This is a genomic window from Alkalicoccus chagannorensis DSM 18086 (assembly GCF_000429725.1).
In the GTDB taxonomy this organism is placed as follows: Bacteria; Bacillota; Bacilli; order Bacillales; family Salisediminibacteriaceae; genus Alkalicoccus; species Alkalicoccus chagannorensis.
On sequence record NZ_KE386945.1, the window covers coordinates 1 to 57,671 of the forward strand.

Sequence of the window (57,671 nt, forward strand, 5' to 3'; positions counted from 1 at the left end):
CGAAACCTTTTTCTGCGTTAAACCATTTTACTGTACCTGTAGTCATACAATATTCCTCCTGTGTGGGGGTTGCCCACGTAGTATTGCTAGTTGATCGATTCTTGCACTTCATCCAGAGGAATATCACTTGCGAAACATTCTTCTTTCTTCCAAAGCCGAACCTCAATAAGCTTTCTTAAGTATAACCCGTGAGCCTGAAAAAAGATACCCCTTTGGGGAAATTCTTTCTGACGCGAAGCAGTTGATGTCTTCTCTTTCCCTTTTGATCATCGTTCGGGAAGGTAAGCGCAGCGCTTTTGGCCTCGTTACAGCCAGATCCTGGCGGGAAGCAGACAAACCCGATCCTGAAGTCGACAGCTTGTTTAGTGAAGAAAAGGTACTTCTTTCTTCACGCACAGCCGGCTACGCCGTCAACCTAAATGGGAACGTATACATTCCTATCATATAAAAAAAAGCCCCGGGAATCCCGGGGCTAATTCGTTATTACTTCTGCACGTTAGCAGCTTGTGGTCCGCGCTGGCCTTCTTCGATGTCGAAGTTGACAGTCTGGCCTTCGTCGAGTGTCTTGAAGCCTTCACCTTGAATAGCGGAGAAGTGAACGAATACGTCGTTCTGTCCTTCAACCTCGATGAAACCGAAACCTTTTTCTGCGTTGAACCATTTTACTGTACCTGTAGCCATACAATATTCCTCCTGTGTGGGGTCTTCCCACGATTTATTGCTAGTTGATGGATTCTTCCACTTCATCCAGAGGAATATTTCTTGCGGAACATTCATCTTTCTTCCAAAGCCGAACCTCAATAAGCTATACCAAGTATAACCTGTGAACTGGTAAAAAGATACCCCTTTGCGGAAATTCTTTTTTGGCTTGCCGATGATGGATGTCATTTGAATATACACAGCCAATCTGATTAGGTTGAACAGAAAAGCTGAGCCGATCAGCCACATTATAGAGGAGTACAGATAAGGCTAGGTTCTACGTCATCACGATTTGAGTTGCTCTACTACCTAGTATAGGAGAAAAACAAATCATGAAGGCAATCCCGCATTCACCAACATGTAACGACCCTAACGGCATCAGCAGCATCTCGACTTGCTGGAAGGGCGGGATGGGGCTCACACCAAAAAATCACAAAAAAAGACCCCGGAAAAACCGGGGTCGATTCGTTATTACTTCTGCACGTTAGCAGCTTGTGGTCCGCGCTGGCCTTCTTCGATGTCGAAGTTAACAGTCTGGCCTTCGTCGAGTGTCTTGAAGCCTTCGTCCTGAATAGCGGAGAAGTGAACGAATACGTCGTTCTGTCCTTCAACCTCGATGAAACCGAAACCTTTTTCTGCGTTAAACCATTTTACTGTACCTGTAGTCATACAATATTCCTCCTGTGTGGGGGTTGCCCACGTAGTATTGCTAGTTGATTGATTCTTGCACTTCGTCCAGAGGAATATCACTTGCGAAACATTCATCTTTCTTTAAAGCCGAACCTCAATAAGCTTTCTTAAGTATAACCCGTGAATGTAGAGAATGATACCCCTATGGCACATTCTTTTCTACAGAAGAAATAGTCACAATAGTAGGTGAATGATTCTTCGCTACTGCAGCAGCCTCAGCACGCTGCTCATCTGCTGGTTGGCCTGGGCCATCATCGCCATCGACACCTGGCCGAGGAGGCTCGCGCGTGTCATCTCCATCATCTGCTTCGCGACATCGACGTCGCGGATGCGGGATTCGGATGACGTTAAGTTCTCTGAAGCATTCGCCAGGTTGGAGATCGTGTGGCCGAGGCGGTTCTCATACGCCCCGAGCTTCGAGCGTTCGGAAGACACCCGGCCGATGGCGCCGTCAATGACGTCCAGCGCACTGTTAGCCGCCTCCCGGGAGGAAATATTAATGCCGCCCCCGACTGATGCCTCAGCACCACCTGCCACGCCGAGCGATTCGGCCCGCATATCGCCGATGGTGATCCGCATGTGCTGCCCGCTGTTGGCGCCGATCTGCAGCCGCCCGTCAAACGAGCCGTCAAGCAACGGTCTTGTGTTGAATTCCGTCGCTTCCCCGATCCGGGACAGTTCACCGACCAACTGATCCACTTCCTTCTGCAGTGCTGCCCGGTCCGTGTCCGTATTCGTATCGTTCGCGGCCTGCACCGTCAGCTCACGGACCCGCTGCAACATGGAATGCGTTTCATTCAAACCGCCCTCCGCCGTCTGAATGAGTGAAATCCCATCCTGTGCGTTGCGCCCCGCCTGGTCCAGCCCGCGGATCTGCGCCCGCATCTTCTCGGAAATCGCGAGCCCCGCCGCATCGTCGCCGGCCCGGTTGATCCGCATGCCCGAAGACAGCTGCTCCATCGCGGTCTGCATCGACTGCTGATGCCTCATCATAAAACGGTGCGTCTGCATCCCAACCATCTTCATATGCGTGATCATCGCCACGACCTCCGTTCGCATGATTCCCTTTGCATCTTATATCGGCGCGCAGCAGAGAAAAGTGAAGCAGAAAAGAGCATGAAAGAGAAAAAAAGAACCCCGGAAGAAATCCGGAGTTCCGAGATATTACCCGAGAAGCTGCAGTACCGACTGCGGCTGCTGGTTTGCTTGCGCCAACATCGATTGAGATGCCTGAGAAAGGATGTTCGCACGCGTCTGCTCCATCATTTCAGATGCCATGTCTACATCGCGAATGCGAGATTCTGCAGCTGAGAGATTCTCAGAAGCATTGTCAAGGTTGGCAATTGTATGTTCAAGTCGGTTTTGAACTGCACCTAGGTAGGAACGACCTTCAGAAACGGCTACAATTTGTTCATTAATAGTATCAATCGAATCGTTCCACTGTTCTTGACTTCCACCATCTGTAAAATCTAGCCCATTAAGTGTATCATAAATATCTGTTAGATCCACCTCATCAAAGTCAACCGTAATACTTTCTCCAGCATTAGCTCCAACTTGGAAAATCACATCTCCATCTTCCTGCGTTTCTCCATCAAGAAGATTCTCTGTATTGAATTGTGTATTATCTTTAATTCTCTCAATTTCTTCTACAAGTTGGTTTACTTCTGCTTCTATAGCTTCTCTATCGTCTTGAACGTTCGTATCATTAGCTCCTTGAACTGCCAGCTCTCGCATTCTCTGGAGAATCGAATGAACTTCATCTAGAGCACCTTCGGCAGTTTGAATCATCGATATACCGTCCTGCGCATTTCGAGATGCTTGATCTAAGCCATTGATCTGAGCTCGCATTTTCTCAGAAATAGAAAGACCTGCGGCGTCATCGCCTGCTCTATTAATTCGCATACCAGAAGATAGTTTCTCCATGGAAGACTGCATGGCATTTTGATTCATTCCCATTTGACGGTGAGTGTTCATAGCTGCAATATTATTGTTGATAATCATATTAAAAACCTCCGTGTGTGTAGTAGGCACTTCCATGTGCCCCTTTGTAGTCAAAAAACGTTCCAACAGCCAGTTGTTTATCCTGTTACAGCCTCACCTCCTTGAAAGAATTAAAAAGGACGAGTGGAAAAGCAGACACGTGGGTGACGTGTGCCGCTTTTCCACTCGTCCTTGAATGGAAGAAACGTGATTTATGCAATGGGTTCCGACGGTTCGTTTTCTTTTATCTGCCGGAGGGCGGTCGCTGCTTTCGCTCTCATATCCGGAACAACGATCTCTCTCTCCTGCTGTTCTTCATAAACCTCGCCACGGACGATGGAGACATGATCCGGGGCCTCTACCGCGAGACGCAGCTGACCTTTCTTGTTTTTCACAACCCTGACCTTAATGTCATCACCTATAACGATGTATTCTCCCGGCTCACGACCTACGACCAGCATTTGAGAACCCTCCTTTGATTAAGTAGAAAATCGGACACAAAAAAGAATGAGTGAACGGGCAGAAGAAACAATGAATAACTAACGTATTCATCCCTTGCAACGACCGGCTCACTCATCCTTGAATGATCCCGTTATGTCGGACATTCCCTCCATCCAAGAGGAAATGTTTATGTGGGCTTGCTTGTGTCTAATTATATTATCGGCGAAAGAATAATAATGTTTAGCATCAAACAAATTTTTTTTGAAATATTTTTATTAAATTCGTCAAAGAATAATTATAGTCATCTATATTCATTAAATGCTGTTTACTTACTTCTCTCTTCGAGCAGCTTCTATCAGAACTTCTTTCGTCAAACCTCTGAATAATGGCTTTTGACTCGCCAATTGGTATCGCCAAACCGCTCCACCAAAACTCATTTCGGTAAATATGGGTCCCCCATCTTCTCCAACAACAAAATCCCATGAAACCATTTTATAATGCAGAACTCGTGTATGAAGCAATTTGGCTTGTTCTATAAACTCATTTATATTCTCCAAGGGGGGAAGCGTATTAAAACCAACTTCTGTATCCGGATGGCAGGTATAGTATTTCCCGTTTTTATCGAAACCAAAATGACGGAAGGTGCCGTTATCTTCTAATCCAACTACAATGTCATTTGATTCGTTATTTTGATCAGAAGATTCACTAATTGGGATCTGTACGAAACTCAAAAGATGATGAAACTCCTGTTTCCATCTAAGTGTGACAACCCTGACTATACTCGTTTTATTTGGGTTGATTGTTTTCAAATCTTTGTGTTGATGAACCTGCTCTTCTAGAGTCCAATTTCCTTCATACCAATCTAAAAAATCGTAGACTGTCATTTGTCCAACTTTAATTCTTTGCTTTTTATCTATGTATTCAATTGCCTTAAAATTGTCTTGATCGCTTTTCACACTGCCTTTAATAACCATATTTTTTTCACAAGTGGTTAACATATCGTGAGCTTTATCAATTGAAACCATTTCATCATCATTGAAATACAACTGCCTTTCAATTGATTTCAGCATGATTCTGGGTTGACGAATATTCAAATCTTTAAAAAGATGTGTGTACATGTTTTTATCTGAGTAAACATAAGCGGTTCTCTTTGGATTCAAAAAAGGAACCAAGCTTTCCCAAAAAAGTTGTTGAGGGATGATTTTATGGGAGCCCTCATTAGTCATTCTTGAATAGACTATACTTATAGTTGGATCATAATATTTTTGAAGTACTCTTGGTAAGAACAACTTCCACTGCTTTAATAACTCATTTGAGACCTTTGAAAGCAACTTTTGTTCCACAAAATTTTTATAATATTTATTCTGCGTATTCATTCCCAAACTCTCATGAGAGTCTTGTAACTCGATATATTTTCTGATTTCTTCGTAGTAGGTAATAATTTGATCCAATAAATCCGGGGCTAACTCCTTATAACGACCTTTCTCAAACTTGTCTACTACTTTAGAATGTTTTTCTTCCATTGTAATCAGCAAATCAAATACTGGGGTGGGGTTATACTTTTCCTCCGTTTTTCTATTTGAATAAATAGAATCAAAGACTTTCAACACTCTGTTATAGTAATCAATAGACTGTTCGAGGTCACTTTGCAAAACGAATTGTTTGCAATTATCAAGTAATGAGATAGATGATGTAATCATTTTTAATTCTAATTCTCTTAATTCATTCATGCATTCCTACCCCTTATATACTTATCAAGTGCAATGTTCTTTTCCTCTTTAAAACTCTTAATTTCCTTTAAAATCTCTTCCGTAAATTCACCAAACAAAGGAGAGCCAGTTCTGAATTGATAATGCATCAATGCCCCAGCAAAATTCACCTCTATAAAAATCGGACTGCCATCATGATTTATTGCTATATCCCAAGATGCCAGCGATTTGTGTGGGATTTTTTTATGTAACATTTTTGCAAAAGCTATTACTTCCTCATAATTCGGGATTGATGGCAATTTGTTAAAGGGGTAGTTAGTCGTAGGGTGCTCATAGTAGAGATTGAATTTCTTATCCATTCCAAAATCTGCAAAGCTTCCATCCTCGTGTACTGCAACGGCTATTCCTCCTTGCCCGGAATTGTCTTTGATACTACCCTCCGCTCCAAATTTAGCATGCGTTAGGATGTAATTGATTTTATTAGCTCTTCGCAGTGTAACCATTCTTAGTGTGTTCACTGAGCTGGGGTGCGGGGACGCCATGAGTGTATGTTGTTTAATTTTCTTTTGTACGACAAAATTATCTCCCCAGGCTTTTTTTATCTTGTTAAGATTTACCTCACTTTCACCTAAATAGTAGTTAACTCCTCTTTTATGTAATAATTCAATATTCTTTCCATCGTCGGAATAACTATGTTTTACTATTAAATCCTTTTTATTTTCAAAAAACAGTTTATATGCACTGCTTTTAGATATTGGTTCATTATCTTGATTAAAATAATCTCCTTCTACACATTTCACTAAGCAAACAGGATAATGATCTTTTGTTAAAAATAAGTCATAAAGATTCTTATCTGAAAAGAAGGCCGATGCCGTGCCTGGATTTAATATTGGGAGAGCGTCTCTCCGACCGATTTCATTAGGTATAAGGTTTACCTTTTTCACACCATATAATTCATTGAAAATGATATGTATACTTGGATCAATTTCAGATCCATAGTGTTCTAAAAAAAATTTTTGAACATCCTCAAGGTGATTTTCGTCGATGGTTCTAAACCAGCCAGCTCGAATAAGATCCTTGTACAAGCTGGATTCGGTATTAATATTAAGACTCTTGTGGTAATCAACAGTTTTAAGCATATTCCCTCCAATAACATTCTATAAGGGACCATTCTCGCTTTTACAAGAATGGTCCCTTATTAGTTTTAAATCACTTGTTAACCAAGCAGTTGCAGAACATTTTGCGGTTGCTGATTGGCTTGAGCCAGCATAGACTGTGAAGCTTGAGAAAGGACGTTGGAACGTGTCTGTTCCATCATTTCTTCCGCCATATCAACATCACGGATACGTGATTCCGCAGCTGATAAATTCTCAGATGCGTTATCCAAGTTAGATATTGTATGTTCCAGTCGATTTTGAGTAGCTCCAAGCTCCGAGCGCTGCGTAGAAACGGTGTTTATTGCATCATTGATCGATTCAATAGCGTCTCGCGCGCTATCATGATCACTTACATCAACATTTTCTCCATCACCAGTAACAACACCTAATGCGTCTGCGCTCATGTCATCAATATTAAGTGAAATAACTTCATTGTCATTATTACCGTTTGCACCTACCTGGAAATTTGCAGCATCTCCTCCATCATCGGCTAAATCGCCATTCAAAAGGGACTGCTCGTTAAACTCAGTAGTATCAGCGATACGATCAATTTCCTCACTTAGTTCATTGAGTTCTTCCTGTATAGCATCACGATCAATATCTTCATTAGTATCGTTTGCCGCCTGTACAGAGAGTTCACGCATACGCTGTAAAATGTCATGTGTTTCGTCTAGCGCACCTTCAGCCGTCTGGATCATCGAGATACCGTCCTGAGCATTTCGAGATGCCTGATCCAACCCGTTGATCTGCGCTCGCATCTTCTCTGAAATCGCAAGACCTGCAGCATCGTCGCCGGCACGGTTGATTCGCTGACCGGAAGAGAGTTTCTCCATGGAGCTCTGCATTGCGTTCTGGTTCTCACCCATTTGACGGTGTGTGTTCATCGCTGAAACGTTCGTGTTAATAATCATGTATATATCCTCCTTGATTTTGCTTCCCTCTGCACGTCCTTGTGCGGGAAGATAAAAATTTCGGCTTCAGGTTGCCGTCGGCCGCCGGTCCTTCTGCCTTACACTTCTTTTATCGACTGGGAGTTGATGATGTTTAGTCTTCCTGAAGATTTTTTGTAAAAAGTTCGTCGGAATCATGGTGTATGCCCTATTCCTCATTAGCATTTAGGTAGTATTTAATTTTTAAAAATCTCATTTTGAAGGAGATGAACGTTTTACTGAAGCATAGACGGCGACGCCGGAGGGAAAAGCGAACTCCGAAAATCCACTTCCGTGAATACGGAAGTTAGTTGAGGAGGAGCCCCTCGGCAAGCGTCCGTCTGAAAGCAAAGGAAAACGAACGGTTTTTTTATTAAATGAAAAGCTGATTTACTGCTTCATGACGTTTCTTGATTCGGAACTTTCTGCTTCACGCTAAAATTTTGGTCAAAGATCAAAGAGTAAAAACACGAGCTCCTCTTCGCTCAAACAAAAGGCACCGTAGTAAAAGCAGCTCCGGTACCTTTTAATTGCTTGTTCGGCTTTTTGTCTTCCTCCAAACCAGTGAGGAGAAGGCTGAGCTCCGCTTCACTCGCACAAAATTCCCTGCCAAAGACCGGCAGGGAATTTTTAAGATCTTGTGCGGTTTTGCTGTCGCTTTCAAGCAGCGGATGCGCCGCCTCTTCTACCGCAATGCATCGACCCAGCCGTTTTTGATGATTTGGACCATGGCGTCGGTGCGGTCGTTGGCGCCGAGTTTTTTCAGCAGGTGGCTGATGACGGTGCTGACGGTCGACGGGGCGAGGTACATGAGTTCGGCGATGCGCCGGTTGTTGTGCCCATCGAGAATGTGCTGCAGGACAGCGCGTTCATTTTTGGTGAGGCGGTACAAGACGTCCTCTTCGCGGAGGATGAGACGTTTGATTGGGCGGTCTTTCAGTTTTTGTTCATGCAGCTCGCGGACGAGGTCGTTATGGAGCGGCTGCTCGAGATAGACGCCGAAACGCCGGACGGTATCAAGGACGCTGCTGCCTGTAGAGTAGAAGGAGTGCAGCGACAGGATGCCGGAGAGTCCGTTGGCGAGATATGGGATCAGGGACGCTTTCGGTCGGTTGACGGTGACGACGAGCATGTGTTGATGCTCGCTTTTTTCTTTCAGTTTTTCCTGCACCCACCGGGATGCTTCGGTATCGGCCGATTCGATTAATAAAAATATGTATGCCGCTTCCGTTGAAGACGTGGATCCGTTCTGGTCGATCGTGACTGCATATTCTGGGAATGTCTGTTGCATCCGCTGTCCAGAGGCCTGTGAAAGGTACTGATCGTGATCCAGAACGAGGACGCGGCTGCCCACTGCTGTACTGGTTGACTGTTGCATGAATCCTGTCCTCCCTTTTCTGTTCTAACCATTAGAATACACGGAAAAAAGGGAAACGACAAGATTCGATTTTTGACCTGATAATAACTTTTCGACATGATTCGCTATAATCATAGGACCAATGAAGGTGCCCTCCTCCATAATTCTGCTTGTGGAGACCATACTTTTTGATAATTCATACGAGGATACGCCTATTTTTCGCTCTCCGAATTTTTTTCGGCCAATTCATTTAAAATGTTTAAATCAAATTGAGATGCCTGCGCATTCTCTTCCTGAATCGCGACGTAGACCTCTTTTCGGTGGATGTCGACGTTCTTTGGGGCGTTGATGCCGAGCTTCACCTGGTCGCCCTCGACAGACACGACGGTGATTTCAATATCGTCGCCGATCTTGATCGACTGCTGTTCCTTGCGGGAGAGGACGAGCATTATGATTCCCCCTTCACGGTCTGCAGCGGGATCGGCGTCTGCGTTGAGTAGTCGGAGTCGCTCAAGGCAATCTGCCGGCCTCGTTTCTGGACGTGGTTAATAACGATCGGCCCGCGCAGGTTCACGGTGGAGTCGGCGAGCGATCCTTTCAGCGTCAGGACGACAAAGAGCGAGACGTCGCTCTCCTGTTCGATGGCGAGCGATTCGATCGTCTGATCAGACAGCGCTGCCTCGTAGTCAGGGAAGAACGTAAACGGATCCATAATGACGAAAGCGAGTCCCGGGGTGTGGATGGACTGGAGCAGGTAGTAGGGGCTCGGTCCTTCGCCGAACGGAAGCAGGATAAACGCTTTCTCGTCTTCGAATCCGGGCATGCCGAGTTCAAAGGTCGTAATGTTCGCTTCATTGATCGTGAGAGGGCCGCTGTATTTCGTTTCGATCTGCACGTAAATGCCTCCTTTATGTAGTGGAACATGAGCGTCTGTGGCGTCGGCTTCTTTCCTATTGAATAAGACGTGCTCGTTCTGCCGGGCGGAGGAACGGAGCTCTTCCCGGCTGTCTTTTCAACGGCGACGAAAAAACGACCACAGTCACGCATGGCCGTTTCTGCTGCCTGTATTTATCTTCTCATATCTACGGCGCCGCCGACAGCACGAAATTGGATGCTGTTCTGCTGTTCCAGATAGACAGACGTCTCCCAGCGGGGAATGTCGATCTCCGGCGGGTTCGGCTGCACGTCAATCACTGGGTCCGGCCAGTCAAAATCGATCTGCTGCTCGCCCGGGGTGTAGGAGATGCGTACTTTCTCCGTACCGGTCGGCACCGTGCCGTAACCGGTTTCCTGTACTGGAAGCATCCCTTTCTCGCGGGCGAGGTCGGCGATGACGTTGCGCTCCTGTTCGATCGCCTGCAGCTGCCTGCCTTCCTGTGCCGTTTTCGCGACGTAGGCCATGACGTTCTGATTGGCCCGGGCGGCATACTCTTCGTTCCGGACGAGGATGCTTTTGATATCGGCATCGGCAAAAGCGGCCGTCTGGTCAATGTCCAGCTGCCCGTCCGTAGAGCTCATCGTCATATTGCCCTGCAGCTCCTGATCGATCGTCATATCGGCGTCGTGGTTTTCGATCTGCATCGGCGGACGCTGGCTCGACATCCCGAGCCGGGCCATCGTCTGATCTATCTCGATCCGCATGAGCGTCCGCCTCCTTTATCTGAGAAAGTCCATCAGCGTCGGCTGCATGATCCGGGCGCTGGAAGAAAGCGCGGCCCGGTGCACGTTTTCCTGGGACATCATCTCGGTAATGACTTTCTCCATATCGGCGTCTTCGTTATCCGAGAGAATCCGTTTAGCAATGACTTCCTGCTCCTGTATACGGGAGTCGATCATTTCAATCCGGTTCACGCGGGCACCGAGCTCGGCCCGTTCATTGACAGAATTATCAATATGGAAATCCAAATGATCCAGCATTTCCGAAATCTCGCTCGTCTCTGTTGTCTCATCTTCGAGCATGTTCTCCAGCTGCTTCAGATCGCCAAACAGCTGGTTGCTGAACACCTGCTCGGGCTTAACGTTAACAGGCACCTTGACCCCTTTCAAGAGTTCAATCGAGACGTCCTTATCATTGGTCGAGACTGCGTCTTTATTGGAGGCGATCACCTGACTCGGGCGTAGTGTTTCGGTCTGCTCTGCCTCATTGCCTTCAGCATCAGTGCCGGTATACGTACGCGTGATATTTGAAATCTCCCCGTCCTCAATCGCAAACGTCAACGATTCGCCGCTTTCAGTTTCAAATACGGCTTCGTCTTCGTCGGAGGCTGCAAGCTGATACGTCTGGCCGCTGTGCGTCACTTCTACTGGGAAATCGCCATCCTCGATCTGCTGGTCGACGTCGTCACCGTCAAGGGCATTCATGATGCCGGTTGTGCCGATATCCATGCCGTCGAGGTCGATCGGCTCGTTCGTCGTATCCGTTCCGTTGAAAATGAATTTATTGTTGTTCTGCGTATTGCCGAGCGAAGCCAGGTGTTCCCGCAGCTGACGCACTTCCTGCGCGATGTTGCCGCGCTGGCCGCTCTCGTACGAATCATTGGCTGCCTGTACGGTCAGCTCGCGCACACGATGCAGTGCATCGGTACCTTTATCGAGCGTGGCATCAGATGTATCCGTCCAGTTGTATGCTTCGGAGAGATTCCGATTGAACTGCTCAGTTTCCGTCACCTGCGAGCGGTAGCGGATCCCGTTCATGGCAATGACCGGATCTTCTGAGGCACGAGAAATCTTTTTGCCCGTCGACAACTGCTCCTGCGACGTCTTCAGCTGTTCGTAGCTCTTACTGAGGTTCGTTAAGGAATTCATCGTTACCATCGATTGTGTCACGCGCATCGGTCGCGCCCCCTTTCATAAATCAAAAGCATGTCACGCTTTTGATTGCCATGCCGTGCTTCCTCGCTGCCAATTTTAAAGGGAAGAAAAGCTCTTCTGTCTTCCCGCGCAGCTGAGGAGCCGGCGTTTTATACTATCGGATCGTTACGTGATCAGGTTAAATGCCTACACGGCCCATGCCGTTGATGATGCGGTCGAGCATTTCATCAACGGACGTCAAGTTCCGTGCAGCTGCGTTGTACGCATGCTGGAACTGGATCATCATCGACATCTCTTCATCCAGCGACACGCTGGAGACCGACTGACGGCGTTCTTCCACCGCATCGCGGAGCGAGGAGGTGTTTCGTTCCAGGCGCTGCGCTTCGTTCGTATCCACGGCGACACTTCCGATCACGGACTGATAAAACGACTGCACGTTCGTATCGTTCGCATCATAGACGAGCTCGGCGTCCTTCACTTCGGCTAACGCCTGAGCACCAGAGCCATCCCCGGCAAATGCCTCATCCACGTCTTGAGCGACCCATTCGTCATTCTCGTCGTCCCATTCCGGCCCGGCCGAGGCAGCGACGTTGTCGAGGCTGTCGTGGATGCGGTCATCGATGCCGAAGTTTTTCGCCACGCCGACGATGGACTCATTGTCTTCCAGATCGCCGAAGCTGCCGTCCAGATTCGTCTGGAAAAAGGAAATGCTGTCGGCTTCGCCGTTTTCGATTTCAGAGAGACTGAAACTCTTCTCGTGTACCTCATTGAATTCACGCGCAAACGTCGATACCATCCGGTCAAGATTTTTCATCATCTCCGGGAAGTCCCCTGTAACATCCTCTGCGCCTTCCAGGCTGTCGCTGTCAGGATGCTGGTGACCAAAAATTTCGATCGTGCCAAGCAGGGAGCCTTCGGCAGTAAAGTCATTGATGCCGACTTCTCCTGCTTCGCCGCCATTGGAGTCAAACACAGAGAGGCCGGTGACAGGGTCGAGCAGCTGGTCGGACACAGCATCGTCGTCAAAACTGTCGAAATTCACGCCGATCTGACGGTAATCCAAGTTCTCCCCGTCGATGAGGGTCATCGGTTCGCCGTTATCCATTTCAATCGGATTCCCGTTCGAATCCACAGCCGTAATATGATAGCTGCCTTCTGCCTTGTCTTTCGACAATCCCCCGTTGGAGACACGCTCCACTTGTATGTTCATCTTTTCGGAAAGCTCATCCACAAGCTGGTCACGCTGGTCATACAGATCATTCGGCAGATTGCCGTGTGGTTCCACGGAGGCGATCTGTTCATTTAAATTGTGTATCTGCCGCAGAGTGGAATTGATGTCATCCTCTTTGACGCCAAGTTCGTTCTGGTAGTCACGCTGAATCGACTCAAGCGAGTTGTATGTAGAGTTGATTGTCTCCGCTACGGCGATCCCGCGCTGACGGACAACCGAACGAGTACCGGCGTCTTCCGGATTGGAAGCCAGATCTTGAAGCGACTCCCAGAAGCGGTCCATTGTCTGGGCAATGCCGTCATCTGTTGGTTCGTTGATGATGTCTTCCATTTTTTCGAGCCCGTCTTTACGCGCATTCCAGTATCCGTGCTGCTGGTTCTCCTGCCGGAACTGCACGTCGAGAAACTGTTCCCGGACCCGTTCGACGGAGCCTGCTTCAACACCGGTTCCCATCTGTCCCGGGATACCGGGTTTATTGAAGGCTGCTTTCGGAAAGGATTCGGTCGTCGTCATGTTGACACGCTGGCGCGAATAGCCTTCCGTATTGGCGTTGGATATGTTGTGGCCAACCGTTTTGAGCGCCGCCTGGTTCGTAGTAAGGGCGCGGCGGGATGTTTCCAGCCCGCTGAATGTAGACAGCATACTGTTCTCTCCTTCTGCCTAGGCCTGGGAATCGAACACGGATCGTTCTTTACCGTCCTCTTCCGACCCGCGGCCGGAATAGTTGGTGAACGAGTCCTGTGGTTCCACGAGGCTCAGCGATAAGTTCAAATAACGCAGCGATTCCGTGATCAGCTGCCGGTTCAGGTCGTTCTGCTGCTGTACTTCCGTAATGATGGCGCGCAGCGTTTCCTGCAGCTCGTCGAAAGCGGCCTGATCCGATGCGGAAAAGGCGGGCTTGAGCTGTTCCATCGTGGCGTCTTCAGCCACAATGCCCTGCTGCTGCAGCCAGCGCTGGACGATCTGGCGCCGTGCCAGCTCCAGCTTCTCCAGTCGGGAGATGAGCGGCGTTTCTTCCTTCATGATCCGCTCGAGGCCTTCGATATCATTTTTCTTCACGACGGCTTCTTTTTCCTGTGCTTTTTGTAAGAGCTCCTGGTGCAGGGTGATGAGTGCTTTGAATACCTTCTTCAAATCCTCGGTCATGGGAGGCTCCTTTCCGGCTTATCCGTTCCAGAATTCATACATCTTGCGGGCCGTTTCCTGCGCATTCACCTGGTAGCTGCCGTTGTCGACCTGCTGCTTCAGTTCCTGCACGCGTTCGCTGCGCTCCTGCTGGAAGGCGGCGGACTTGGCCATCTGCTTCGCTTCGGAGGAGATTTCCAGGGCATCGGACGGCTTGGAGGCCGGCTGCTGCTTCTGATTCGGCTGCTGCGATTTCTGGTAGGCGTTGAGTGAGTGCATCGGGTTGATTTTCATCCGGATTCTCCTTTCTTCTATCAAAACATGTCTGCGTTCATCCGTGAAAGTGCAGACGGTCTTTCGCTGCTTCCGTGCGTCTGTTCATTATATCGGCAGGCCTTCCGCTATTGTTAACCTTTCGCCTACATTCCGTCGAAAGACCTGGTACACGTAGAGAATTGGTCGTGGCTGCCGCGTGCCTGCGGCTGTTTCTTCTATTATACATGGGAAGCAGGGGGCGTTTCTACATCGAACTGTCGGTGAGGGCGGCGCCGAGGATTGGCGGTCTTGGCGGCGCGGGAGGAAAAGCGGGTCGCTCTGCTGCATATTTGCGACGCTTCGGCTCGGGAGGCGGGTTGCTTCGCCTTGGGATGCGGGTCTGCCGTGGGAATTTTTGAGCCACCCTGCTTCTTTTGAGCCACCTCGCGACGACATTGAGCCGCTTGGGACGGCAATCCCGACGCTTGCCGTAGAAATGGAGCCAAACATTCTTCAGCCCGTCATCCACCCAACCCCTTCCCGCCTCTGGCTGTCCACGGCAGCCGGCGGAAATGAACTCATCGACGCTCTTGTTGTTTTGGGGGACGGAGGAAAAGCGGGTCGATCCGCTGTATATTTGCGTCGCTTCGGCTCGGGAGGCGGGTTGCTTCGCCTTGGGATGCGGGTCTCCCGCGGGAATTTTTGAGCCACCCTGCTTCTTTTGAGCCACCTCGCGACGGGTTTGAGCCACTTCAGACGGCAATGCCAACGCTTGCCGTAGAAATGGAGCCAAACATTCTGCAGCCCGTCGTCCACCCAATCCCTTCCCGTCTCCGGCTGCCCTCGGCAGCCGGCGGAAACCAACTCATCGACGCTCTTGCAGTTTGGGGGACGGAGGAAAAGCGGGTCGCTCCTCTGCATATTTGCGACGCTTCGTCTTGGAATGCGAGTTGCTTCGCCTTGGGATGCGGGTCTCCCGCCGGATTTTTTGAGCCACCTTGCTTTTTTTGAGCCACCTCGCGACGACATTGAGCCGCTTGGGACGGCAATGCCGACGCTTGGCGTAGAAATGGAGCCAAACATTCTGCAGCCCGTCGTCCACCCAATCCCTTCCCGCCTCCGGCTGTCCACGGCAGCCGGCGGAAATGAACTCATCGATGCTCTTGCAGTTTGGGGGACGGAGGAAAAGCGGGTCGCTCCTCTGCATATTTGCGACGCTTCGTCTTGGAATGCGAGTTGCTTCGCCTTGGGATGCGGGTCTCCCCGCGAATTTTTTGAGCCACCCTGCTTCTTTTGAGCCACCTCGCGACGACATTGAGCCGCTTGCGACGGCAATGTCGCCGCCTGCCCGAAACGTTGAGCCACCTCTCCTGCGGCACTGGGAACACATCCGCCGGCTCCCTTAATAAAACGTCGACATTCTATCACATTAAAAAACGCCCGGCAGTCGTGCGCCGGGCGGTCAGGGTCTAGTTTTATTAGTATACACCGGTCAGCGGCGGTCTTTGTTCACGCGGTCGCCGAGCGAGTGATACGTCGTGTAGCGCTCTTTCGATCGGTCCGTTTTCCGCTGTTCGAACGCCGCCTCGCTGTCGCGGCGCTTCAGGCCGTCCTGGATGTTCCCTTTGCAGGAACCACAGAGGCGCCCTTCGCGGATCTCTGCCCCACACGATTCGCACGGGTAGGACAAGCCGGGAAACTGCGACGTGAGAATGCGGCCTTCCCGCACGAACGTGACAATCTGCTCCCGGTCTACTCCGGTTCCCTCTTCCACTTCCTCCATCGTTGCCCGGCGGTTCTCCCGCTTCCGGATAAACGCATACACTTCCTGAAACTGCCGCTCCACTTCATCGTGGCAGGCTGAACAGACACTCCGGAACGCCTTTGTAAACACTTTTCCACACTTCGGGCAGTTCGCAAGCTCTGGCATGACAGCCCCTCCTTCACTTCATCTTTTCTTTTATATCGTCAAGATTCGACGAAAAGTGAAGGCTCTTCCTATCTTTTTCGAAGTGCCCGCGCCAGAGTAACGGCCCGCACATCCGCCGCTCCCGCCCGCCGCAGCAGGCTTTCTGCGCTTCGAAGGGTAGCTCCGGTCGTATAAATGTCATCGACAAGGAGCACCTTTCTTCCTGTTACTTCCTTCTCATATAATGAAAATTGATGCGACACACGCGCCTCCCGGCTTCCGCTCGTTTTGCTGAGCTTCTCCCCAGCTTCCGGCCGTAGGAGCAGTTCCTCCGTCGGCAGGCAGGAAGCGAGCTGCGCCGCCTGATTAAACCCGCGTTCCCAGGCACGGGAAACGTGCAGCGGAATGGGAACGAACGTATCGGCTTCGGGATACACTTTCCGGGCAAGTTGCTTTATCCAAGGAGCGAAGAGACGGCCGATCTCCGCGTCTCCCCGGTATTTCCAGCGCGCGATCATCTCCTGGACGAACGGCGTATAGCCGAACAGCGACCGCTGGATGAGCCCGTCACATGGCTGCGGACAGCCGCCTGGATGCCCGCAGCCCGTACAGCACGTCGTCAAATCAATCGGCTCCAGGGCTTCCGTGCAGACACTGCAGAGATCCGGGATGCGCACGGTGAAAAACAAAGCCCACGACGCCGGCAGTTCAAAGTCATTCCGGCATAGGCGGCACTTCATGCCTGCCTCCGGTTCAGCTTCTCGATCATCGCGACGGCTTTTGCCGCGGCACGGCGGTATCCGTAATGAAAGAAGACGACATCTCCATCGGCGGCCTGCGGATGCCGCCCAGCACGGCCGGCAATCTGTACGAGGGCGGTTTCCGTGAAAATTTCCGCCTCTGCGCCGAGCACTGCTACCTGCACGTCGTAAATCGTCACGCCGCGCTCTAAGATCGTCGTCGTCAGCAGAATGTCGACTTCCCCGCTTCGGAACGCAGCCACCCGCGCCGCCCGCTCCGGCTCGCCTGCGTGGACGGAGGCCGTCGTCTGTCCGGGCAGTGCGGCCTGGACAGCGCGTTCCACGTCGTCGAGCTGTACGACTTCCGGTACGAACAGCATCACCGGCCGTTCTGCGTGGCGCTGGAGAAAGGCGGTCACGACGGACGGGAGCATTCCCCGCGCGAGCCGCTTCGCCCAATTTCCAGCCCAGACAAGCGTTGGCACCGGCAGATCCTGCCCATGGTAGCGTCGCGGAACGACGGCAGCCGGCAGCGCCCCCTTCCGGACGCGCCGCTGATCCGATGCCGACGGGGTTGCCGAGACGGTGACGTGCAGGGCATCCGCGCGGGCCGCGGTTCGAACCGCGCGGTGCAGCCGTTCATCGGCGGTGTAGGGAAAAGCATCCACTTCATCGATAAACACGACGGGAAAGCTGTGATACAGGCGCATCGCCTGGTGCGTGGTCGCCACATAGAGATCGGCCTCCAGGAAGCGTTCGTGCGGCTCCAGCCCGCCGTGCAGCGCAGCGGTGACGGCATCCGGGAAGGCCTGTTTCAGCCTTGGCGCGAGCTCCTGTACGACGTCCCGTCGCGGCGCGGTGACGAGCACCGGGTGCCCGGCGTCGAGTACCGCACCGATCAGCGGGAACAGCATTTCCGTTTTCCCCGCTCCGCAGACCGCCCAGAGCAGCTGCTCGGTCCGGCCGTCCTCCCAGGCACGGACGAGCGCATCGGCCGCCTGCTGCTGGCTTGGGGAAAGCGTGCCGTCCCACGTACAGCGGCCTCTGCCCGAAGGAACCGGGGGCTCCAGTTCGGCGTAGTACAGCCGCTCGCATCCGCGGATGACGCTCATCTGCAGGCAGCTGCGGCAGTAGCGGCACGGCCCGTGACAGCGGAAGCAGTCAAACGGCGCGATGTCTCGGGAGCCGCACCGGCTGCACACGTCCGTGAGTCCCGGCGTCGAAGCAAATGACCGCAGGGCCTCAAGCAGCTCGTCCGGTTGCAGGTGCGGGTGAAGCTGGTGGATTTCGGATACGGTAAGTCGGCGGTGTTTTGGAAGATGAAGCATAAAAAAACCTCCTGGCATGATAGTCAGGGGGTCCGTCAAGAGATATTGGGGAGGTGCTGTGGTTGGGAGAGCCGCCGGCGCATCTGCCCCCGTGCCGGCGGTCGTGTGGAAGCAGGTGCGCTGCTCGCGCTCATCCTTTCGGCATCCAGCCGATCCCGATGCTTCCGGGGCCGAGATGCGTCCCGATCACCGGACCGAAATAGCTTTTGTAGAAGACCGCGTGCGGATAGGCCGGCTGCAGTTCATCCAGCAGCGCATCGGCTTTGTCCGGGCAGTTGCCGTGGATGACGGCAACATGGGCCGGCGTTCCGTCCTTGAGGCCTTCGTCGAGCAGTTTCTTGATTTTCGCTACTGCCTTTTTCTCGGTCCGCACTTTTTCATACGGCACAATCTTCTTGTCTTCAAAATGGAGGACCGGCTTGATCTGCAGCATGGATCCGATGAACAGCTGCGCGCCGTTTAAGCGGCCGCCCCGGTGAAGGTGGCTCAGGTCATCGGCCATGAAGTAGGCACGCGTGTGCTGCCGCTTTTCTTCCAGATGGCGGAGAATTAAAGCAGGCTCCTTTTCTTCGGCCGCAAGCGCAGCGGCTTCGAGCACGTAGAAGCCTTGAATCATGCAGCTGATGCCGGAGTCGAAGACGTGCACCGGCAGATCGTCGACCATATCCGCAGCGGCTACAGCAGTCTGATACGTGCCGCTGATCCCGCTCGAAAGGGTGATCACGATGATTTCATCGTACTCCGCCCCGAGGCTGCGGAACGTTTCTTCAAACAGGCCGATACTCGGCTGCGACGTTTTTGGAAGCGTCTCGGCCTGCCTCATTTTTTCATAAAAGTCGTCGGTGGTGAGGTCCCATTCTTCCTGGTACGATTCTTCCCCGAAGTGCACGTTGAGAGGAACCATCGTGATGCTGCGTTCTTCCCGCATGTCGGGTGGTATGTAGGCGGTACTGTCGGTCACAATCGCTGTTTTTGTCATATGTAGCGGCTCCTTTTTTCCTTCTGCTGTCGTCATTTCCATATTCTTGTCTACCTTTCATCGTATCAATCCGCATGCGGCTTGTCTATGTTTTTCCGCGGTAATGCAGTGACGTGGCAAGAAGCCTGTCTTCTTGGAACAAAAGCACGGCGCCGTCCTCAGGGGAAAATGGCATCTTCTGCACTGTTTCCGGCTGCCACGGCAGCCGGCGGGAATGAGGTGATCCTTGCTTTTGCCGGGGCTGATCCAAAAGCGCGTCGCTTTCCGACTTTTTTGAGCCACCCCGCTGTTTTTGAGCCACGTCGCGACAGCTTTGAGCCGGTTCTGCCCGAGATGCCGACCCTTCATCCGGGTTTTAAGCCACCGATACCGTCAGCCCTTCATCCACCTAACCCCTTCTGGTTCCTGGCTGCCACGGCAGCCGGCGGAAACCAGCTCACCGACGCTTGTGCTGCGGCTGATCCAAATCCGAGTCGCTTCACCAAACGTTTGAGCCGCTTTGCTCTGTCAGGCGGGCGGTCTGGCGCCGCATGCGGGTCGCCCGCCGGATATTTTGAGCCACCCCGCTGTTTTTGAGCCACGTCGCGATTGCTTTGGGCCGCTTCTGCCAGACATGCTGACGCTTCGCCCGGGTTTTGAGCCCCCGATACCGTCAGCCCTTCATCCACCTAACCCCTTCCGGTCTCCGGCTGCTACGGCAGCCGGCGAAAACCAGGTTATCGACGCTTGTGCTGCGGTTGCTCCAAAAGCGCGTCGCTTCAGCAAACGTTTGGGCCACTTTGCTCTTCGAGGCGGGCGGCATGGCGCCGCATGCAGGTCGCCCGCCGGATAATTTGAGCCATCCCGCTGTTTTTGAGCCACCTCGCAACTGCTTTGAGCCGCTTCTGCCAGACATGCTGACGCTTCGCCCGGGTTTTGAGCCACACCTACGTTCACCTCCCCGCCCCCGCACTTTCTCCGGCTGCCGCGGACAATGCGCGAGGCCTGCCACCGTCATAGGACATCTTCTACTTTCGTAAAAACCAAAAAACACCGGCAGAAGCGGTGCTTCTGACGGTGCCGTGCTGGCGGGGACCGGCATCAGTTGACGCGGACCCACCCGTTTTTGATGGCGTCGACAACCGCCTGCGTGCGGTCGTTCATGCCCATTTTCTGCAGGATGTTGCTGACATGGTTTTTCACTGTTTTTTCGCTGATATAAAGCGCTTCGCCGATCGCGCGGTTGCTCTTGCCATCGGTCATGAGCTGGAGCACTTCGCATTCGCGGCGTGTCAGCAGGTGCAGCGGACGCCGGTATTCGACTTCACGGAAGCCGACTTCGGTTTCGCCTCCGCCATCGGAAGCCAGGCGGCGGTATTCTTTAATCAGGTTGAAGGTAACCTTCGGATGAATGTAGGCGCCGCCCTCGCCGACCACTTTCACGGCTTCGATGAGCGCTTCCGTGTCCATCTCCTTCAGCAGGTAGCCGGCCGCACCGGTTTTCAGGACGTGCGTCACGTACGTTTCATCATCGTGGATCGAGAGGATGAGTACTTTGACGTTCGGGAACGTTTCGATCAGCTGCTTCGTCGCTTCCATGCCGTTCATCTCCGGCATGTTGATATCCATCAGGACAACATCCGGCTGGTTCTGGCGGACGAGGTCAATCACTTCGCTACCGTCGTTGCCTTCCGCGACGACGTCGAAGCTGTCCTCCATGGATAGAATGCGTTTTACACCCTCGCGGAAAAGCTGGTGGTCATCTATGAGTACAATGCGTAGTTTGTCTTCCATGTTATCTTCCTCCTGGTTGAATTTAAATGCCTGCATCTTCATCGTTCCTTTCTATCGGAATCTGGACGAGAATGATGGTGCCCTTCCCAGGGGTGGAGTCGATGCTGATTTTCCCTTCGAGCATGTTGATGCGCTCTTTCATGCCGACAAGGCCGAAGCTGTTCTCTTTCGTGGCGGAGGTGTCAAACCCTTTTCCGTCATCTTTAATGACGGCAGTGATCAGTTTCTCTTTCACGTCGAGCTTCACGGTGACCGTTTTCGGCGCTGCGTGTTTTACCGCATTCTGAACGCCTTCCTGCACGAAGCGGAAAATCGCCGCCTCCATCTGGGGAGGGTATCGGATGTCTCTTCCCATCTGTTTGAAGTCAATGTTGATACTGTGGCGTTCTTCTACATTGTTTAAATATTTTGTGAGTGTCGGCACGAGGCCGAGGTCATCCAGCGTCATCGGACGCAGATCGTAAATGATGCGGCGCACTTCGGCAAGCGATTCCTTGACCATGCGCTTCATATCCCGGATCTCTTCGCGTGCCTTCTCGACGCCGTGCTTATCAATGACACGTTCGACAATTTCGGAGCGGAGGGCCACGTTCGCCATCATCTGCGCCGGCCCGTCGTGAATCTCCCGGGACAGCCGTTTGCGCTCCTCTTCCTGCGCCTGAATAATCTGCAGTCCGAATTCCTGTTTCTGCTCGGCATCCGCGATCATCTCGCTCACCTGCTGCAGATCCCCGGTCAGGTAATTAATGACGACGTTGATCTGGTTGATGAGCTGGTCGGCCCGCTCGATGGTTTTCTCGAGCTTCATGAGCCGGCGTTCAATATGATCGCGCCTCGCGCGGAGCTGCTTTTCTTCCTGCTGCAGCACGGCCAGCTTGACTTGGTAATCATTGGCCTGCTCGTAAGCTTCGCGCACCTGTTCATCAGAAAAATTCTCGAAGTGGCGGCTTACTTCTGCGAGACGGTTTCTCGCAAAACGGGAGTGATCGTCCATCTTTTCACTTTCGTCAATAATACGGACGACTTCCGTTTTAATGTCTTCGAGTTCGTTTTTCAGCGTTTCATATTCTTCCCTGGAGTCCTCTCCGATGGTGAATATCTGTTCTTTGCTGGCTTCGACGGTATCCATCATGCCGGAGAGGATTGTTTCCATATCCGTCAGGGAGCTCACTGCCACCCTCTCCTTCGATCTGTAACTTCTCGGCGTTATGCCGAAATGACTGCATCCATTGACTCGTGCTTCTCCGCAGTTTTGCGGGGGTCGTCTTCCTCATTTATCACAAAAAAAAGGAATGTTCCCTGCATTCCGGTCAGTGCCCGGAATCCGCTGGCTGAAATCAACACGAAAATACAGCCTTTTTCCTATTTTCTCTAAAGTTGCGGCGCTGGTCAAGTAGAAAGATAAGAACGGTACTTTCCGCCGCTTGACATGAGCTTATAAATCATCATACCCTATATTGAGGTCTTTTACCGCATTTAATCGACATTTCTATATTTTTTTACAATCAGACTTAAGAGCCACTTTCCGGGATTCGGATCGGCTGCGGGCAGGTCCGGTGAAAAAAGAGGACTTTCGTCAACAACATTTCCGGCTGGCCGGAGATTGCGGGGAAGGAGTTTCGACATGCTTTCGGTATACCATACGGTCCATCCGTCCGGACAGGGAGAGATGACTGTACAGAAGTCGCGGTTTATCTGCTACGTGCGGCGGGTGACGACAGAGGAAGAGGCGCAGGCGTTTATTGCGGAAATTAAGAAAAAGCATGCCGATGCCGCGCACAACTGCTCGGCGTACTTGATCGGCGAGCACGATCAGATTCAAAAAGCGAACGACGATGGAGAGCCTTCCGGCACAGCCGGCGTGCCGATGCTGGAAGTGCTGAAGAAGCGCGGCCTCAAAGACACGTGCGTGGTGGTCACGCGCTATTTCGGCGGCATCAAACTCGGCGGCGGCGGGTTGATCCGTGCATACGGCTCAGCGGTAACGACCGGACTGAACGAAACAGGCATGGTGGAGCGCCGGCTGATGACAAAGCTCTCCGCTGCTTTCGACTACAGCCTGCTTGGAAAAGTCGAAAACGAAGTCCGCAATTCCGACTACCCGCTGAAAGACATTGCCTACGAGGAACAGGTCCGCCTCACATGCTGGGTGCCCGCCGGCGGCGAAGAAACGTACGAAAGCTGGATGCAGAACCTGACGAACGGCCAGGTCACCTTATCCCGCGACGGCGCCGGCTATTTGGAAACGGATCTCGACCCTCCAGGCCGGTCGTAAAAAAACAACAGCAGCGCCGCCGGGATGGCTTCCCGGCGGTTTTTCTGTCGAAAGAGAACGGACCGCTGACGAGCGGCTTCATTTTGGGGACGTGCAGCCGTCATTTTCCCCAATTGTCCGCACTTTGCCGCCGCTTGGTCGTAATTTCCTCCAATTGTCCACACTTGGCCGCAGCTTGGTCACAATTTCCTCCAATTGTCCACACTTCCCCGCAGCGGCCACCGCTTTCTTCTCGTTCAAAAAAAGAGCACCTTTTTTATTGGAAAAAGCCCCCTTCTGCCATTATGCATATTTACTTCCACCACGCTATCATATAGAATGGAATAGATTTGTAACCTATCTTTGGTAAAGAGCGTCTGTTACATTGGACGTTATCATGGTATATAGCTAATAATGAAGCAAAAAAGGAGCACCTTTTATGAACCAATCCCGTATGGATGAGCGCAGGGATCGCAAGAAAAAATCCCCTTTCCGGCGCTTTGTAAAAACAATGTTAATCTTGGTTACCATCACTCTCCTGATAGCCGGCGGTATTGTCGCCTATGTGCTGACACAAGTAAACAACGTGACCACCAGTGCAAGCCAAGAGCTGGACCGTGGAGACCGCTCGGAAATTCGGGAAGATGCTGTCAATCCATCGAACGACAACATCTCTATACTCTTTTTGGGTGTTGATGACCGCGATGGTGATTTGAGCGGCCGAACAGATGCTAATATTCTTGCGACATTCAATCAGGAAGAAGGATCGGTCAAGCTGGTTAGCATCCCTCGTGATACACTGGTAGATATCCCTGACCGAGGCCCTGATAAAATCAATCATGCCCATGCTTTCGGCGGCGTAGATTTGGCCGTGGAAACTTTCGAGGAGATGCTCGATGTACCAGTTGATTACTTCGTCACCTTGAATTTCGTGTCGTTCATGGAAATTGTGGATATTTTTGATGGGGTCGAGGTAGATTCCGACTTTGCTTTTACCGAGATGGACAGCCAGGATAACCAGGATGCTGTCGAAATCGTAGAAGGCGAGCAAGTGCTCGACGGAGAGCAGGCGCTTGCTTATACGCGAATGCGTGATCATGACCCAAGCGGAGATATTGGCCGGGGAGAGCGTCAGCAGGAAGTCATGGAATCACTGCTGCGCGAAGGAGCTTCGTTCCGCTCGATTACTCGATTTGATGATGTGATGGAAAGCCTGGAAGATCATATGAAGACAAACCTATCTTTCAACGATATTGTCGGTATGCATAGTTATGCGTCTAGCATGGAGAATATCGAGATGATCAACTTGGAAGGCGAAGGCACATCGATGAACAACATTTATTACTTCGATCCACTTGAATCTTCGGTCGAAGACATCTCTGAAAAACTGCGTATTCATCTCGGTCTGGAAGAAGCCGAACGAGATCTCGGCAGCGGACCAGCTGATTAACTACATCACGTAAAAAGCGCCGTTCCCCTTAACACTCAGGGCCGGCGCTTTTTTCATCTGATTCAGCGGCAGCTGAAATATGGTTCGACTGGTTACAGCGAACGCCACAGCAGCGTACTCTGGGGTCCAAATGCATAATAGGTGACTTCTACAGCACCTGAAATCTCCTGCCAATCACTCTCCCGCGGCTGCTTTTCAATAGCAGCAAAATCTTCCCTCGTTAACGGAAAACCTTGTTCTACTGCCAACTCTCCTGCTGCGAGCATATCTTCTTCTCGTTCAGAAAACAAAGACATCCGCCCGTTTCCGATATAAGCGGCTGTGACCTCACCCGTTTCAAGGTTTCTCACCTCGTAGATACCATCGTCTTCCTCAAGTACGTATCTTTCTCCATCGATCAGGTCTCCTTCTACGGAAGGTAGCTCGGCTGCCGGCATATTGATACTTACCGTTCTTGAAGCCTGGTCCCACCCTACTTGGGCACCTATTCCTTGTGCCAGAGCGCGCACAGGCAGTACTGTTCGATCATTGACAATCTGCAGTGGTGCCCTCAGCGTCTCTTCGCTTCCATTCACGAACATGGAGGAGCTGCCCACTGGAGCATGTACCCTCGTATCTTCATAGGAAATATGGACATCTCTCGCCTCACCATCCCACCTCACCGAAGCACCCATTTCTTCAAATACACTTCGAAGTGGGACGAAGGTGACCCCATTTTCGATGAACGGCCCCTGTGCCTCCTCCATGTTTACCTGTTTCTCATTCACTTCAATCGTCACTTCTGAAGCCCCGGCCCCGTTTGTAAAACCGAGCAGAAAAACACCTGCAGCAGCGGCAGTGATTAAACGCATGTTGATTCCCCCTTGGATGATATCACCTATTATACCATGATCCCCCTGTTCTCCTTTCTTCCAATTGACAAATGAACCAATGGACCTGTTTTCTCAAATATAAAACGAGCATCCGGACGCAGCACCGACTTTTATACCCATCACATTAGAGGTTCTCACACCGGTGCATCCCGAAGTTCTTTTTATGAAGTACAATAAAAAAAGCCGGTCAGGAGCATGTATCGAGTTGTCCTCTATATGCTTTCCTGCATTTCTCGGTTCTAAAATAAATGTTGGGGTAGAGGTTCATTTCCGTGGCATCTTTTCTTCCGTTTCAGGCGGACGCTTGCCAAGTGGCTTGTCCTCCACTCTCCTCGCGTTGCGAGGAGGATTTTCGGACTGCGCTTGATCCCTCTGGCGTCGCCGCCCTTCACTCCTGAAAAGGGTTCGTTTTTGTTTTTTCTTTTCAAAGAGAATCATAGGTCCGCCATTTGAAAAGCGTTTGAGCATTCCTGAACCTAATCAGCCCAACATGTGAATGAGAACCCATTTCTCCCCCTGAACGCATCTACGAAAGAGGCTGCGGAAGGTAATAAGTACAGCAACAGGGCATTGCACCTCCCGCGAAAGAATTTCAATCGGCTACTCCTGCGTTTACTCGTCGCATGTAGACCGTCTGCTCCTGCGTTTACTCGTCGCATGTAGACCGTCTGCTCCTGCGTTTACTCGTCGCATGTAGACCGTCTGCTCCTGCGCTTCCTCGTCGCATGTAGACCGCCTGCTCCTGCGCTTCCTCGTCGCATGTAGACCGCCTGCTCCTGCGCTTCCTCGTCACATGCAGACCGCCTGCTCCTGCGCTTACTCGTCGCATGTAGACCGTCGCTGATCTCTCGCATCTTCTCGGGAACGCCAAAAAGCCGTCAAACTTTTTCAAGAGTGGCATAAGGCTGATCCGATTCCGTTTACGTTTTGGCAGGCGTGGCTCAAATCGCAGAGTGGACCGTCCCAAAACGGCCCGAGAGCGTCGTGTTCTGGTCGTTCACCGGCTCAATATCAAGCCGGTGGCTCCTTTTTTCTTCAGGGCGTCCCGCCTGCGTCTGCTATCCGCCCGTTTCAGGCAGGCAGGCGTCTCCTTTTTTTCGTGAAGCGACCCGCTTTTCCTAGTAAGGAGCTTCTTCGCCTTTCCAACAGGAAGTGCAGCCTTGACTATCAGGGAAGTTACTCCTGCATTAAGCCCCCTATCTTCAAGCTTGCTTGAGGAATAGAAAAAGCGCGCTTCTCTTAACAGGTACGATTTCTTTCACGCATACGTAATACCAGCACTAGCAGCCTTTCATGCAAAAAGTTTCTATTCCCCTTTATCCAGCAAGGAACATAAGCGCAGAGCGCATTTGGTCAGAAAGAAAGTTAGAGCCGCCGCAGATTTTGCAGGGAAAAGAGGGTCTTCTGTCTTCCTGTGCAGCACACGAAGCCGTTGTCTCCTTAGCAGACAAGAATACATTCTTCTCATGCAAAAAAGCCAGCCCGGTTTTCCGGACTGGCTTTTGGTCGTTATGGGGACGTTCGGTTGATGCCGAACATGCGGTCCATGATATTCAGGATCGGACGGTACTCTGTGTTAACGAGTCCGACACGCTCCGCCAGCAGTTCGACTGCAAAGAGCACAATGAGCGTCAATACAAGCGCTCCCCAAAGAGTCGACTGCGAAATAACAACTGCAGCGAGTGCAAAGAAAGCACTAATGCCATAGATCATGAGCACGGTTCCGCGGTGGGAATACCCAAGACGCAGAAAACAGTGGTGCATGTGTGACTTATCCGGTGCTGACAGCGGCTGCTTGTTCACCATGCGGCGGATGATTGCGAACAACGTGTCCGAAATCGGTACCGCGAGGATGATGATCGGAATAAGGAGACTGAAGAGCGTGACACTCTTAAATCCGAGCAGCGAGATGACAGCGATCATGTAGCCGAGGAACAAGGCCCCTGTATCGCCCATGAAAATTTTGGCCGGATGAAAGTTGTAATAAAGAAATCCGATAGTAGAAGCAAGCAGCATCGAAGCCATCGCTACGATGAAGAAGTTTCCGTCCATCACAGCGATTGTCGTGATCGTTGCAAGAACGATCGCAGACACACCTGCAGCGAGACCGTCCAGGCCGTCGATGAGGTTAATCGCGTTCGTGATACCGACAATCCAGAGCAGCGTGAGCGGCAGTCCAAAGATGCCCAGCTGCCAGATCGTGTCAAACGGAAGGTTGATGAACTCCACGTAAATGCCTCCGTAGATAGCAACGACCGCTGCACCGATCTGTCCGAGCAGTTTGATCTTCGCCGACAGCTCGAACATGTCATCCAGTACGCCTGTAATAATGATAATTGTACCACCAATCAGGATCGGCCAGAGATATGGACTTTCCGGCATCGTGATAGCAATACCAATCAGAAAGCTGAAATAGATCGCCAGTCCGCCGAGTCTCGGCATGATCCGCTGATGCACTTTCCGCTGATTCGGCTGGTCTGTCGCTCCGATTTTCACTGCTAGTTTTTTTACTACGGGCGTAAGCAGAACGGCTGCAATAAAGCAGGCAATAAACGTGAGAATATAGTCCAACTAGGTCACTCCCCTGTCTCAATAGTTCCTGATGTATTATTCGTTGTTGTAGATGGTTTTGTGTCGCACCCGCTATGTGAGTCGTTGAAACGATCCCGGACGTTACACCTTTTATGAAAAACAATTTTTGTTTTTTCATACTCCATCTTGCAGTCTACCGTTTTTCTGGCAGAGATAAAAGGGACGAACGACTCACTTCTTCGTTCCAACTGGTCTTCCGCCTATGAAAGCAGGCCTTGAAGAGCGCTTTGGGAGGCCGCTTTTTCTTTTTCTTTGAAGGCTTCCAGTGCTTTCCGTCGTTGGGCAGCATGATCCAATCCATAGAGGACCGCTGCGGTAAGATCCTCGGCAGTCCAGTCGGACGCTTCTACATGTGCGGCCACTGGCTGTCCTGCGGCCGCTGCAAGGGCATCAATTTTCGGGTCATAGGAAAGTGCGGTGAATGGAACGCCGGCAGCGGCTGCGAAAATCAAGGCGTGCAGACGCATACCGATCAGCATGTCCGCATGACCGATGATCGACCACGTTTCTTCTGTCGTCATTCCTGCATCAGCTATAAACGGCCCCTGCTCCGTTCCAGTATGATGCATGTAGGAGATTACTTTCGCAGATGCTTTTGCATCCGCCTCCCCGTGCATCGGTACAAATACAATGCGGTGTCCCTCATCAATCAGGGCGTCGAGCGTTTCCGCCGTTTTTTGAAGATGTCGGTCGGCTTTCGGCCAGTCCCGAACGGATACAGCAACATAAGGTGCTTCATAGGACGCAGCGGGAATGGATGGCTCCCAGGCAAAAACGGCGTCTGGAACGACGTTCACTTCTTTTGTAACACCGATATCCTTGAGCAGCTGCCTGGATGCTTCATCCCGAACGTAGATATCGTCAGTGCGCTGCATCACGTTTTTTACGGCTGCACGGGATGCTCTGCTGTTGAGCGGTCCAATCCCCTGAGCGAATACGGTCACCGGCGTACCCGCTAATCGGGCAAGCTTGATGACACCCCCGTAGTACACAACACTTTTCGGCCCTGTCTGATCCTGAAACAAACTTCCGCCGCCGCTGATAAGCCTGTCTGCTCCCCGGAGCGCCTGATAAACCTCTCCGAATTTCCAACGGTTGACAGCCTGCACGCCGTGCGTACGGCGTGTTTCCTCAGGATCATTGGACAGTACCGTGATTTCGGCGTTGCCGGCTACCCTCTGAATCTGTTGAATCAACGAGGCGAGAATGGCTTCATCCCCAGTGTTCTGAAAACCGAAATAACCTGACAAAACAATACTATTCATGTTCTCACCTTCCTTTTCACAAATGGGATGACCCATGTTTTCACAAGAAGATATACCCCGATCAGAATGACACCGCCAAGAACTCCTATCCCTAATCCAAGCAGCGTCCGTGCAGTAGAAACAAGCAGCGGTGTATGGAGGTGTGTAAACGTCCCTACCATGGAAGCAAAGGCAACCGCTCCACCGAGAAGGAGAAAGGAAGCATACCGAACCTGGTCTTTCCACATATACAATCCCAGCACGAGCAGTGGTATACCGAAAGCAAATTCCGTCGTACGCGGCCGGACAGAGAAGAGGTTCTCCATCGCCTGCCGAATTTCCAGTTCATAAGGAAGGGCAATCCCCGTGTTGCCTGTACGTGTAACATAGAAGAATCCAATTCCCGCCGCAGCGGCTATCAATACGAGATGATAAAACTTAACCGGAAGCTTCATCCAAGCATACCCCGCAAAGAGCGCACCAGCAAGAAGCAGCGGTGCTACGGCAAGGACTTTCACGCCTCGGAACATATCCAAGTGAGCAATATAGTCGGTGCCGTACAGAAGCGTCACGACAAACCAGGCACCGACGAGCGCAGTTCCTGCCCCCTTGATGAACTCCAGCCCCACCCCCTTCGTATCGGTTGGCTGCTTCATGTTCAAAATCGCGTAGGTTGGGGCTGCGATACTGAGAAAGAGCACAATTCCTTTCAGCAGCAGATCGATCTGCAGCAGTGAAATGCCCCAGAAAACGACAAGAGCAGAGATAGCTGCAGGAATGACCAGCTTCGGATGAAAGAAAGAAGCTGCGATTCCTGTAAAAGCTGCTGCTGCTGCAAAAATAATCATTTCAAACCACTGAGGGCTGTCGAAAGAGGGAAAACTCTGCGCACCTTCAGTCGGTTGATCGATCCGATTATGCACCATTTCTGTCATGCTTAGAAACTCCTGTAGCTGCTCTCTCGCTTCTTGTGGTGAATCATAGAACTCCGCAAAGTCCGGAGTTCGGACGAGCAGGTTAAAAAACAACGCATCGACATTCCGCTCATCTACCGCCCTGGAAGATTGAAACACTTCATACGGTGCTCCAAACAAATCGTGGTACGGGTCATCTTCCATGCGGTAGCCGCTTCCGAGCGATTCACTCAAGAGCCTGTTCGGATAGAGCTCCAGCTGCTGCGCCAGCGTATTCATTCCCTGCTGATCGTTAAATTCAATGGTGAACGTATTCAGTTCCAGCTCATTCATGTAGGAAGCCAGCTGCTCAATGACTTCCGGCTCTCCTGCACCAGTGACTTCATTACCGGCAAAGAGAAGGTGCGTCGCCAACTCCATGTCTGCCAGCTGGGAGTAGAGGATATGATCTTCGACTTCGGCAGCGAATTCATTATCCAGCCTTGGCAGCGGCTTCAAGCCAGCCTCTTCAATAGATTCAACCGCTTCCTGATCAAACGTGATGGCTTCCTGAAAAACGCCTGGAGAAGCATACGGCATATACAGGAAGTCCGTTCCATCAATATCAATCATTTCAACCGTCGTCTCTTCATCTCTTGTATAGTTCAGCACCTCAAGGATCGGCTCCGTATATGGATGATCGGGATCAATCACTTCTACGAAATAAGCACGATGGTCCGGGAGGTCTTCCCGATCTACATCAAAATCACGAATGAGTTCATCCTCGTCGACCAGCTCCAGCAGATCCTCCGAGACAAGGTCACTCATGGTCAACGGCTCTATGGCGACAGACTGCACCTGGTTGGATACAGAATGAAACACTTCTTCCTCCGTCATTTCCGAATCTTCAGCAAGACTCAGCACATCATCATATGGAATAACGATCTCATACGAGTCGTTCCCTTCTTCTACGGCAACCCTTTCCCACAAAAACGGGATGGATACAGCCATACAGATCAGAAGAAGGATCCACAGCCACTTTACTATATTCATGAACTCTCTCCTTTACATCTACTTCTGTTCATCTTGGTGTCCGACAGTACGAGCGAGTCTTGCTCCAATGACCGGAATCCGGCGCAGCTCATCCGCGCTGAGCGCGCGGAAGAAGAGCAGCATGCCGCTGTAGAGCACGCCGCCAACACCTATAGCACCTAAGCTGTAGAGAAGTGCTGCGGTTCTCGTCCAGTCGGCCGGATCCAGAACCAGGAGCGGGCCTCCTACGGCTGCTCCCATTAACAGTGCAGCGAGAAGAATGCGTCCTTCCCGATTGCCGGTCATACGGAAACGAACCGTCCTTTTCATCATATACAAATTCCACCCTGAAAGAAGGATGTAGGCCGCAAGTGTTGACCAGGCTACTCCGATCAGACCGAAATAGCGAATCAGCACAATGTTCAGCAGAATCTTAAACAGGGAAACTACCAGCACAATGCCTGCGGAAAGTACCTGTTTATTCAACCCCTGCAGAATTCCAGTAGTAAGGACGGCAAATGAGGTCGCTGCTGCACCAACGTGGACGACAGCAAGCACGCTGCCTGCCATCGTATCGCCGAACAGAGCGAGATTCAAGGGAACCGTTAAAACAGTCAGGCCCACTGCCGCAGGCCAAGCCGTGACGTGCATGAACTTCATGGCCTGCTCTGTCACCCGGGTTGTCCGAGCATGGTCGCCGGCCGCCAGCGACGAAGTAATGACCGGAATCAGTGGTAAAATCAGGGCCTGCGCAAACACGACGGCAATCTGAACGAGGGCAATCCCACGTCCGTAATAACCGAACTGGGAAGCAATGTCCAGCTCTTCTGCACCGGCAGCCCGGAGCTGCCCTGGAACCGTCACCGAATCAATAAAGTTAACGAGCGCCATAGCCAGTGCACCTACACAAATCGGCAGCGCCATAACGAGAATCGTTTTCGTCCACCTCCGGTATGTCTGCCACGTGTAATTGCTCTGCGCAGCAGGCCGCATGCCCCTGCGCACAAACGTCCAGCGCAGATAAAAGAGAGAGGCCGCCGCGCCAATAATCGAGCCGATCATGACCCCACCCGCTACCACCGGGGCGCTGTATCCCTGCACCACGAGAATCCAGGCAAACAGGAGGATGAAGAATACTCGCACAAACTGCTCAATCACCTGAGAGACGGCTGTCGGCGTCATATCCTGAAATCCTTGAAAATACCCGCGGTAAACAGCCATGTATGGCGCAATCAAAAGCGTCGCCGAGACGGCAATCAGCGCCGGTGCAGTGAAGGTTCCTCCAAGAAGGTGTGAAATCGGCTGATACAGGAGGGCGATCAGAAGGAACATCGCGGTTCCGAATGTGAAAGCGAGAATACTCCCCGTCACATAAATCGACCGGACATCGTCTTCTGATCCTCTTGTTCTCGCTTCTGAAATCAGCTTGGATACAGCCAGAGGGATGCCGGCCACCGATAAAATCAGAACCGCCATATAGACAGGGTAGACAATGGAAAAAATGCCGAACACTTCGTCCCCTGCGATATTCTGCAGCGGGATACGGAACAAACTGCCGAGCAGCTTCGACACAAGCGAGGCCGCAGTAATGATCAGCGCCCCTCTGACAAAGCTCTGGCTCATCGTTTCCGCTTCTCTCTCATGATACGGACCGCAAACCGCGGAAGTGCTCCCATCCGTTTAATCCGGGAAGGCTGCACCATCAAACGATACAGCCACTCCACATGAAGCTTCTGCCAGATTTTCGGTGCCCGCTTCATCTCACCGGCGAGCACGTCAAAACTGCCGCCGATCCCCATGAATACTCCGTGGTCAAAGGACGGAGAGTACTGCGCAATCCATTTTTCCTGCCTGGGGAGGCCGAGTGCAGCGAAGACATAGTCCGGCTGTTTTTCCGCGATGTCCTTGGCGATGGAATCATCTTCCATGTCAAAATAGCCGTGATGACTTCCGGCAATCTCAATCCCGGGGAACTCCTCGCGTACAACGGCCAGTGCTTTTTGAAGCGTTTCTTCCTTTGCACCGAGAAAATAGACAGACTGTTGCATATGATCTGCCGTCGCTAAGAGACGCATAAATAAATCAAAGCCAGCCACCCGTTCTGGAAGCGGTGATCCGAGCAGCTCTGCTCCCTTCACGACCCCAATCCCGTCAGCAGTCACAAAATCCGCAGCCAGCAAGCTCTCTCTATAGGCCGGGTCTTCTTCTGCCTTCATGATAATTTCCGGATTAGCCGTCACAACAAAGGCTTTCTCTTTCTGCTCTGCCCGGCGCACGAGTTCTGCTGCAAGGTCGTTGAGCGTCGTATGTACAATCGGTATACCTAAAACATCAACCGTTTTCTTCATGTAAATGGGTCACCATCCCTCTATTAACTCTTCTGCATCATAACAAATTTCTGCTGTGTTGGGAATCGTTCCTATGAGATAGTCATTCTGCCCCCTGAAGAACCCAATTCCGCCCCGCAGCAGAAAAATGAGCTCTCTTTCATCCTTCGGTCCTCTTTTTTATACCAGCTTTAGGAATCACCGGCATCGTGATCCGCCCGGGAAGGCCCCACTACCGGCGTCTATTTTCCTAAACAGGGCGGCCGATCCATCTACCGCTTCATTTTTCTTCTGCAGAAACAAAAAAGGACCTCCATGTGCTATACTAGACGATGTTCCAATGGTAGAGATCTGGATAGACGAACACCTGAAGAGGTTGAAGGAGCGGAACAATATGTTGAAATTTGTACAGAAAATCATCGGCGAGGAACAAGACCGCCGACTAAAAAAGTACCGGAAGATGATTGATCAGATTAACGATAAAGAACCAGACATAGAAAAACTGACCGACGAAGAGCTGCAGCAGAAAACCGTGGACTTCAAACAGCAGATCGAAGACGGAACTACCGTAGATGACCTTACGATAGAAGCTTTCGCTGTGGTTCGCGAAGCTTCCAGACGCGTGCTCGGGCTGCGGCACTTCGATGTGCAGCTGATGGGTGGACTCACGCTTTTGGAATCCGACATAGCCGAGATGGCAACAGGAGAGGGCAAAACCCTCGTCGCCTCTCTTCCAAGCTATTTGAAGGCATTGGAAGGACGCGGGGTTCATGTCATCACCGTCAACGACTACCTCGCATCCAGAGACCGGGAGCTGATCGGGCAGGTGCATGAGTTTCTCGGACTGACCGTAGGACTAAACATCAACGGGATTTCCCCCGGGGAAAAGGTACGTGCCTACAAAGCGGACATCACGTACGGCGTCGGTTCTGAATTCGGCTTTGATTATCTGCGGGATAATATGGTCACGAAAACAACCGACCGCGTCCGCCGCAGACCTTATCACTATGCAATCATTGACGAAATTGATTCGGTGTTGATCGATGAAGCCAAAACGCCGCTCATCATTGCCGGAAAGCGAAGTGTCCGTCCGAACTTGTACCATGTCTGTGCCAAACTTTCCGGTTCATTTAAAGAAGATGTCGACTATATCTATGACCGCGAAAGCCGATCCGTCAACTTTACCGAAGCCGGCATCACGAAAGTGGAACGTGCATTCGGGATTGATAACCTTTATGACCTCGAACACCAGACGCTTTATCACTATGTCATTCAAGCGCTGCGTGCCCGCGTGATGTTCCATCTTGATGTGGAGTACATCGTGGAAGAAGGAGAAATCAAGCTTGTTGACATGTACACGGGTCGAGTCATGGAGGGCCGAACATTGAGCGATGGCCTTCATCAGGCAATTGAGGCGAAAGAAGGACTGACCATCACAGAAGAAAATAAGGCACAGGCAACGATCACCGTGCAGAACTTCTTCCGCCTTTACCCTTCCTTGGCCGGAATGACAGGCACAGCGAAAACAGAAAAGCAGGAATTTCAACAGCTCTACGGCATGACGGCAATCGAAATTCCGACGAATCATCCCCGCATCCGGGAGGATCGTGAAGACAAGATTTACTATACGATCCACCAGAAGCTGCAGGCTCTGTCGGAGGAAGTTGAACTAAGACATGCGACAGGTCAACCGGTCCTTATCGGGACAACATCGATCATCCAGTCCGAAACCGTAGCTCAATACCTGGACACAAAGGGCATTCCGTATGAAATCCTGAACGCGAAAAGCGTGGATCAGGAAGTCAACCTCATCTCACTCGCCGGACAAAAAGGGCAGGTGACGATTGCGACCAACATGGCTGGACGAGGTACTGATATCATGCTCGGAGAAGGGGTCCATGAGCTGGGCGGTCTGTACGTACTCGGGACAGAAAAGCATGAAAGCCGCCGTATAGATAATCAGCTCCGCGGGCGTTCCGGACGACAGGGAGACCCGGGAACAACGGAGTTCTTCGTTTCTATCGAAGACGATATGATGAAACGCTTTGCCCGGGAAGAACTTGAAAAGTGGCAGGAATCGCTCACCGCCGATGAAACGGGGTTGATTCACGAGAGAGAAGCGGCCGAATTTATCGAAAAAGTGCAGCGTATGTGTGAAGATGCTCATTATGCCCAGCGCGAATATACGCTTAAGCTGGACGATGTGATCAATGAGCAGCGGGATGTCATCTACAAACTGCGTAACAGCATTTTAGAATCAGATCAGCCGCTTGCGTTTGTCACCGAGATGATCCAAACCTCGGTGAAAGCACAGGTCGATAAGCTCTGCCCGGATTACATGCTCCCGGAAGAATGGGATTTGGATACCCTCTTTATCCGGTTGAATCACATGCTTCCGCATGAAGATCTTCAGCCTCCGGCAGACATGGAAGATAAGAGCGACATCGATGCCCTCGTAGAGGAGAGCCTGGAGCGCTACATCATGTTCATCGAACAGTACCAGGAGGATGCCCGCCTTCAGTCCGACACGAAGCAGATGCTGCTTCTCGTCCTCGACCGGAGATGGCTCCAGCATCTCGATGATATGAGCCGCTTAAAGGAAGGGATCGGCCTTCGGATGTACCAACAGGAAGACCCACTCCGCATCTACCTGCGGGAAGGATTCGAAGTGTTCGAGAAAACCTTCCACAATATCCAGTATGATGCAGCCATGCAGACAGCGCGCCCAATGCGGAAACGTGCCGAAGCTGCCTTGGATGAAGGAAAATCCAGAAGGAGGAAATAATCATGCTTCCATTTTTCAAAAAGAATCAAAAAGAACAGCTGCAGATGGAAGGACAGGACGCACCTGTCTCTTCTAAAGAGCTCCTTGAGGAGTCCGCAGAGAGTGAAGCGAAAAGTGTGGAACCTCAGCTTTCCGTTCATCCAGAATGGAAAATACCTGAAGAAGACATGTACGCTTTTCGGTTTCTCCATAATGAATGTGAGCCGCTGCTGCCGAACCAGGTGTCTCTCTCCGGCATGAACATGCAGGAAGACAATGGCACGTTCACGTTTAACGCTTTTGTCCGACACAGTATCAACAAAAAACTGAAACTGGAAGATGCTGTTATTATTATAATGGATGAGGACAACCGTGTGCTTGGCCGAAAAACGTTTGACCTTCGTGATCTCGGCGAACTGCCGCCAAACGCAAGCCGTCCGTGGCAGTTCACGTTCACCCCGAAGGATCTGTTCACTGAGGAAATCCCTCAGACAGGCTGGAAGCTCGCTTTCCAACTGCAGCCATCCTCCAGAAAGCACACGCTCGACCTGAGCGACTCCTGGAAACGATCCCTCGCACAGGAAGCACGCCAGAAGCTCACAAGAGCGGTGAATGACATGGAAGCGCCGAAGCCGGGAGAAGTCAATTTCATGGGTCTCAAAGCGCAGTTCGCTGAAGACGCCCTTCATGTCACCCTGCTGATCCGGAATGGCGGCGAGAAGAACATTAATATCGAACAGCTGCCTCTGGAAGTAACAGACGCCGAGGGGGACATCATTGCATCAGGTGGGTTTAAACTGGACCCGCCCCTGCAGGTGAAATCGAACACGAGTAAGCCGTGGAACTTCGTTTTCCATTCCTCTTCTTTGAAAAAGGAAAATCCTGATCTCTCTCGCTGGAAGGCTTACCCGCCTAAAAAGGAAAATAAAAGCGACCAATAACTAATGTTTGACCAAAAGCGCAAAGCGCCTTTTGGTCGGAACGGCGAGTATCGAAGGTTTAATGGAGAAAGCGGAAGTTCTTCATGCTTCCCGTAAAGCCGATAAAGCAGCCGCGTCCTGGATGAAAACTGATATATTCCAATCACCTAAAAAAATAGAAAACGCCCTTGAAAGTCATAACGACTTTCAAGGGCTTTCTTTTCAAGAGACAGGCTCCTGCCTTTATTACCGCACGTGATAGTACTCTTCTAGACCGTCCACGATCGACGCCGCAGCGCTGCGGCGGAAGGAATCCCGCCGAAGCTTTTCAGCATCTTCCGGATGATCCATAAAAGCAATCTCCATGAGAATCGATGGCATTTCAGCATTTCTCAACACACTGAAATTCGCTTCATCTACTCGTCGATAATGCGTGCCAAGCCGGCTGACCATCGCATCCTGAATACTGTGCGCCAGATTTTCTGAATGTGCACTGCTGTAGGACGCATTCCAGAACGTTTCTGAGCCGCGTGCCTGTCCATTGAAGGCATTGGCATGAACGCTGATGAACAAGTCGGCATACTCACGGTTCGCAAGTTCAGCTCGTTCCTGCAGTTCGAGGAAGTAATCATCTGTTCTTGTCATAATCACTTCTGCACCTGCTGCTTCCAGCATTTCCTGTGCGTATAGACTTACATCCAGGTTGATGTCTTTCTCCAGCATGCCGCCCGCTTGAGCTCCAGCATCTCCCGCTCCGTGTCCTGCATCAATTACGACCCGTTTCCCTTCAAGGCCGGGTGGGAGGAATGTCAGCGTAATCGACCCGGATGATTCACGGTAGACATAATGGTAATCAGGTTCAAGTTCGAAATCGACGTAAGTATCTCCTCCGGACGTCCATTCACGAACTTCACTAATAGCCGCATGCACCGCATTAGGTACATCAATATCGGTTGCATTCGTACGGATTCTGAGGCCGTCTGATCTTTCCTCTGTCACCGACACAGACGTGCCACCGATTTTGTGCATCGTCAGTACACTCCGTGCAGGACTCTGATCCCACTGAGGGGCACCCAGAAGCCGCATTCTTTCATTCTCATGCTGCAGATGGAGATAGTGAGAATGAACATAACCTTGGGTTCCACTGCCATCATTGATCCTTACCCATTCACTATCAAATGCTTCAACAGTGACCTCTTCCCCATTCGTCAGCCTCCCCGTCTGTGGTGTAGAAGCAGACGGTCCCTGCCGCACGTTGAGGTGGCCGGTATGGGAATCCACCGTCCCACTGATCTGCTGATCACTCAGTTCCTCTTCAGAAAGGACATCCTCTTCTGCTGATTCCCCCCGGTGAATATCCACCGACCGGTCATCGTGAGTGTAAGAAACGTCGGCATCAAACGTTTCAGCAAAAAAACGAAGCGGAATCATCGTATGTCCATTTACAATACCCGGCTCCACTCCTGGATAAATCCGTTCACCATTCACATAGGAGGCTTCTGCATCAATATCGAACCGTACACTGGTACTGCCGTCTTCTGCGTGAACCTGGCGGGTGTCATTATCCCAACGCACTTGAATATCAAGTGCTTCACTCACGGAACGAAACGGAACCAGAAGATGGTTATTTCTGTTGAAAGGTTCTTCTGCAAATTCGATCTCCACGTCATTCACAGAAATGAGGTAGCCTTTGCGTATAAATTCCTTCGATACATACCTTGTACCGCCTTCATACTCAATTTCATAGAAAGCACCGGATTCACCTGTAATATGTACGGCAGAACGACTTTCCACTTGTCCGATGACCTGTTCCGGCTGATATCCCGGCTCGGCTCGCACGTTCAGTTCCTCAAACCCCTGCACGTAGCCGGTCTCTGATGATTCTGCTCCGACCGCCGTCACCATTCCTGTAAGCAGAACAATGAGTGCAGCAAGAAAGGATATGATTGTGATCTTTCTCATCCTTATCCTCCTCCTCCATAATGTTGTACTTATGATAATATACCACATTTTTTTGCATATTAAAGAGATTTTCAGAAGAGAGGGCCTTATGACCCCCCTTCTTTCTCAACGGATCGACGGCGCACCTTTCCCGGCCATTTCAAACGGAGAATGCCGTCGTTCTCTGCCAATGAGCATACCCCAGAACCTAGACACACAGTATCTTTTTCGGAACGGGTTACGCCGCTGCAGTTTGTTGAAGGGAAAAACAGGCTTTGCCTTCTTCCCTGTCAGCGTACAAAGCCGCCTACATATCTCTCAGAACAAAAGCGCGGAGCGCCTTTTGGCCGGAACGTCGTGTACCTCAAGCTTTTCGAGGGAAGCAAGAGGGTTTCTTTCTTCCCGTGCATCGAATGAAGCCGCGGTCTTCTTGTATGAACACTAATACTTCCTATACGAAGAACAAAAGCGCAAAGCGCCTTTTGGTCGGAACGGCGTGCGGAAGCGCTGCAAGCTTTTTGAGGGAAGAAAACGTTCTTTGTTTCTTCCCGAGCAGCGAATGGAGCCGCCGTCACACTGTATGAAAACTTATACATTTCTATCATGCAAAAAAAGAGCCGGCTCCAACGTTCTTTGAGCCGGCTCCTTGACGAATAGAAGGGTCAAGGGTAAGGTTTCTACTTTATTTCTCTTTTAACGGAAAGAAGGGAAATCCATACGGTCAATATACGCACCGTGGATGAAGCCTCGGTCCGCGTCCGGCTTATCCCCCTGCACCTCATACCAGAGGGCATTTCCATTGCGAAGTTCGTCATGGATAATCACCGGCATGCCAGCATCACTGTATCGATACAAGGCATCACGGGACGTGCCCGCTTCGGGGCGGACGTTCAATCCGGACGTGTTCGTTACACCGAGATCATAGGAGGCATAATCTTCCTCGCCGAGAAAACGATCCGCACGATACATATGACCCGCGATTTTCTGTCCCCAGAACATATCAGAAGCATAACGAATGTTGAAGCCAAGGGCTTTATGGCCTTTCACCGATCCACTAAAGCGCCAGTTTTCCACATTGCCGTAAGTTTCTTTCATGTGCATACCGGCAAACAAAATACTGTCTTCAAAGCTGTGGAATTCATCTGCGTTTCCATAAGGATCTTCATCGGTAGCATTGAGCCCGAACAAGTTGTTCTTATCTTGAGCAATCTCACTTCGTCCCCAAGAACTTTCATGAATCGCTTTGGCCATCAGGTAAAGCGCATTGATGCCATACTCTTCTTCTGCTTCTTTAAAGGAATCTCCTTCACCTGCTAGTGGGCTGGCTCCACTAGGTGCAGCTTCTTCCAGGAAACGGTCCAGATCTTCCGCACTGTAGTTCGTGCTGGAGTGAACGGACAATTTATTGAAATACTGCGGCTGTTCTCCTTCAAAAGAACCGTCGGTGGTGTAGAACGATGATCCGTCTTCACTCAAATATTCCGTTCCTTCTGAGAGAAAAGAAGGTGCTGGTCCGAAGCTGTAGCTCGTGTAGGAGTCAGCAATCGGGTTATACAATCTGTGATATAGCGTTCCACCCGATACTTCATAATGATTTCGACCTTCTACTCTCTCCGTCGGGATCAACTCTACATCATCCATGTCCATGTAGCCGGATGCTCCAGCATAGCTCACTTCCACGTACCCCGGACCGGCCCCCTGATAATTGAACTCCGAACCAAAGGCACGGTTGCCGGATGCGTAAGTTTTAGATGTAACAAGGTTGCGCGCCGTATACACGTTCACGGTCCCATTCGATACCTGTTTCGGGAGAACAAGTCCGTCTTCCATTTTGACGATTCTATCGTCGGACAACAGCAGCGTACGGCTGTTGTTCATTGCTGCTTCCGCTTCTTCATACGTGTCGTAAGAAGAACCTTGCACCGTAATACTGCCGTCACTATCAATGGATGCAGTGCGGTATGTACCGTCGTCGACATCCGGCAGTTCACTTTCCGGCTCGTCTTCTTCTTCCGGCGGATCAACTTCTTCACGGAAATCCGCTGCGGCATCCTGCATTCTCGTAATAAAGGCAGCTGCCTGAGCCCTTGTTGCGCTGTCTTTCGGAGCAAAGCGGAACGAGGTTCCTTCTTCGTCTGCAGGATGTCCTGTGATTACACCGTAGAAGTAGTTCGCTTCAACGGCACTGCGGTGGGAAGAGTGGATGTCCGCTTCATCAATGAAGACACTTTCCTCCAGCTGCTGGGAAGGCATGTCGAGTACGTTTGTCATGGCACGGTAGATCAGCGTCGCCATTTCTTCTCGTGTGATTTCCTGATCCGGGGCAAACCCGCCATCAGGATAACCCTGAATCAACCCTGCGGAAGAGGCTCGAAAAATCCCCTCTGCAAAAGTATGACTGCTGTCTACATCATTGAATCGCCCTTCATCTGGCTGATATGGCAGATCCAGAGCCCTTGCGAAAAACGTGGCGAACTGCGCTCTTGTTACAGCCTCATCCGGCCTTGCTGTGCCATCCGGAAACCCTGCAAGAATGTCGCGTTCCACCGCTTTATTCATCTCTTTCTCGAGGGAATGCCCCTCCACGTCACTGAACGATGAAGCTGAAGCAGGCTGGGTCAGACCAAATGATAATATCATCACCAACACAGCCATCATGGTTCGTTTCAGCATGGTTAGTCCTCCTCTGTTTCTGAAGCAGATCTTTGTTCAATCCGATCCAGTAGTGTTGAAAATTCTGCTCGTGTTACAGCGCGATCCGGACGGAAGGTTCCGTCTTCATATCCTCCTGCAAGTCCAGCAGATGCGAGGCGCTGTATATCCTCATACCCCCAGTGGGATTCACTCACATCTGGAAATGAGGTCTCATCAGATCCACTGAATGTAAACGCCCGGACGAGCACGGCCGACAATTCGGCACGTGTCAACGAATCAGAAGGGCGGAACGTACCTTCCGGATCACCTTCGATCAGGCCTGCCTCCTGCGCTCGTTGAATATGATCATACATCATCCTGGATTCTGAAACATCCGTGAAATCTCTGTCATTGTCTGCCTCTGGAAGTTGAAGCTCTCTGACCAGCATCGCCGCGGTTTGTTCACGAGTCACACTGCCTTCCGGCTGGAACGTGCCGTCCATAAAGCCGGTTATCGTGCCCCGATCATTCAGACGAAGGACTGCAGAGGCTGCCCAATGATCAGCTGCATCCGGGAACCGCGCCACTTCACGGGATTCCGTCACGGCCTGCAGCCCACTAAAATACAAGGTTCCCTCCTGCTTATTCGCCTCATTCGTCTGAGCTGCATAAATCGTTTTCAGCGTATAAGGCTGCGGGACGCCTTGAGGTAGATCAGCTGTTACGTACCGCCACCCATTCCAGTCTAATCCTCCGTTTTCTGTGAAGTCGACCGTATGACGTTCTCCCTCAGCATCATATACATAACCGCGAAGCCATTCCTGCCCGCCATCTCCATACACCCACATGCCAATCTCTTCCACTTCACCAGCGAAAGCTGCCGGTTCTGATGCATGAAGATAGGCTGCAGCTGTGCCAGTTTCTTCGTCTGTGAAATCATAATCGACTTTTACTCCCGGTTCGCCCAGATGCTGCGCCTCCGTTGATGCAGAAGCCTGAACGGATGATTCTCCGCGCAGGGTTTCCGTATAAAAACGCTCCGGTGTTTCGAAATAAGGAAGGTCGTCCACCGGTCCATTTAGTAGAGGCCAGGGAGAAGTGTCCACTGCCTGAAGTGTCGTCGAAACGGCACGCTCGCTTCCTGCTGATGGTGTGTTGATGAGATCAGGAAAACCATATCCAGGCTTCATTCCTGCCATCGTCGTAGAACCTCCCCCATCGAGGTTGATCGCCCGGTCCGCACCCAGCTCAATGAGATGATCTGCCAGCTCGGTGATCGACAACCCTTCTGCCTGCCCATTCTGTCTGCCGTCTACAGTGACAAACATTACATCGCTGCCATCCTCTGAAATACCAATGGCTGTCCGCGGCTGCCGCGAGCTGGACTGGAAAGAAGCTTCATCCATTGTGATATGACGTTCGCCGTCCTTCACTAGAAAGGGACCGGAACCAAGGACATAAGAAGCATCCTCCCAATATTCATCTATGTTAAAAGACAACTCCACTTCATCCCCTGGTTCCAGTGCCGCCAAGTCCTCATCGATGCGGTCACCATGTACAGAAATGACAAAACCATCTTCAGGGATGTCAGGATGGGAGCTTTCCCATCGGCTGTCTTCCTCGTTACGCTCATTTCGTTCTTGAATGGTCCCGCTGAAGGAACTATCCGTCTGGATGGAAGAGAAATCACCAGCATCCTCTACGACAAATTCAAGGCGGAATTCTGAAGGGTTTTCTCCAGGTGTATCCAGTGCATGATTCGGTGTGTATATGTTGAAACTATCGTTAGCCGGCGAAGTGTCCAGCTCATCAATATCCCAGGAATTCCCACCAGAAGAAAGAACCCCCTGCATGTTATGTTCATCGATCAAAGCCGTACCATCCTCCATCATGCCGAAAGCCTGCAGATGATGGTTATACCCTGCTTCGTTGGAAGAGGTTCTTCCAAAACGTAGAAGCTCTCCTTCCTGAATTAGCAGGTTAGCTGGCATACCTTGGTTCAATCCACCCGTTTCAAAAAAAGAAGCGTTTACCGCACCCAAAACCCGGCTGCTCAACTCATGATGATCCCGCGCCTGATCGGTTGTTGTCCGGAGACGGTTCAATGGGTCTGGAAGGCTCAGTTGAAGCTCGGTATAGGGATCATCCAAATTTACCGACATTGCATGTATAGACTGCGGCACGTCCCCGCCGCGTTCCCATGCTGCCCATGTCACACCATTCGAGAGCTCTTCCACTTGCTGCTCTTCCGCAGTAACGGCAGAAGGAAGCAGTACCGCTCCAGCAGTTAAAGCGGCTAGTATATGTAAGTTTTTCATCTCATTTCCCCTTTTCCTATTCCCATAACAATTAATTATCGTTCCAATGTTCATTATACATGAGTGAATCGATTGTGCAGGTTACATTTTATTAACACTGCCTGTTCATGCCAAGAACAGGCAGTACGGCTCACTGCTCTCGTGGGAAAGCAAGCATCTATCATCCCTGGTACTATGAAGAAAAATTGAATCAGGCGGTCCTGTCCAGAAGATGGTTGTTTGGATTGGAGACAGGCTCAGTGATAACTTGACCGATCCGCATGGGGCGCCTGCCCCACCCTGCCCAGCAGCCTTGACGAAAAAGCCCGCCACAAGTTAAATGCTCTGCTGCAAGAAGCGAGAAGGACAGGGAGGTCGTTGCCTTCGATCGTCGGCGCTTCGAAGCCGCAAGCTTGTCAGCAATTTGCGACAGTGCGGTGTTCCAGCGATGACTGGCAGCAGGAATTCTGCATACGAACCGGAGCAGATGCTATCTTTTCACAAGGCTGTGTTATCGTTTGTTGTTGATGTCATCCGCTTTCGGCGGACGCTTGCTCCAGGACTTGTCCTCCACGATCTTCCGCGAAGCGAAGAGGATGTTCGGACGGTGCTTATCCCTAGAGCGTCGCCGCCTATCGCTGCTTTCATCAAATAACAACATCAAGCCTTAGCAGCGCTTTTCACAAAAAAAGCCCGCCCCCGGAAAATCGGGAGCGGACGTACGTATTGTCTTTTCATGCTTGAAGAGCTGCGCCATTAGTCAACTTCATATTCTGTGATGAATTTCTGTGTGAAATACGGCTGGTGATCGTCTGTAAAATGAACACCGATGCCATTTTCTTCGTACTTGTCAGAGAGCATTGTTTCCCGATGACTTTCGGAATAGAGCAGATTAAAGTGTGCGTGCAATGGGCTGATTTGATTTCTAGCGAGGTTCTCCCCAGCGTGCTTGAACAAAATGTCATGGTCACGCATACGATCGAACGGCGACTGTCCCATTTGATTATCATGGGAGAAATATAAGTTGTCTGCCATATCCGCACTGTGCTCCCCGGCAGCAGCGGCTGCCTTCTCGTTCCATTCCAGCGGCTCCAGACCGGCCATCTCCCGTTCCATGTTCGTCAGCAGCCAGAGTTCACGTGCATAGCTTTCGCTTATCGTATCCGAGTCACGATTGCCGTAGAATCCTTCTTTGGCATGTTCGGCATCCTGATGGATAATCTGAACACCGCCGACACGGTCCTCTTCATGGCGATCATAAAACACAGTAACGTAATAGTCGTTGATTTCAAAGAAATCCCACGTCTCATCGTCACCATAATTAAAGTGCAGACCGTTTTTTTCAAGCCAGCGTTCCGGCTGTCCGAAGCGGTCACGAACATCGCCGCGCGTAATGTCTTCGTCGGTCATCTCCGGTGTCATCGGTGCGAACACCGCGTCTACCGTGCCGTCCTCAGCACCGACAAAGTGGAAAGAAGCGTTCTCTCCATATACGACATCCCACGAGAAATCGTAAGCTGTTTCGAGTGTCTCATCAGCAGTTCCGCCATCCCAGCTTTCACCGGGCAGTACCGGCATCCAGTCAAACAGATTTATGTCGGTTTCAGAAAGCACATTGTCCTCATCGCTTCCGGGCCGTTCAATCGTTTCAGTATGACCGGATTCTGTCACCGTGACGGTTTGGGTACTTCCGTCCCAGCCGACATTTGCACCGAATGCTTCAGAAACAAAGCGGAGCGGAACGAACGTGTGCCCTTCCCGAATGATCGGTGTCTGGTCGATCGTCACTTCTTCATCGTTGACAAAAGCAATCTGCTCATCGGCATGCATATGAATCGACGCATTCTCATTGGAAGCGGTTATTTCGCGGCTCTCCTGATGCCAGGTTACTTCCGCTCCAAGGTCTTCAAAAATCGTCCGTAAAGGCACCAGCACGCGGTTGTTTTCCATAAACATCTTGGACGCCGTCTCTGGCTGGTCCTGACCGTTGAATTCGTATTGTATGCTTCCGTCCGCATGAGCAGCCGTTCCGCCTGCGAGCATCATGCCGGCTGCTGCTGCTGTAAGTATAAGCTTTTTCATTGTCATCCCCACCTTCAAAGGTTTGTCCCAAGATGATGCTGTATAGCTGCTTCATCTATTAATCATTATGACGTTCTCTATACAATAATGTTACCCTTTTGTTACAAAATCAAACGTTTTTTTGGAAGACAAGCGCTTTTAAGGGGAACATTACCATATAAAGTACGTCCAAAGCATAAAAAGTGCTAAGACTTTTCTGTATAGAAGGGGGGTTATATTACAGGTAGATGACAATTTGATGACACGAGGAGAGTGGGGGTGGAATTGCCCACTTTTTTGTATTACCCTGCTGGCGGAACGGGAAACCCGCTTTTGCTGACTCCCCTCCTTCCACTGCGTTCATACAGCAGAACAAAAGTCGCTTTGCGCTTTTGATCGGAACGGCGTGTACCGCAGGTTTTTTGAGGGAAGCACGGGTTCTTCCTGCTTCCCGAGCAGCCGGCTGCGCCGTCTTCCTGCTAGGACTCTTTATGCTTTACTACAAAGTAAAAAACAGCAGCCCTCCTATGAGAGAGCTGCTGTTTCTCTGTTTATGCTGCGTGCTGAACGGCGGTGCCGCCGCTTGTTAACGCCCGGTAAAGAATTTCTGCGTGTAGTACGGACGGTTTTCCGCATCGAAGGCCGTGCCGATGCCGACCTCTTCGTACTCGGAAGTCAGCAGGTTTTCCCGGTGTCCGTAGGAATTCATGAGCCCTTGCTGAGCAATGATCGGACTCGACTGGCCGGAGGCGATGTTTTCACCGGCCCGGCTGTACTGCAGTCCTGCTTCCTCCATCCGGTCAAACGGATCAAGCCCTTCCGGTGAATCGTGGGAGAAATAGCCTCGTTCCGACATGTCCCGGCTGTGATTATAAGAGACGGAGGCCACCTGTTCATTATAGGAAAGCGGCTCGTAGCCGTGTTCCACCCGGTCTGCATTGACGAGGTCGTACATGAGGCGGTCGAAATCGTCGCCGAGTGCATCGTCCGGATCGGCGTAATACCCTTCCAGCGCCATTTCCATGTCTTCGGAGATCAGCTGGGCTGCCGTCAGTTCATCTCCTTCATGAACGTCATAAAAGGTAGTCAGAAATCCGTCTTCCACCTCAAACAGATCAAATTCATCCGACTGCTGCTGCGTGTAGCGGGTATTGCCTTTCCGTATTTCAGTGACCATCTCTCCGTAGCGGCCGCGGACGCTTTCCCGGTGATCCCCTAACGACGTGCCTTCCGGAGAAAGGATCGGTGCTCCGCTCGTATACAGGCCGGCCACTTCCCCGTCTGCGATGCCGGCCATGCGGAAGTTCTCGTAGTTATCATGGTAAATATACCAGTCGAATCCGTACTGCGAGGCCGTAATCCGTTCCGGACTGCCCCAGGCGTTCTGGACATCCGACTCTCCATCCCCGATATGAACCCCGTCCACCGACCAGCGCTCCGGTGCTTCTTCCGGCGCTTCAGGTGGATCGTTGTCCTCTTCCTGCTCGTTTGTCGGCTCCGATACATCCCGGCGGCCGGCCGTTACCGTGATCTGCCTGTCTTCTTCGCTCATCACAGCTTCCATCGCGTCCCCGTCCCAGACGAGGGAGGTTCCGAATGTATCCGTGACGAGGCGGATTGGCACGTACACACTGCCATCGACCATCTGCGGCGCCACTTCAAGCGACACTTCTTCTCCATTAATGTCCGCCGTCGTGCTGTCCAGCTGCGCAGCGAAACTGCTGTCCCCGCGTTCCGCTTCAATCCATGCCGTCTCGCCTTCCCAGGAAACGGACGCGTCCATAGCGTTCATCAACGGACGAAACGAGACATATACCTGCCCATCCTGGAGAAACGCGTCTTCCACTACCAGCTCTTCCTGATCATCCACTTCTGCAGGTTCCGAGTCACGAACTTCCTCTATATCGTTAAAAGGGAACCACCAGATCAGTGCCACTGCTGCCAGCACGAGCACAATCGAAAACCCAGGGCCCCGGCTCCTTCTCCTTGCCATTCTGCATTCCTCCTGCTGAGATGCCTTCTTTCTATTTTACTCTGCCGGGAGCGCATCCAGCAAGCAGAACGCAGAGCCGGACCAAGCGCACAGACCCGCTGCTCTTGGATGTACGAACGACCTGAGGAAAGCCGCCCGCTCCGCAGCGTTGGCAGAGACGAGACCGGATCAAAAAGCAAGGCCAAAAGAGCGAAGCGCCTTTTGCTCGGAACGGCATGTCCTTTAAAAAAAGGCTTTGTTAAAGCCTAGTGTTGTTATAACAAAAGTACGCCTGCGGCTCTTTTTTCTTCGCTTGCCGCGGAGACATCCTTCCGCTCTCCCTCCCTACGTCCGGGAGGATCTTCACGCTTTCTTTATCCGCAGGCGTCTCAAAAATAGCCTGGGCCTGCTCCGTTTAATGTAAGTTTCTTTTCTTTCAGAAGGACGCAGCGAAGACCGGCGGACGCCTGTGGAAGAAGGAGATCGGAAGCTCCCGCAGGGCGTAAGACCGAGGAAGCTGGAGATTTCCTCTACGGCAAGCCTGCCGAGTTACAGTGGCGTTTTCTGTCATTATCAACAACAAACGATAACAGAGCTTAAAGAAAAGAAACGAGCGCTTAACAAGGATTCGCATGAAGGAACAAAATGGGAATATAGATATTTGAAGTTGCACGTGCGTTTCATCAGCATACAGGCGGGAGGCAACGCCAAGGTGAAGCAGAAAACAGATCTCTTCCTCATGGTGACGAAACGAAGGAACTGCGCCGCCATAAAGCTGGTTTGTTCGCTTTATCCTCAAATGAAACACTGCCGACAATCCCATTCGGATCGTCGGCAGTGTTTATTCCTTCATTCGATTTTTCCCAGCCTCGGTCTCTCTGAAAAGATTATTTATCGGTAACGGTAAGTCCCGGGCGGAGCCGTTCCAGTTTCTTCTCGCCGATGCCACGGACGCGGGTAAGGTCGTCGAGGGTGTCATACCGGCCGTTGGTCTGCCGTTCTTCCACGATCCGCGCAGCAAGGTCCCGGCCGATGCCGCTCACGCCTTCGAGGTCATCCACATCCGCCTCGTTCACATCCACGATGCCGTCGTCTTCTTCTTGTTCTTGCTCTTCTTGTTCCTGTTCTTCTTGTTGTTCTTCTTCCTCGAGGGTCAGCTGCTCGGATTCCTTCTGGGTGTCCGCTTCTTCCTGCTCGTCGTCAGAATCCTCCGGCGGTGCTGGCGCTGGTTCTTCTTCCGTTTCCGGCTGCGCGTCGGTATCCGCCTGCTCCTCTGTATCCTCTTCAGCAGGCGCGCCGCTGTCCTCACCGGACGCTGCTTCCTCGTCGTTGTATGTATCCTCTGCTGCATGCTCTTCCTGTTGAGGCGCTTCCTCTGTATCCGGGGAAGGCGCGTACGCTCGTTTTTCCAGCCGCTGCCGGATCATTTGAACCAACGGCATCATCGCCCAGAGGACGGCCGCTGCTGCTGTGATCTTCAAAAACCGCTTCATCTGCTCTGCCTCCTATACTCTGCTTTCCTTCAGTATATCAGATTCTTCCCGGGCGGGAATGGGATAATCTGCCGAGCTGGATGGTTTTTTTTCGAAGGAGCGGTTGTACATGGACATGCCGTTCTTCCCGTTCCGCTTGATTTCATACATCGCCTTGTCTGCCTCGAGAAGCATGTCATCCACCGTCCCGTCCTGATCGAACCCCGTGATGCCGATGCTCGGGGTAACGATTACCTGCTTCCCGTCCATATCGAATGGTTCACTCAGACGCTGCTTCAGCCTCTCCCCGACTTCTGCCGCCTGCTCACTCGTGATCTTATCGAGGAAAATGACAAATTCGTCTCCGCCGAGCCTGCAGACCATGTCGCGCTCCTTCAAGGAAGAAGTCAGCCGTTCCGCCATGTACGTAAGTAAATCGTCCCCAACCGCGTGGCCGAAGCGGTCATTGATCTGCTTGAACGAATCCAAATCAATAAAAAGAAGGAAGGCGCGCCCTGGATCAAAGGATGGCAGCGACTGCATGGAAGACACGTACTCGTAAAAATGAGTACGGTTCGGAATTTTTGTCAACGAATCATGGTAGGCCATGAACGCCATCCGTTCCTCCGCATGCTTGCGGTCCGTGATGTCAATGAGGGCGGCTTCCACCCGGTCCAGCCTCCCTTTTTCGATGACCGGCATCATATTCGCGGTCACCCAGATCGTACGGCTGTGAAGCCGGAAGCGGAATTCTACTTTCCGCAGCTTCCCCTCCAGCACTTCCTTCTCAATCATTGCAACAAATGCCTGATCGTCTTCGTGGACATACGCTTTCCACGGCAGCACGGCGTCTTTTTCCATCGGCAGCGCCATCAGCTCCGGAATCCCCGAGGTGATGTCATGACGAGCTCGTGCAGGATCATATGTATAAGTCACAATCTGGGCGCTGTCCAGCAGATAACGCAGTTTCAGACGGTGGTCGCGGAGCACGGTGAAAGCCTCCTGCATATCCCGGTGCTGCACTAATAGAAAGGCAGTCAGCAGCACGTTGAACAGCTGCAGGTACAGAAAGGTCGACCAGGATCCGCCCTGAAAAATGTCCGCTGCGGCTACTGCAAACACAAGGCTCGTGATGATCACCGAGGCCGCTCCGCTGAACAGAACAGCAGAACGGTCCCGGTAGAGGGCACTCAGCAGCAGCCCGAACCATACGAAAATAAACGCAGACAGCATCTGCACGGTAAGAACAAGAATCGCAAACGACACAAAATACGTCCAGAGCACGCCGTACATGAGAACACGCTGGTACGGAAATGCTGGCAGGACATAATAAAATAGAAGGAACAAAGGAAGCGAAAGAACCGGCAGAAACAAAATCCAGCTCTGCGTCACAACAGCACTAAGGAAATACACAACCTGGAAAGCAAAGATTAGCTGCAGTACGATTTTGTTTCGTTCTTTCATCCTACACTTCTCCCTTCTCTATTCACGCTATGCACTTCTTTTATACTAACACAAGCGATTCAGGAAAGGAAAGGAAACGGTGGAAGAAGCAAGGACTCAAACGTCATAAACCTTGTTAAATCAAGATTTTAACGAGAAAAAAGACCTTTATTACGCTTCTTTCTCCGTAGGGAAAAGTCCTGCATATTATTTCATTCCTTTCGACAGTTTAAAATGTCTAAGTCTTTTTACTCCTTTGTCACGACTAAACAGGGATCTGTCAGCCGCTCTTGAAAACAAAAAGAAGGCGCCGGAAGGTTTATGCTTCCGGCGCCCTGCAGCAAAGAGAGTCGTCTCTGTTCCGTGCTATGACACTCTGCCTGTCCTGCTTCCACGTCCAATGGATTAGGAGCGCCGCAGCCGCTGTAGGAAAAAGACATGCACGAGCGCAATAATCACACCGGCCAAAACAAGACTGAACAGCACGAGCAGTCCGCCCCCGGCCAGACCGGCTGCCTGCCCGGCGTAACCGAACCCTCCAAACAAAGTGATAAAGCCGATAAAGGTCACTGGATTCACGGCACGTACCGGAATCCACTTGAATAAGCTCTCTGCTAGTTCACTGAAAAGCAGGTAGGCGAAACCGAGACTGATTCCGCCGATGAGTATCGTCAGGTAGATGACGGAAGCATCCATCCGAATCGTCCTCCTTTCTGCGTACTATTCTTCTATTCCCATCTATTTCAAGGATTATGCTCCATCCTGAGAAAAATATTTTTTGAAAACCTCTAAGAACGTGTGGGTCCTATTTCATGGTATAATATATACTAAATCCATCACTGGGAGGCCCACTTGTGACAGATACCCTCATTGTTCTGGAAACCTACTACAATATACCGCTTGTCCTCTTCTCGATTTTGATGGCGGTCATCGGCTCGTTCGTTGCGCTCGAGATCAACACGCGCATCACCCAGCTTCCCGCGGGCCGACGAAAAATGCCGTGGATCCTTGCCGGTGCCGGAACGATGGGAATCGCCATCTGGTCGATGCATTTTATCGGCATGTCCGCCTTCCAGCTGTATGTGCCGCTTCAGTATGACTGGTTGATGACGGTCTTTTCGATCATTCCAGCCATCATCTCTGCCTTCCTGGCTTTTTTCGTCCTGCATCACATGACGGTTCGCTGGTCCACCGTGTTGACCGCCGGCCTCCTCATGGGCGGCGGTATTTCCGCTATGCATTACACCGGCATGCAGGCTATCAGTTTTGCCGGCGTCATGACCCACACACCAGCGTCGATCATTACAGCCACTTCGATTGCGGTGATTGTATCGTTTGCCGCGCTCGCAATTTTTACCCACTCCCGGACCATTCAGTCCATGCCGCTCCGCGGTGTGATGGCAGTGGTCATGGGGCTCGCGATATCATCGATGCACTACACAGGCATGGGGGGATCGTCGTTCTGTCTGCCGCCGGAAATGTCGAACCTGATTCAGGCGGAACCAACCGAGCAGAACAACGTCCTCGGAGTGACGACCATTCTTGCGACCATCGTCATGTACACCGCCGTCCAGTTTATACTGCAGAGCGAAAACCGCTGGGCGCAGCGGATGAGTTTCATCGATCCTGCTACCGAGCTTCCGAACCGGCGCAGCTTCGAAGCTCTCTCCGTGGAAGAACTCCGCCGGTATCCGGCAGTCATGTTCGCTGAAATCAACAACTTCAGCATGATGAACGACAGCTATGGCCTGGAAACTTCGGATCAGATTCTGTTCATTATTTCCGGCCAGCTGTCCAAACGCCTGCCGGAAGGAGCCAAACTTTACAAGCTGAACGGATCCCGCTTTGCCGCTCTGTTGACAGAGGAGTCGGAAGCAGGCGTGCTGGAGCGAATGCGCGATGCGGCAGAAGAGTACATCGTCCCCGTCTTCGGCTCGGACCAGGAAATCGACGTACAGATGACCGCCGGTGCAGCACTGACATACGACATCACGAGCCACCGGCAGCTCGCCCGTGAAATTGACGCCGCGATGCGGGAAGCGAGGTATACTTCTACCCGGTGCGTCTTATACGATCAGAATCAGCACGACACGTTCCGTGAACAGGAACTGGCAGAGGACCTGCGCCGGGCCATTGCCGAACAGAAGCTGGACGTTTACTATCAGCCGAAAGTCGATTCCCAAAGTCTTCATGCCGATAAAGTAGAAGCCCTCGTGCGGTGGAACCACCCGCAGCATGGGTTTATCTCACCGGGTCTGTTCATTCCGGCGGCCGAGCGCTACGGGCTGATCATGCCGCTCACCGAAACGATGCTGCGCATGGTCTGCCGCGATCTAGAGTCCGGAGCGCTTGCCCGGCGAGGCATCAAGGGCGCTGCCGTGAACTTGTCCCCTGCCCACTTCCAGGTGAGCGAGGCCAACAGCCGGATTCTCGCCATCGTGCAGGAGTTTAACATTCAGGCTGAGGATCTCGAATTTGAAGTGACCGAGTCCACGATGATGGAGAGCGTCGACCGCGCAGTGCAAATTCTCTACGAGCTGCGTGCAGCCGGTCATACGATTGCCCTCGATGATTTCGGCACCGGCCTCTCGTCGATGACCTACCTGCAGAAACTTCCGGCCGATACGCTGAAAATAGACAAAAGCTTCATCCAGTCGATGACAGACGCCTGCCGGAATGAAGCCGTCGTGAAATTGATGATCGACTTTGCGAGAACTGCCAACATGGATATCGTCTGCGAAGGGGTCGAAACGAAAGCCCAGCTGGAACGCATCCAGCACCTGTCGCATGCACAGATTCAAGGATTCTACTTCCAGAGACCGGTACCGCTGGAGCAGATTCAAACGGACTTTTCGGAGAGAGCCAGAAAAGAAGCCTGAGTGGAAGCACCGCATTCCGGGAAATGCGGGTCGCTCCACTCTTTTTTTGCGTCGCTTCGCCTCGGGAAGCGCGTCGCTTTCCGCCGCATGCGGGTCTCCCGCCGGATTTTTTTGAGCCAATTTGCTTTTTTTGAGCCAATTCTCAACGACATGGAGCCGCTTCCTCCTACAATCTCGACGCCTGCCGCAGAAATGGCGCCAGTCAACTACCTTTATCCACTCAACCCCCTTCCTGCAGCGGTGGGCACTTAGGTAACGGGAAGCTTGTCCCGGACCGTCTAAAGCACCTCAGCTCCTCAACTAAGGCGCCCCACCCTCTCCTACCGCGGCCAGAGCCGCTGCCTCTCTTCGACAATGGATCCACTTCTGCAATCAAAACAGGGCAGCCGGCTCTCCTTCAGGAGGACTGGCTGCCCATTCGTTCTTCGATTTTGTTGCCGACGCGTGCGAGAATGACGGTAGCAATCACGGCAACGAGGACGAGTCCGTAGAATCCCGCAGCAATGCCGATGCCGACACCGCCGACGAAAAAAATCATCGCCGCTGATGTGAGTCCGGTGACGTTAAAACCATCTTTCAGGATCACGCCGGCGCCGAGAAAGCCGAGCCCGGAAACAATCTGGGCGGCCAGGCGCATCGGGTCCATCATGATGTTCGACGACGTCTCCGCAAAGTGGATCACGCTGTGGATCGAGACCAGTGTAATGAGACAGCAGGACACGCACACATACATATACGTCTTAATGCCGGCCGGCTTGCTTTTCGAATAGCGGTCCCATCCGATCAAAAAGCCGATGAGGGCACTGCCGAGAATCTGAAGGAGCATTTCTATGTACGGGGTGACGTAGCTGCCTGCAGTCTGAAGTTCAAGCAAGGGCTTGCCTCCTTTCTTCCTGTTTATTCTATGCATTAGTTATACGCTATTTTTCTCTTCCCGGCAAATCCGTCTGGAAAACACCCCCTTTTATGTATGGATTTCATTATCCGCTGATTTTTAGTATTATATAGGTAAGGAGGTGTCGCACGTGAGTGAAGAAAAAGAAGATCTAAAAGAACGGGTCATGGCGCAGCTGGAAAATGTGGTCGACCCGGAACTTGGTGTAGATATTGTCAACCTCGGGCTGGTCTATGAGATCAAGCTCGACGATCAGGATAACGTCACGGTCGTGATGACCCTGACCTCGATGGGATGCCCGCTCGCCGGCACGATTGTCAGCGACATCAAGACGGCACTCTCAGAGCTGCAGGAAATCAAGGAAATCGGCGAAGTCGATGTCGACATCGTCTGGAGCCCACCTTGGGATAAGTCGATGATGTCCCGTTACGCAAAACTGGCGCTCGGTGTCGCTGACAACTAAACCGGGAACCCGTTCCCGGTCGGCGGGCGCGCGCTTCAAACGACAGCGCGGCCCGTCTTTCCGGGCGCAGCATCCGCGCACGGAGTACGTGCGTGCATGCTGCTTCCGGAAACATGCCAGCGATACAGGTCGGAGGACGTATGTTTCTGACAGCGCAGCCATGATATAGTAGGGCTGGTCATGAACGAAAGCGTACAGCGCCTTTTCGTTCGAACGGCGCGCAGCAGACACAGCCGCCGTCTCTTTTTATGAAAACGTATCCTTTTCAACGAACCAACAAACAGCACGAAGAGCCGCAGCGCTCTTCTGATATTACAGACAGGGGTGTAGCGACGACATGAGCACGAAACAAACGACCGCAGATGTCATGCTGATCGGCGCAGGCATTATGAGCGCGACGCTCGGCACGATGATCAAAGAACTCGATCCGGACTGGAAGGTGCAGATTATTGAAAAGCTCCCGGAAGCCGGTGCGGAGAGCTCGAATGAATGGAACAACGCCGGAACCGGTCACGCCGCTTTATGTGAATTGAATTACACGTCCGAGAAGCCCGATGGTACGGTGGATATCACGAAGGCGATCAACATCAACGAACAGTTCCAGGTATCCACGCAGTTCTGGTCCTACCTGGTCAACCAGGGCATTCTCGACCATCCAGCATCGTTCATCCGCCCGATCCCGCATTTAAGCTTCGTCCAGGGCGCGGAGAATGTCCAGTTTTTGTACCGTCGTTTTCAAGCGCTTTCACAAAACCCGCTGTTCACGGGCATGGCGTTCGCCGACGATCGGGACACGCTTTTGCAATGGATGCCGGTCATGATGGAAGAGCGCGACAGGAATGAACCTGTGGCAGCGACCAAAATCGACTCCGGCACCGACGTCAACTTCGGTGCGCTCACGCGGAAGCTGATTGATCATCTCGACACGCAGGACATCCAGACGCAGTACAACAGTGAAGTGGAGAACATCACACGCACAACCGAAGGCCTGTGGGAGCTCTCTGTCCGAAATCACGAAAGCGGCAGCGTGGAAACACACACCGCGCACTTCGTGTTCATCGGCGGCGGCGGCGGAAGCCTCCATCTCCTGCAGAAAACCGGCATCCCGGAAAGCCGCGGCGTCGGTGGTTTCCCCGTCAGCGGGCTGTTTATGATGACCAAAGACAAAGAGCTGATTGAAAAGCACCACGGCAAAGTGTACGGCAAGGCCAAAGCCGGTGCCCCGCCGATGTCGGTCCCGCATCTGGATACCCGCTACATCGGCGGCGAAAAAGCCCTGCTCTTCGGTCCGTTTGCCGGATTCTCGCCGAAGTTCTTGAAAACCGGTTCGATCATGGACCTGCCTTCATCGATCCGTCCGGATAACTTGATTACGATGGTTGCTTCCGGCGCTAAGAATGTGCCGCTCACCAAATACTTGATTGAGCAGGTGCTCCAGTCGAAAGAACAGCGCATGGAAGAACTGCGCGACTTCATTCCGGGCGCCGTGAGTGACGACTGGGAGCTCGTGACCGCCGGCCAGCGCGTGCAGGTGATCAAGGATACGGACCACGGCGGAAGGGGAACCCTTCAGTTCGGCACCGAAGTCGTCACGTCCGAAGACGGCTCCATTGCCGCACTGCTTGGAGCGTCGCCGGGCGCGTCCACGGCCGTCTCCGTCATGCTCGACGTGATGGAACGCTGCTTCCCGGAACGCATGGAAGAATGGACACCAAAGATCCGCAGCATGGTCCCTTCCTACGGGCGCCGTCTCATGGACGATCCCGAGCTGCTGCATGAAGTTCACCAAACGAGTGCGGACGTCCTCGGCTTGACGGCGCCGGACTTTCGAGAGCTGCTCGCCGCCGGCCAGGATCAGTCGTCTTAAGCAGCCGTCGACTGCCTCGAGGAAAACCTGCACATGCTTATCATCTAAATTGAGAGGCCCTCACCCGACATACGGGGAGGGCCTCCCGTTTGTTGATGAAGGACAAAGCAGGCAGCCACCTCCTTTTCTTCATCTTTTCTCGTGCGCTTACCGGCGGAAGCATGCCGCGGGGCTTGTCTTCAGCTATGTTCCCTGCCCTTCCGCGCAGGGAAAAGGATCGTCAGACGGCGCAGCCATCCCACTGGCGTCACCGCCGGACGCTTCGGAGAAAAGGAGCGTTTCTCCC

44 protein-coding genes are annotated in these 57,671 nt (G+C 51.8%); 7 read left to right on the plus strand and 37 right to left on the minus strand.

Translation table 11 applies throughout. From position 1 onward, the window contains the following. Positions 1-483: 483 nt before the first annotated feature. The 22 genes from G477_RS0116765 to G477_RS0116890 form a co-directional block, all read right to left on the minus strand. Entirely contained in the window at positions 484-681 is a 198-nt protein-coding gene (locus G477_RS0116765) for a cold-shock protein (RefSeq protein ID WP_026698900.1), read from the minus strand. Between the two features lie 489 nt (positions 682-1,170). Then, on the minus strand, positions 1,171-1,368 hold the full coding sequence (locus G477_RS0116770) for a cold-shock protein (RefSeq protein ID WP_026697663.1): 198 nt from the start codon (positions 1,366-1,368) through the stop codon (positions 1,171-1,173). Between the two features lie 222 nt (positions 1,369-1,590). Then, a complete protein-coding gene (locus G477_RS0116775; protein WP_026698901.1) occupies positions 1,591-2,427 on the minus strand; it encodes a flagellin N-terminal helical domain-containing protein in 837 nt (278 codons plus the stop codon). A 126-nt stretch (positions 2,428-2,553) separates the two neighbouring features. After that, a complete protein-coding gene (locus tag G477_RS0116780) occupies positions 2,554-3,390 on the minus strand; it encodes a flagellin N-terminal helical domain-containing protein (RefSeq protein WP_026698902.1) in 837 nt (278 codons plus the stop codon). A 191-nt stretch (positions 3,391-3,581) separates the two neighbouring features. Then, a complete protein-coding gene (locus G477_RS21065) occupies positions 3,582-3,830 on the minus strand; it encodes a carbon storage regulator (protein WP_084406319.1) in 249 nt (82 codons plus the stop codon). Between the two features lie 309 nt (positions 3,831-4,139). Continuing rightward, complete coding sequence (locus G477_RS0116790; protein ID WP_026698903.1) at positions 4,140-5,540, minus strand: sugar-transfer associated ATP-grasp domain-containing protein; 1,401 nt, start codon at positions 5,538-5,540, stop codon at positions 4,140-4,142. Continuing rightward, positions 5,537-6,658, minus strand: a complete 1,122-nt coding sequence (locus G477_RS0116795) for a sugar-transfer associated ATP-grasp domain-containing protein (protein ID WP_026698904.1) — start codon at positions 6,656-6,658, stop codon at positions 5,537-5,539. The genes G477_RS0116790 and G477_RS0116795 overlap by 4 nt, the downstream gene beginning before the upstream one ends. A 77-nt stretch (positions 6,659-6,735) precedes the next feature. After that, on the minus strand, positions 6,736-7,587 hold the full coding sequence (locus G477_RS0116800; RefSeq protein WP_026698905.1) for a flagellin N-terminal helical domain-containing protein: 852 nt from the start codon (positions 7,585-7,587) through the stop codon (positions 6,736-6,738). Between the two features lie 703 nt (positions 7,588-8,290). After that, the gene (locus G477_RS20700; protein ID WP_051288172.1) at positions 8,291-8,983 is read right to left on the minus strand and encodes a helix-turn-helix transcriptional regulator; all 693 of its coding nucleotides are present in this window, start codon (positions 8,981-8,983) and stop codon (positions 8,291-8,293) included. Between the two features lie 191 nt (positions 8,984-9,174). Further along, complete coding sequence (csrA, locus tag G477_RS0116810) at positions 9,175-9,411, minus strand: carbon storage regulator CsrA (protein WP_026698906.1); 237 nt, start codon at positions 9,409-9,411, stop codon at positions 9,175-9,177. Continuing rightward, a complete protein-coding gene (gene fliW / locus G477_RS0116815; RefSeq protein WP_026698907.1) occupies positions 9,411-9,857 on the minus strand; it encodes a flagellar assembly protein FliW in 447 nt (148 codons plus the stop codon). The genes csrA and fliW overlap by 1 nt, the downstream gene beginning before the upstream one ends. A 173-nt stretch (positions 9,858-10,030) precedes the next feature. Further along, complete coding sequence (locus G477_RS0116820; RefSeq protein WP_026698908.1) at positions 10,031-10,603, minus strand: DUF6470 family protein; 573 nt, start codon at positions 10,601-10,603, stop codon at positions 10,031-10,033. 15 nt (positions 10,604-10,618) lie between these two features. After that, positions 10,619-11,794, minus strand: a complete 1,176-nt coding sequence (gene flgL, locus G477_RS0116825; RefSeq protein ID WP_026698909.1) for a flagellar hook-associated protein FlgL — start codon at positions 11,792-11,794, stop codon at positions 10,619-10,621. Positions 11,795-11,951: 157 nt separating this feature from the next. After that, a complete protein-coding gene (flgK, locus tag G477_RS0116830) occupies positions 11,952-13,646 on the minus strand; it encodes a flagellar hook-associated protein FlgK (RefSeq protein ID WP_026698910.1) in 1,695 nt (564 codons plus the stop codon). A gap of 18 nt (positions 13,647-13,664) precedes the next feature. Continuing rightward, a complete protein-coding gene (locus G477_RS20705; protein WP_026698911.1) occupies positions 13,665-14,150 on the minus strand; it encodes a flagellar protein FlgN in 486 nt (161 codons plus the stop codon). Between the two features lie 18 nt (positions 14,151-14,168). Further along, positions 14,169-14,423 carry a flagellar biosynthesis anti-sigma factor FlgM gene (gene flgM, locus G477_RS0116840; protein ID WP_026698912.1) on the minus strand — a complete coding sequence of 85 codons (255 nt, stop codon included), beginning with the start codon at positions 14,421-14,423 and terminating at the stop codon, positions 14,169-14,171. 1,453 nt (positions 14,424-15,876) lie between these two features. After that, positions 15,877-16,314 (minus strand): TIGR03826 family flagellar region protein, encoded by a 438-nt coding sequence (locus tag G477_RS0116855; RefSeq protein WP_026698915.1) that lies wholly within the window; start codon positions 16,312-16,314, stop codon positions 15,877-15,879. Positions 16,315-16,382: 68 nt separating this feature from the next. Further along, positions 16,383-17,033: a ComF family protein gene (locus G477_RS20090; RefSeq protein WP_051288174.1), complete on the minus strand. Its 651-nt coding sequence runs from the start codon at positions 17,031-17,033 to the stop codon at positions 16,383-16,385. Next, the gene (locus G477_RS20095) at positions 17,030-18,361 is read right to left on the minus strand and encodes an ATP-dependent helicase ComFA (RefSeq protein ID WP_051288176.1); all 1,332 of its coding nucleotides are present in this window, start codon (positions 18,359-18,361) and stop codon (positions 17,030-17,032) included. Before G477_RS20095 ends, G477_RS20090 begins: the two co-directional genes overlap by 4 nt. A 130-nt stretch (positions 18,362-18,491) precedes the next feature. Then, the gene (locus G477_RS0116870; protein ID WP_026698916.1) at positions 18,492-19,340 is read right to left on the minus strand and encodes a DegV family protein; all 849 of its coding nucleotides are present in this window, start codon (positions 19,338-19,340) and stop codon (positions 18,492-18,494) included. A gap of 1,080 nt (positions 19,341-20,420) precedes the next feature. After that, positions 20,421-21,113 carry a response regulator gene (locus tag G477_RS0116885; protein ID WP_026698918.1) on the minus strand — a complete coding sequence of 231 codons (693 nt, stop codon included), beginning with the start codon at positions 21,111-21,113 and terminating at the stop codon, positions 20,421-20,423. Positions 21,114-21,135: 22 nt separating this feature from the next. Beyond that, positions 21,136-22,284, minus strand: coding sequence for a sensor histidine kinase (locus tag G477_RS0116890; RefSeq protein WP_026698919.1), 1,149 nt, complete (start codon positions 22,282-22,284; stop codon positions 21,136-21,138). Between the two features lie 453 nt (positions 22,285-22,737). Here G477_RS0116890 and G477_RS0116900 point away from each other — a divergent pair, with 453 nt between their 5' ends. Together G477_RS0116900 and G477_RS20100 are read left to right on the plus strand one after the other, a co-directional pair. Beyond that, positions 22,738-23,388, plus strand: coding sequence for a YigZ family protein (locus G477_RS0116900; RefSeq protein WP_026698920.1), 651 nt, complete (start codon positions 22,738-22,740; stop codon positions 23,386-23,388). Between the two features lie 418 nt (positions 23,389-23,806). Beyond that, positions 23,807-24,817 carry an LCP family glycopolymer transferase gene (locus tag G477_RS20100; RefSeq protein WP_035212320.1) on the plus strand — a complete coding sequence of 337 codons (1,011 nt, stop codon included), beginning with the start codon at positions 23,807-23,809 and terminating at the stop codon, positions 24,815-24,817. 92 nt (positions 24,818-24,909) lie between these two features. Here G477_RS20100 and G477_RS20710 read toward each other — a convergent pair whose 3' ends face one another. The 6 genes from G477_RS20710 to G477_RS0116935 all read right to left on the minus strand — a co-directional run bounded on the left by G477_RS20710 (position 24,910) and on the right by G477_RS0116935 (position 33,798). After that, entirely contained in the window at positions 24,910-25,668 is a 759-nt protein-coding gene (locus tag G477_RS20710; RefSeq protein ID WP_026698921.1) for a copper amine oxidase N-terminal domain-containing protein, read from the minus strand. Positions 25,669-27,198: 1,530 nt separating this feature from the next. Next, on the minus strand, positions 27,199-28,260 hold the full coding sequence (locus G477_RS0116915; protein ID WP_026698922.1) for a glycosyltransferase family 4 protein: 1,062 nt from the start codon (positions 28,258-28,260) through the stop codon (positions 27,199-27,201). Between the two features lie 221 nt (positions 28,261-28,481). Beyond that, positions 28,482-29,546, minus strand: coding sequence for a polysaccharide pyruvyl transferase CsaB (gene csaB / locus G477_RS0116920; protein WP_026698923.1), 1,065 nt, complete (start codon positions 29,544-29,546; stop codon positions 28,482-28,484). Beyond that, entirely contained in the window at positions 29,543-31,471 is a 1,929-nt protein-coding gene (locus G477_RS0116925; protein WP_026698924.1) for a DUF5693 family protein, read from the minus strand. Before G477_RS0116925 ends, csaB begins: the two co-directional genes overlap by 4 nt. A gap of 18 nt (positions 31,472-31,489) precedes the next feature. Continuing rightward, on the minus strand, positions 31,490-33,073 hold the full coding sequence (locus G477_RS0116930) for a putative polysaccharide biosynthesis protein (RefSeq protein WP_026698925.1): 1,584 nt from the start codon (positions 33,071-33,073) through the stop codon (positions 31,490-31,492). Continuing rightward, positions 33,070-33,798 carry a WecB/TagA/CpsF family glycosyltransferase gene (locus G477_RS0116935; protein WP_035212321.1) on the minus strand — a complete coding sequence of 243 codons (729 nt, stop codon included), beginning with the start codon at positions 33,796-33,798 and terminating at the stop codon, positions 33,070-33,072. Before G477_RS0116935 ends, G477_RS0116930 begins: the two co-directional genes overlap by 4 nt. A gap of 373 nt (positions 33,799-34,171) precedes the next feature. On the opposite strand from G477_RS0116935, the gene secA2 reads away from it, so the two are divergent. Both secA2 and G477_RS0116945 read left to right on the plus strand, forming a co-directional pair. Next, positions 34,172-36,562 carry an accessory Sec system translocase SecA2 gene (gene secA2, locus G477_RS0116940; RefSeq protein ID WP_026698927.1) on the plus strand — a complete coding sequence of 797 codons (2,391 nt, stop codon included), beginning with the start codon at positions 34,172-34,174 and terminating at the stop codon, positions 36,560-36,562. A gap of 2 nt (positions 36,563-36,564) precedes the next feature. Beyond that, positions 36,565-37,482, plus strand: coding sequence for an accessory Sec system S-layer assembly protein (locus G477_RS0116945; protein ID WP_026698928.1), 918 nt, complete (start codon positions 36,565-36,567; stop codon positions 37,480-37,482). A 225-nt stretch (positions 37,483-37,707) separates the two neighbouring features. Here G477_RS0116945 and G477_RS20715 read toward each other — a convergent pair whose 3' ends face one another. From G477_RS20715 to G477_RS0117000, 8 genes are all read right to left on the minus strand, one after another. Next, on the minus strand, positions 37,708-39,423 hold the full coding sequence (locus G477_RS20715) for an N-acetylmuramoyl-L-alanine amidase (RefSeq protein ID WP_051288178.1): 1,716 nt from the start codon (positions 39,421-39,423) through the stop codon (positions 37,708-37,710). 672 nt (positions 39,424-40,095) lie between these two features. After that, on the minus strand, positions 40,096-42,075 hold the full coding sequence (locus tag G477_RS20115; protein ID WP_051288180.1) for an S-layer homology domain-containing protein: 1,980 nt from the start codon (positions 42,073-42,075) through the stop codon (positions 40,096-40,098). A gap of 2 nt (positions 42,076-42,077) precedes the next feature. Then, positions 42,078-44,354 (minus strand): S-layer homology domain-containing protein, encoded by a 2,277-nt coding sequence (locus G477_RS0116970; RefSeq protein ID WP_026698930.1) that lies wholly within the window; start codon positions 44,352-44,354, stop codon positions 42,078-42,080. A gap of 735 nt (positions 44,355-45,089) precedes the next feature. Further along, positions 45,090-46,415: a stalk domain-containing protein gene (locus G477_RS20720; RefSeq protein ID WP_051288182.1), complete on the minus strand. Its 1,326-nt coding sequence runs from the start codon at positions 46,413-46,415 to the stop codon at positions 45,090-45,092. A gap of 565 nt (positions 46,416-46,980) precedes the next feature. Beyond that, on the minus strand, positions 46,981-48,387 hold the full coding sequence (locus tag G477_RS20725) for a CAP-associated domain-containing protein (RefSeq protein ID WP_051288183.1): 1,407 nt from the start codon (positions 48,385-48,387) through the stop codon (positions 46,981-46,983). 866 nt (positions 48,388-49,253) lie between these two features. Then, on the minus strand, positions 49,254-49,859 hold the full coding sequence (locus G477_RS0116990) for a ComEA family DNA-binding protein (RefSeq protein ID WP_026698932.1): 606 nt from the start codon (positions 49,857-49,859) through the stop codon (positions 49,254-49,256). Positions 49,860-49,871: 12 nt separating this feature from the next. Beyond that, entirely contained in the window at positions 49,872-51,302 is a 1,431-nt protein-coding gene (locus G477_RS20730; protein WP_051288185.1) for a diguanylate cyclase domain-containing protein, read from the minus strand. Positions 51,303-51,686: 384 nt separating this feature from the next. Next, positions 51,687-51,977 carry an NfeD family membrane protein gene (locus tag G477_RS0117000; protein WP_026698933.1) on the minus strand — a complete coding sequence of 97 codons (291 nt, stop codon included), beginning with the start codon at positions 51,975-51,977 and terminating at the stop codon, positions 51,687-51,689. A gap of 158 nt (positions 51,978-52,135) precedes the next feature. Between G477_RS0117000 and G477_RS0117005 the strand changes: the two genes are divergently transcribed. Next, positions 52,136-54,160: a putative bifunctional diguanylate cyclase/phosphodiesterase gene (locus tag G477_RS0117005; protein WP_026698934.1), complete on the plus strand. Its 2,025-nt coding sequence runs from the start codon at positions 52,136-52,138 to the stop codon at positions 54,158-54,160. 397 nt (positions 54,161-54,557) lie between these two features. Here the strand turns inward: G477_RS0117005 and G477_RS0117015 are convergent, their stop codons facing one another. Further along, complete coding sequence (locus G477_RS0117015) at positions 54,558-54,986, minus strand: MgtC/SapB family protein (RefSeq protein ID WP_245575570.1); 429 nt, start codon at positions 54,984-54,986, stop codon at positions 54,558-54,560. Positions 54,987-55,221: 235 nt separating this feature from the next. On the opposite strand from G477_RS0117015, the gene G477_RS0117020 reads away from it, so the two are divergent. Both G477_RS0117020 and mqo read left to right on the plus strand, forming a co-directional pair. Then, complete coding sequence (locus G477_RS0117020; protein ID WP_035212357.1) at positions 55,222-55,518, plus strand: metal-sulfur cluster assembly factor; 297 nt, start codon at positions 55,222-55,224, stop codon at positions 55,516-55,518. A gap of 337 nt (positions 55,519-55,855) precedes the next feature. Next, on the plus strand, positions 55,856-57,385 hold the full coding sequence (mqo, locus tag G477_RS20135) for a malate dehydrogenase (quinone) (protein WP_035212322.1): 1,530 nt from the start codon (positions 55,856-55,858) through the stop codon (positions 57,383-57,385). Positions 57,386-57,671: the final 286 nt, after the last annotated feature.

Excerpts from the sequence above, each read along its gene's own strand:
- G477_RS0116765 (WP_026698900.1), bottom strand. The coding sequence starts at position 681 with ATGGCTACAGGTACAGTAAAATGGTTCAACGCAGAAAAAGGTTTCGGT.
- G477_RS0116770 (WP_026697663.1), bottom strand. The coding sequence starts at position 1,368 with ATGACTACAGGTACAGTAAAATGGTTTAACGCAGAAAAAGGTTTCGGT.
- G477_RS0116775 (WP_026698901.1), bottom strand. The coding sequence starts at position 2,427 with ATGATCACGCATATGAAGATGGTTGGGATGCAGACGCACCGTTTTATG.
- G477_RS0116780 (WP_026698902.1), bottom strand. The coding sequence starts at position 3,390 with ATGATTATCAACAATAATATTGCAGCTATGAACACTCACCGTCAAATG.
- G477_RS21065 (WP_084406319.1), bottom strand. The coding sequence starts at position 3,830 with ATGCTGGTCGTAGGTCGTGAGCCGGGAGAATACATCGTTATAGGTGAT.
- G477_RS0116790 (WP_026698903.1), bottom strand. The coding sequence starts at position 5,540 with ATGAATGAATTAAGAGAATTAGAATTAAAAATGATTACATCATCTATC.
- G477_RS0116795 (WP_026698904.1), bottom strand. The coding sequence starts at position 6,658 with ATGCTTAAAACTGTTGATTACCACAAGAGTCTTAATATTAATACCGAA.
- G477_RS0116800 (WP_026698905.1), bottom strand. The coding sequence starts at position 7,587 with ATGATTATTAACACGAACGTTTCAGCGATGAACACACACCGTCAAATG.
- G477_RS20700 (WP_051288172.1), bottom strand. The coding sequence starts at position 8,983 with ATGCAACAGTCAACCAGTACAGCAGTGGGCAGCCGCGTCCTCGTTCTG.
- csrA (WP_026698906.1), bottom strand. The coding sequence starts at position 9,411 with ATGCTCGTCCTCTCCCGCAAGGAACAGCAGTCGATCAAGATCGGCGAC.
- G477_RS0116820 (WP_026698908.1), bottom strand. The coding sequence starts at position 10,603 with ATGCGGATCGAGATAGATCAGACGATGGCCCGGCTCGGGATGTCGAGC.
- flgL (WP_026698909.1), bottom strand. The coding sequence starts at position 11,794 with ATGCGCGTGACACAATCGATGGTAACGATGAATTCCTTAACGAACCTC.
- flgK (WP_026698910.1), bottom strand. The coding sequence starts at position 13,646 with ATGCTGTCTACATTCAGCGGGCTGGAAACATCCCGCCGCGCCCTTACT.
- G477_RS20705 (WP_026698911.1), bottom strand. The coding sequence starts at position 14,150 with ATGACCGAGGATTTGAAGAAGGTATTCAAAGCACTCATCACCCTGCAC.
- flgM (WP_026698912.1), bottom strand. The coding sequence starts at position 14,423 with ATGAAAATCAACCCGATGCACTCACTCAACGCCTACCAGAAATCGCAG.
- G477_RS0116855 (WP_026698915.1), bottom strand. The coding sequence starts at position 16,314 with ATGCCAGAGCTTGCGAACTGCCCGAAGTGTGGAAAAGTGTTTACAAAG.
- G477_RS20090 (WP_051288174.1), bottom strand. The coding sequence starts at position 17,033 with ATGAAGTGCCGCCTATGCCGGAATGACTTTGAACTGCCGGCGTCGTGG.
- G477_RS20095 (WP_051288176.1), bottom strand. The coding sequence starts at position 18,361 with ATGCTTCATCTTCCAAAACACCGCCGACTTACCGTATCCGAAATCCAC.
- G477_RS0116870 (WP_026698916.1), bottom strand. The coding sequence starts at position 19,340 with ATGACAAAAACAGCGATTGTGACCGACAGTACCGCCTACATACCACCC.
- G477_RS0116885 (WP_026698918.1), bottom strand. The coding sequence starts at position 21,113 with ATGGAAGACAAACTACGCATTGTACTCATAGATGACCACCAGCTTTTC.
- G477_RS0116900 (WP_026698920.1), top strand. The coding sequence starts at position 22,738 with ATGCTTTCGGTATACCATACGGTCCATCCGTCCGGACAGGGAGAGATG.
- G477_RS20100 (WP_035212320.1), top strand. The coding sequence starts at position 23,807 with ATGAACCAATCCCGTATGGATGAGCGCAGGGATCGCAAGAAAAAATCC.
- G477_RS20710 (WP_026698921.1), bottom strand. The coding sequence starts at position 25,668 with ATGCGTTTAATCACTGCCGCTGCTGCAGGTGTTTTTCTGCTCGGTTTT.
- csaB (WP_026698923.1), bottom strand. The coding sequence starts at position 29,546 with ATGAATAGTATTGTTTTGTCAGGTTATTTCGGTTTTCAGAACACTGGG.
- G477_RS0116925 (WP_026698924.1), bottom strand. The coding sequence starts at position 31,471 with ATGAATATAGTAAAGTGGCTGTGGATCCTTCTTCTGATCTGTATGGCT.
- G477_RS0116930 (WP_026698925.1), bottom strand. The coding sequence starts at position 33,073 with ATGAGCCAGAGCTTTGTCAGAGGGGCGCTGATCATTACTGCGGCCTCG.
- G477_RS0116935 (WP_035212321.1), bottom strand. The coding sequence starts at position 33,798 with ATGAAGAAAACGGTTGATGTTTTAGGTATACCGATTGTACATACGACG.
- secA2 (WP_026698927.1), top strand. The coding sequence starts at position 34,172 with ATGTTGAAATTTGTACAGAAAATCATCGGCGAGGAACAAGACCGCCGA.
- G477_RS0116945 (WP_026698928.1), top strand. The coding sequence starts at position 36,565 with ATGCTTCCATTTTTCAAAAAGAATCAAAAAGAACAGCTGCAGATGGAA.
- G477_RS20715 (WP_051288178.1), bottom strand. The coding sequence starts at position 39,423 with ATGAGAAAGATCACAATCATATCCTTTCTTGCTGCACTCATTGTTCTG.
- G477_RS20115 (WP_051288180.1), bottom strand. The coding sequence starts at position 42,075 with ATGCTGAAACGAACCATGATGGCTGTGTTGGTGATGATATTATCATTT.
- G477_RS0116970 (WP_026698930.1), bottom strand. The coding sequence starts at position 44,354 with ATGAAAAACTTACATATACTAGCCGCTTTAACTGCTGGAGCGGTACTG.
- G477_RS20720 (WP_051288182.1), bottom strand. The coding sequence starts at position 46,415 with ATGAAAAAGCTTATACTTACAGCAGCAGCAGCCGGCATGATGCTCGCA.
- G477_RS20725 (WP_051288183.1), bottom strand. The coding sequence starts at position 48,387 with ATGGCAAGGAGAAGGAGCCGGGGCCCTGGGTTTTCGATTGTGCTCGTG.
- G477_RS0116990 (WP_026698932.1), bottom strand. The coding sequence starts at position 49,859 with ATGAAGCGGTTTTTGAAGATCACAGCAGCAGCGGCCGTCCTCTGGGCG.
- G477_RS20730 (WP_051288185.1), bottom strand. The coding sequence starts at position 51,302 with ATGAAAGAACGAAACAAAATCGTACTGCAGCTAATCTTTGCTTTCCAG.
- G477_RS0117000 (WP_026698933.1), bottom strand. The coding sequence starts at position 51,977 with ATGGATGCTTCCGTCATCTACCTGACGATACTCATCGGCGGAATCAGT.
- G477_RS0117015 (WP_245575570.1), bottom strand. The coding sequence starts at position 54,986 with ATGCTCCTTCAGATTCTCGGCAGTGCCCTCATCGGCTTTTTGATCGGA.
- G477_RS0117020 (WP_035212357.1), top strand. The coding sequence starts at position 55,222 with ATGGCGCAGCTGGAAAATGTGGTCGACCCGGAACTTGGTGTAGATATT.
- mqo (WP_035212322.1), top strand. The coding sequence starts at position 55,856 with ATGAGCACGAAACAAACGACCGCAGATGTCATGCTGATCGGCGCAGGC.